The 57,671-nt window shown below is 56.0% G+C and carries 52 protein-coding genes and 1 riboswitch (2 of these 53 only partly in view); of the genes, 47 read left to right on the top strand and 5 right to left on the bottom strand.

What is annotated here, in order from left to right; genetic code table 11:
* From VIN76_RS12085 to hflK, 3 genes are all read right to left on the bottom strand, one after another.
* Window positions 1-1,400, bottom strand: partial view of a Do family serine endopeptidase gene (locus tag VIN76_RS12085; protein ID WP_332042104.1) — the 5' portion only. The gene continues 124 nt to the left of window position 1, outside the view; the window shows 1,400 of its 1,524 coding nt (coding positions 1-1,400); the start codon lies at window positions 1,398-1,400; its stop codon lies beyond the left edge, outside the window.
* A gap of 298 nt (window positions 1,401-1,698) precedes the next feature.
* The gene (locus VIN76_RS12080; RefSeq protein ID WP_332042103.1) at window positions 1,699-2,550 is read right to left on the bottom strand and encodes a protease modulator HflC; all 852 of its coding nucleotides are present in this window, start codon (window positions 2,548-2,550) and stop codon (window positions 1,699-1,701) included.
* Window positions 2,550-3,584, bottom strand: coding sequence for an FtsH protease activity modulator HflK (hflK, locus tag VIN76_RS12075; RefSeq protein ID WP_332042319.1), 1,035 nt, complete (start codon window positions 3,582-3,584; stop codon window positions 2,550-2,552). The genes VIN76_RS12080 and hflK overlap by 1 nt, the downstream gene beginning before the upstream one ends.
* 131 nt (window positions 3,585-3,715) lie before the next feature.
* Here hflK and VIN76_RS12070 point away from each other — a divergent pair, with 131 nt between their 5' ends.
* The 11 genes from VIN76_RS12070 to VIN76_RS12020 are packed head-to-tail and all read left to right on the top strand — an operon-like array spanning window position 3,716 to window position 13,531.
* Entirely contained in the window at window positions 3,716-4,678 is a 963-nt protein-coding gene (locus VIN76_RS12070) for an Mrp/NBP35 family ATP-binding protein (RefSeq protein WP_332042102.1), read from the top strand.
* A 30-nt stretch (window positions 4,679-4,708) separates the two neighbouring features.
* Window positions 4,709-5,146 carry a CoA-binding protein gene (locus VIN76_RS12065; protein WP_332042101.1) on the top strand — a complete coding sequence of 146 codons (438 nt, stop codon included), beginning with the start codon at window positions 4,709-4,711 and terminating at the stop codon, window positions 5,144-5,146.
* Complete coding sequence (locus VIN76_RS12060) at window positions 5,136-7,433, top strand: xanthine dehydrogenase family protein molybdopterin-binding subunit (RefSeq protein WP_332042100.1); 2,298 nt, start codon at window positions 5,136-5,138, stop codon at window positions 7,431-7,433. Before VIN76_RS12065 ends, VIN76_RS12060 begins: the two co-directional genes overlap by 11 nt.
* Window positions 7,434-7,438: 5 nt before the next feature.
* Window positions 7,439-8,437 carry a ferrochelatase gene (hemH, locus tag VIN76_RS12055; RefSeq protein WP_332042099.1) on the top strand — a complete coding sequence of 333 codons (999 nt, stop codon included), beginning with the start codon at window positions 7,439-7,441 and terminating at the stop codon, window positions 8,435-8,437.
* The gene (locus tag VIN76_RS12050; RefSeq protein ID WP_332042098.1) at window positions 8,428-8,691 is read left to right on the top strand and encodes a ribbon-helix-helix domain-containing protein; all 264 of its coding nucleotides are present in this window, start codon (window positions 8,428-8,430) and stop codon (window positions 8,689-8,691) included. The genes hemH and VIN76_RS12050 overlap by 10 nt, the downstream gene beginning before the upstream one ends.
* Before the next feature lie 9 nt (window positions 8,692-8,700).
* On the top strand, window positions 8,701-9,078 hold the full coding sequence (crcB, locus tag VIN76_RS12045) for a fluoride efflux transporter CrcB (RefSeq protein ID WP_332042097.1): 378 nt from the start codon (window positions 8,701-8,703) through the stop codon (window positions 9,076-9,078).
* Window positions 9,075-10,352: an RluA family pseudouridine synthase gene (locus VIN76_RS12040; protein ID WP_332042096.1), complete on the top strand. Its 1,278-nt coding sequence runs from the start codon at window positions 9,075-9,077 to the stop codon at window positions 10,350-10,352. Before crcB ends, VIN76_RS12040 begins: the two co-directional genes overlap by 4 nt.
* Window positions 10,353-10,362: 10 nt before the next feature.
* Window positions 10,363-11,016: an HAD-IA family hydrolase gene (locus tag VIN76_RS12035; RefSeq protein WP_332042095.1), complete on the top strand. Its 654-nt coding sequence runs from the start codon at window positions 10,363-10,365 to the stop codon at window positions 11,014-11,016.
* A 10-nt stretch (window positions 11,017-11,026) separates the two neighbouring features.
* Entirely contained in the window at window positions 11,027-11,323 is a 297-nt protein-coding gene (locus VIN76_RS12030; protein WP_332042094.1) for a hypothetical protein, read from the top strand.
* Window positions 11,320-12,018 carry an ATP12 family chaperone protein gene (locus tag VIN76_RS12025; protein WP_332042093.1) on the top strand — a complete coding sequence of 233 codons (699 nt, stop codon included), beginning with the start codon at window positions 11,320-11,322 and terminating at the stop codon, window positions 12,016-12,018. The genes VIN76_RS12030 and VIN76_RS12025 overlap by 4 nt, the downstream gene beginning before the upstream one ends.
* Window positions 12,019-12,073: 55 nt before the next feature.
* A complete protein-coding gene (locus VIN76_RS12020) occupies window positions 12,074-13,531 on the top strand; it encodes an AMP nucleosidase (RefSeq protein WP_332042092.1) in 1,458 nt (485 codons plus the stop codon).
* 16 nt (window positions 13,532-13,547) lie between these two features.
* Here the strand turns inward: VIN76_RS12020 and VIN76_RS12015 are convergent, their stop codons facing one another.
* A complete protein-coding gene (locus VIN76_RS12015) occupies window positions 13,548-14,522 on the bottom strand; it encodes a tetratricopeptide repeat protein (protein ID WP_332042091.1) in 975 nt (324 codons plus the stop codon).
* Between the two features lie 371 nt (window positions 14,523-14,893).
* On the opposite strand from VIN76_RS12015, the gene VIN76_RS12010 reads away from it, so the two are divergent.
* The 36 genes from VIN76_RS12010 to VIN76_RS11835 all read left to right on the top strand — a co-directional run bounded on the left by VIN76_RS12010 (window position 14,894) and on the right by VIN76_RS11835 (window position 56,570).
* Window positions 14,894-17,296, top strand: a complete 2,403-nt coding sequence (locus tag VIN76_RS12010) for a cyclic nucleotide-binding domain-containing protein (protein WP_414696363.1) — start codon at window positions 14,894-14,896, stop codon at window positions 17,294-17,296.
* A 71-nt stretch (window positions 17,297-17,367) separates the two neighbouring features.
* Window positions 17,368-18,201: a hypothetical protein gene (locus tag VIN76_RS12005; RefSeq protein ID WP_332042318.1), complete on the top strand. Its 834-nt coding sequence runs from the start codon at window positions 17,368-17,370 to the stop codon at window positions 18,199-18,201.
* Between the two features lie 15 nt (window positions 18,202-18,216).
* Window positions 18,217-20,085, top strand: coding sequence for a cytochrome c3 family protein (locus tag VIN76_RS12000; protein ID WP_332042089.1), 1,869 nt, complete (start codon window positions 18,217-18,219; stop codon window positions 20,083-20,085).
* Window positions 20,086-20,112: 27 nt separating this feature from the next.
* Window positions 20,113-20,961: a phosphodiesterase gene (locus VIN76_RS11995; RefSeq protein WP_332042088.1), complete on the top strand. Its 849-nt coding sequence runs from the start codon at window positions 20,113-20,115 to the stop codon at window positions 20,959-20,961.
* Between the two features lie 124 nt (window positions 20,962-21,085).
* On the top strand, window positions 21,086-22,093 hold the full coding sequence (locus tag VIN76_RS11990) for a cysteine synthase A (protein WP_414696354.1): 1,008 nt from the start codon (window positions 21,086-21,088) through the stop codon (window positions 22,091-22,093).
* On the top strand, window positions 22,086-22,454 hold the full coding sequence (locus tag VIN76_RS11985; RefSeq protein WP_332042087.1) for a hypothetical protein: 369 nt from the start codon (window positions 22,086-22,088) through the stop codon (window positions 22,452-22,454). The genes VIN76_RS11990 and VIN76_RS11985 overlap by 8 nt, the downstream gene beginning before the upstream one ends.
* Before the next feature lie 3 nt (window positions 22,455-22,457).
* Window positions 22,458-23,240 carry a Gldg family protein gene (locus VIN76_RS11980; RefSeq protein ID WP_332042086.1) on the top strand — a complete coding sequence of 261 codons (783 nt, stop codon included), beginning with the start codon at window positions 22,458-22,460 and terminating at the stop codon, window positions 23,238-23,240.
* Window positions 23,241-23,531: 291 nt separating this feature from the next.
* The gene (locus VIN76_RS11975; protein WP_332042085.1) at window positions 23,532-24,080 is read left to right on the top strand and encodes a division/cell wall cluster transcriptional repressor MraZ; all 549 of its coding nucleotides are present in this window, start codon (window positions 23,532-23,534) and stop codon (window positions 24,078-24,080) included.
* A complete protein-coding gene (gene rsmH / locus VIN76_RS11970) occupies window positions 24,077-25,045 on the top strand; it encodes a 16S rRNA (cytosine(1402)-N(4))-methyltransferase RsmH (RefSeq protein WP_332042084.1) in 969 nt (322 codons plus the stop codon). Before VIN76_RS11975 ends, rsmH begins: the two co-directional genes overlap by 4 nt.
* Window positions 25,042-25,647 carry a hypothetical protein gene (locus VIN76_RS11965; RefSeq protein WP_332042083.1) on the top strand — a complete coding sequence of 202 codons (606 nt, stop codon included), beginning with the start codon at window positions 25,042-25,044 and terminating at the stop codon, window positions 25,645-25,647. Before rsmH ends, VIN76_RS11965 begins: the two co-directional genes overlap by 4 nt.
* On the top strand, window positions 25,644-27,332 hold the full coding sequence (locus VIN76_RS11960) for a penicillin-binding protein 2 (RefSeq protein ID WP_332042082.1): 1,689 nt from the start codon (window positions 25,644-25,646) through the stop codon (window positions 27,330-27,332). Before VIN76_RS11965 ends, VIN76_RS11960 begins: the two co-directional genes overlap by 4 nt.
* A 3-nt stretch (window positions 27,333-27,335) precedes the next feature.
* Window positions 27,336-28,823: a UDP-N-acetylmuramoyl-L-alanyl-D-glutamate--2,6-diaminopimelate ligase gene (locus VIN76_RS11955; protein ID WP_332042081.1), complete on the top strand. Its 1,488-nt coding sequence runs from the start codon at window positions 27,336-27,338 to the stop codon at window positions 28,821-28,823.
* Entirely contained in the window at window positions 28,820-30,253 is a 1,434-nt protein-coding gene (locus VIN76_RS11950; RefSeq protein WP_332042080.1) for a UDP-N-acetylmuramoyl-tripeptide--D-alanyl-D-alanine ligase, read from the top strand. The genes VIN76_RS11955 and VIN76_RS11950 overlap by 4 nt, the downstream gene beginning before the upstream one ends.
* Entirely contained in the window at window positions 30,253-31,323 is a 1,071-nt protein-coding gene (gene mraY / locus VIN76_RS11945; protein ID WP_332042079.1) for a phospho-N-acetylmuramoyl-pentapeptide-transferase, read from the top strand. Before VIN76_RS11950 ends, mraY begins: the two co-directional genes overlap by 1 nt.
* The gene (murD, locus tag VIN76_RS11940; protein WP_332042078.1) at window positions 31,320-32,705 is read left to right on the top strand and encodes a UDP-N-acetylmuramoyl-L-alanine--D-glutamate ligase; all 1,386 of its coding nucleotides are present in this window, start codon (window positions 31,320-31,322) and stop codon (window positions 32,703-32,705) included. The genes mraY and murD overlap by 4 nt, the downstream gene beginning before the upstream one ends.
* On the top strand, window positions 32,702-33,940 hold the full coding sequence (locus VIN76_RS11935) for a putative peptidoglycan glycosyltransferase FtsW (RefSeq protein ID WP_332042077.1): 1,239 nt from the start codon (window positions 32,702-32,704) through the stop codon (window positions 33,938-33,940). The genes murD and VIN76_RS11935 overlap by 4 nt, the downstream gene beginning before the upstream one ends.
* A complete protein-coding gene (gene murG / locus VIN76_RS11930) occupies window positions 33,937-35,121 on the top strand; it encodes an undecaprenyldiphospho-muramoylpentapeptide beta-N-acetylglucosaminyltransferase (protein ID WP_332042076.1) in 1,185 nt (394 codons plus the stop codon). Before VIN76_RS11935 ends, murG begins: the two co-directional genes overlap by 4 nt.
* The gene (murC, locus tag VIN76_RS11925) at window positions 35,118-36,524 is read left to right on the top strand and encodes a UDP-N-acetylmuramate--L-alanine ligase (RefSeq protein ID WP_332042075.1); all 1,407 of its coding nucleotides are present in this window, start codon (window positions 35,118-35,120) and stop codon (window positions 36,522-36,524) included. The genes murG and murC overlap by 4 nt, the downstream gene beginning before the upstream one ends.
* Window positions 36,521-37,420 (top strand): UDP-N-acetylmuramate dehydrogenase, encoded by a 900-nt coding sequence (gene murB / locus VIN76_RS11920; RefSeq protein WP_332042074.1) that lies wholly within the window; start codon window positions 36,521-36,523, stop codon window positions 37,418-37,420. The genes murC and murB overlap by 4 nt, the downstream gene beginning before the upstream one ends.
* A 135-nt stretch (window positions 37,421-37,555) precedes the next feature.
* Window positions 37,556-38,488: a D-alanine--D-alanine ligase gene (locus VIN76_RS11915; RefSeq protein WP_332042073.1), complete on the top strand. Its 933-nt coding sequence runs from the start codon at window positions 37,556-37,558 to the stop codon at window positions 38,486-38,488.
* Between the two features lie 13 nt (window positions 38,489-38,501).
* Window positions 38,502-39,416 (top strand): cell division protein FtsQ/DivIB, encoded by a 915-nt coding sequence (locus VIN76_RS11910; protein ID WP_332042072.1) that lies wholly within the window; start codon window positions 38,502-38,504, stop codon window positions 39,414-39,416.
* A 21-nt stretch (window positions 39,417-39,437) separates the two neighbouring features.
* The gene (gene ftsA / locus VIN76_RS11905; protein ID WP_332042071.1) at window positions 39,438-40,697 is read left to right on the top strand and encodes a cell division protein FtsA; all 1,260 of its coding nucleotides are present in this window, start codon (window positions 39,438-39,440) and stop codon (window positions 40,695-40,697) included.
* A gap of 104 nt (window positions 40,698-40,801) precedes the next feature.
* Window positions 40,802-42,355, top strand: a complete 1,554-nt coding sequence (gene ftsZ, locus VIN76_RS11900; protein WP_332042070.1) for a cell division protein FtsZ — start codon at window positions 40,802-40,804, stop codon at window positions 42,353-42,355.
* A 200-nt stretch (window positions 42,356-42,555) separates the two neighbouring features.
* The gene (locus VIN76_RS11895; RefSeq protein ID WP_332042069.1) at window positions 42,556-44,205 is read left to right on the top strand and encodes an SPOR domain-containing protein; all 1,650 of its coding nucleotides are present in this window, start codon (window positions 42,556-42,558) and stop codon (window positions 44,203-44,205) included.
* Window positions 44,205-45,422 carry a deoxyguanosinetriphosphate triphosphohydrolase gene (locus tag VIN76_RS11890; protein ID WP_332042068.1) on the top strand — a complete coding sequence of 406 codons (1,218 nt, stop codon included), beginning with the start codon at window positions 44,205-44,207 and terminating at the stop codon, window positions 45,420-45,422. The genes VIN76_RS11895 and VIN76_RS11890 overlap by 1 nt, the downstream gene beginning before the upstream one ends.
* Window positions 45,419-46,084: an NAD(P)H-binding protein gene (locus VIN76_RS11885; RefSeq protein WP_332042067.1), complete on the top strand. Its 666-nt coding sequence runs from the start codon at window positions 45,419-45,421 to the stop codon at window positions 46,082-46,084. The genes VIN76_RS11890 and VIN76_RS11885 overlap by 4 nt, the downstream gene beginning before the upstream one ends.
* Before the next feature lie 140 nt (window positions 46,085-46,224).
* Window positions 46,225-46,324, top strand: a riboswitch (glycine riboswitch).
* Between the two features lie 212 nt (window positions 46,325-46,536).
* Entirely contained in the window at window positions 46,537-47,667 is a 1,131-nt protein-coding gene (gene gcvT / locus VIN76_RS11880; protein WP_332042066.1) for a glycine cleavage system aminomethyltransferase GcvT, read from the top strand.
* A 27-nt stretch (window positions 47,668-47,694) separates the two neighbouring features.
* Entirely contained in the window at window positions 47,695-48,066 is a 372-nt protein-coding gene (gene gcvH / locus VIN76_RS11875; protein ID WP_332042065.1) for a glycine cleavage system protein GcvH, read from the top strand.
* A 69-nt stretch (window positions 48,067-48,135) separates the two neighbouring features.
* On the top strand, window positions 48,136-49,494 hold the full coding sequence (gene gcvPA, locus VIN76_RS11870; protein WP_332042064.1) for an aminomethyl-transferring glycine dehydrogenase subunit GcvPA: 1,359 nt from the start codon (window positions 48,136-48,138) through the stop codon (window positions 49,492-49,494).
* Entirely contained in the window at window positions 49,491-51,071 is a 1,581-nt protein-coding gene (gene gcvPB, locus VIN76_RS11865; protein WP_414696352.1) for an aminomethyl-transferring glycine dehydrogenase subunit GcvPB, read from the top strand. Before gcvPA ends, gcvPB begins: the two co-directional genes overlap by 4 nt.
* A gap of 7 nt (window positions 51,072-51,078) precedes the next feature.
* The gene (locus tag VIN76_RS11860; RefSeq protein WP_332042063.1) at window positions 51,079-51,756 is read left to right on the top strand and encodes a DUF938 domain-containing protein; all 678 of its coding nucleotides are present in this window, start codon (window positions 51,079-51,081) and stop codon (window positions 51,754-51,756) included.
* 84 nt (window positions 51,757-51,840) lie between these two features.
* A complete protein-coding gene (locus tag VIN76_RS11855) occupies window positions 51,841-53,439 on the top strand; it encodes a long-chain-fatty-acid--CoA ligase (RefSeq protein ID WP_332042062.1) in 1,599 nt (532 codons plus the stop codon).
* A gap of 107 nt (window positions 53,440-53,546) precedes the next feature.
* Window positions 53,547-54,287 (top strand): phage Gp37/Gp68 family protein, encoded by a 741-nt coding sequence (locus VIN76_RS11850; protein WP_332042061.1) that lies wholly within the window; start codon window positions 53,547-53,549, stop codon window positions 54,285-54,287.
* Window positions 54,287-55,438 (top strand): three-Cys-motif partner protein TcmP, encoded by a 1,152-nt coding sequence (tcmP, locus tag VIN76_RS11845; RefSeq protein WP_332042060.1) that lies wholly within the window; start codon window positions 54,287-54,289, stop codon window positions 55,436-55,438. Before VIN76_RS11850 ends, tcmP begins: the two co-directional genes overlap by 1 nt.
* A 216-nt stretch (window positions 55,439-55,654) precedes the next feature.
* Window positions 55,655-56,011: an antitoxin Xre/MbcA/ParS toxin-binding domain-containing protein gene (locus VIN76_RS11840; RefSeq protein WP_332042059.1), complete on the top strand. Its 357-nt coding sequence runs from the start codon at window positions 55,655-55,657 to the stop codon at window positions 56,009-56,011.
* A 1-nt stretch (window position 56,012) separates the two neighbouring features.
* A complete protein-coding gene (locus VIN76_RS11835; protein WP_332042058.1) occupies window positions 56,013-56,570 on the top strand; it encodes an RES family NAD+ phosphorylase in 558 nt (185 codons plus the stop codon).
* 238 nt (window positions 56,571-56,808) lie between these two features.
* Here the strand turns inward: VIN76_RS11835 and VIN76_RS11830 are convergent, their stop codons facing one another.
* Window positions 56,809-57,671, bottom strand: partial view of a DMT family transporter gene (locus VIN76_RS11830; RefSeq protein WP_332042057.1) — the 3' portion only. The gene runs 106 nt beyond the window's last position; the window shows 863 of its 969 coding nt (coding positions 107-969); its start codon lies beyond the right edge, outside the window; its stop codon occupies window positions 56,809-56,811.

Raw genomic sequence — 57,671 nt, 5'->3', positions numbered from 1 at the left:
TTATTGACTGGAACGCGGTTGACGCTGATAATCAGGAAGCCGCGTCTGATGCCTTTTCGTGCAGCATCGCTATTTGGATCAACGGTCGATACGACCACGCCTTTCTGGCTTGATGGCACACCGAGTTGACGGGCGATGGCCGGCGTCAGTTCAACAACCGACACGCCCAGTGCTTTTGCTGTCGCTTCTGTGCTGCTGCCATCTTTTTCAGTGCCCAACGGATCTTCGGAATCCGGATCAAAACTGTCTGTAGCCAGTTCTTCTTCGGATGGCCGCTCGCCCAGTGTGGCAGTGACTTTGATGGTTTTGCCGCCGCGGATCAACTCAATCGGAATTTTTGTGCCGACAGGCTGATTAGCAACCAGATAGGACAGGGTTTGATCGGGAGTCACTTCCCGGTCATTTACCTTCACAATAACGTCACCGGCCTGAATTCCGGCTTTGGCTGCGCCTTCACCCGGTACCACGGACTGAATGAATTCACCGCGATTTTTGGGCAGGCCGAGCGAAGCTGCAAGGTCCTCTGTCAGCGGGCTGATCTGAACACCCAGATAGCCGCGTTCGATTTTTTCGCCTTTACGCAGCGTATTGACGATCGGAACCGCGACTTCTGCCGGAATGGCAAAGCCGATGCCGACATTGCCGCCAGTTGGTGAAATGATCGCATTGTTGATACCAATGACGTTGCCGTTCAAATCGAACATAGGTCCGCCGCTATTGCCGCTGTTGATCGACGCATCGGTTTGCAGGAAACGGTCATAGGCGCCGCCCTGTCCGGTGTTGCGGTGGATGGCTGATATAATACCGGTAGTCACCGTTCCGCCAAGGCCGAACGGGTTGCCGATGGCAATCACCCAGTCGCCCACACGTGCGCTTGTGCTGTCACCAAACTTCACATGAGGAAGGGGCTTCTTGGATTTGATTTTCAGAACAGCAATATCGGATGCGGCATCACGGCCTACCAAAGTCGCGTCAAATTCGGTGCGGTCTGGCATGATTACGGTGATGGATTCAACCGTCGCATTGCGATTGCCGGGCGCGACAACATGGTTGTTGGTCACGATATATCCATCGGGAGAAATGATGAAGCCGGAGCCGAGTGATTGTGCTTGCCGCACCTGACTGCCGCCGCCGGGGTTGCCGAAGAAGCCGTCAAAGGGTGTCCCGGCAAACGGGTTGTTGCTGACAACCACTTTCTGTTTCGTGGAAATATTGACAACGGCTGGCTGCAACTGTTCGGTCAAGTCAGCAAAACTCATCGGTATACCGCGCGGCGCAGCTGCTTTTATGACTTGGCTGTCATTGGCAGCTACCTGAGCACCAGCGGTACCAATGCCGGATAGCGCCGCAGCGCCCCCCGCCAAGAGCAAAGCTGCTGAAATCCCGTAAGCGTAACGCACAATAATGTTCCTCTCAATTAATAGTCATCGGTCAACGAATATACGACATCAAATCCATTCATATTTCCGAAAATCTGGCGTAGTAAGTGACGCAGACTTTATGAACCGTATTTGAATATTAACACAGTCAATCCCTAACATCAGCTACAAGATCAACCTTTTCGATCCGTTTGACTAATACTGGGTTCTATAAACCCCTTTCGCAAGCCAAGAATCGTTTGTTCGTCGAAAAAATATCCCATTTTGCAGAAACGATAACAAATGTAGTCGATAAGTGCAAAACTGGCATCAAACCCGATTACTTTCCTTGAAATTGGCGAAGGTAGAGATTGTCAGGCGATAATATGAACGACGATGTCGGATCGCCTTCCTGACCGCTGCGGAATGTTGTTTCATAGCTTTTCATGGCGCGATAGAAATCATAGAATTCCGGGTCCTTGCCAAAGCTTTCAGCATAGGTGCGTGCGGCGCTTGCATCTGCTTCTGCGCGGATGATCTGGGCCTGTTTAGCACCCTGGGCCTTAATCGTGCGGGCTTCCTGTTCACGCGCTGTACGCATCCGTTGATAGGCGCTTTCCAGCGGCGTGCCATCAGGCAGATCGGCGCGCTTGATACGCACATCCACAATTTCGGCACCATATTGGCGCGCCACGCGGTTAAGTCCGGTGCGGATATTATCCATCACCTGACCGCGTTCCGGGCTGAGCAGCGCGGCAAAGGGGCGTTTACCAAGCTCGTTCCGAAGTGCGGAGCCAAGTATCGGGCGAAGTTCGTCAGCAACCCGCTCTTCATCACCGGCCGCAATGAACATACGTAGCGGATCGGCAACGCGGAAGCGTGCAAAGGCATCGACCTGAAGTCGCAACTGGTCGGTGGAGAGCACTTGCTGTTGCTCCATTTCGACATCCAATATGCGCTTATCTATCCATTCGACCTGTTCAATAAACGGCCATTTTGCGAGCAAGCCGGCACCGGTGCGACCAAAGGGCGCGCCTTCCTGATAGCGGTTGATGATCCGCACTGGCTCACCAAAGCGCACCACAATACCTTGCCGTGTTTCCGGCACGATAATCAGCGTATTGACCAGTAACAAGAGCAAGCCAAAGGCGATAATGCCAAGAGCGACGGGGTTTTTCATAACATTACCCATTATTTTGCCTCCGCAGCTTGAGCAGCAGGGGGCTGGGCACGTTTCCCGAGTTCCGGCAACGGAAGATAAGGGGTTACGCCTTCTGCTTCGATGATCGTTTTATCCACTTGCGACAAAACACGCTCCATCGTTTCATAGTACATGCGCCGCTGTGTCACGCGCGGGGCAAGCCGATATTCTTCATAAACCTTGTCGAACGCAGCTGATTCACCTTGTGCCTGAGCCGTAAGCTGCTGGGCATAGGCGCGCGCTTCGTTAAGATAGGTCTGGGCAGTTTGCTGCGCTGCTGACACTTCCTTAAAGGCATCGTTAACAGCGGCTGGCGGGTCGGCCTTCTTGATTGCGATACCGCGGATCACGACACCGGCGCCATAACCATCAAGCACTTCTTGCATATTCTGTTCAACCTGCTGCTCGATCTCGGTCCGTTCTGCACCGATTGTGTCATCAAGGGTAAAGTTTGCCACGGCTGCGCGCATGGCCGATTCGGCGACTTCGCTGATCGTTTCTTCCTGATCGGCGATCCGGAATAAAAACAGTTCAGGAGCCTTGATATTCCAACGCACCGAATAGGCGAGATCAACAATATTCTGGTCACCGGTCAGGATAAGTTTTTCCGATTCTCCGGTAGGAATGTCAATCGTACGAATTTCTTCGACGTCCAGTTTCGTGACTTGCTCAAGCGGGGTGGGGAGCGAGAGATGCAAACCGGGTTTCATTGTTCTGGAATAGGAACCGAAAAAGGTCACTACGCCGCGTTCTTGCGGGCTTATCCGGTGGATAGAGGATAATAAAACCCATAGAATGACAAATCCGATAAGCAGGATAGGCCACCACGGACGTCCGCCGGGACGCTTGGGAAAGCCGCCCTTAAATCCACCGCCGCCGGCTCCTTTTTTAAACAGTTCTTCCAGTGAAGACGCACCGCCTTTGCCGGAACCGCCGCCGGACGATCCACCAGATGGGGTGCCCCACGGATTGCGTGGTCCGCCCCCCTTGTCATCACCGCCGCCATTGCCCCAGGGGCTAGCCATGTTAAAAATTGAACCCAAAGCTGATTGTTTGGACCCTTGCCCGTCAATTTTTTTATCCATATTGTCTTTATAGGTAGCCCGATGTCAGAAAAACAGTGTCAATCCGATAAAAGTGTAACTATGTGAAGCGAATGACCGATATTTCTATGATTGAGGCCGCTCTCGAAGATGTTGCGGGTGGGAAATTTAGTGCTGTCCGCTTTGATGACGGGCGCGTTTCCTTGGTATTAAACGTCAGCGGACTGGATGTTCGTGAACGGGGGCAGATCGAGATCGCCGTCAAGGCCAAGCTACTGGCACTGGATGGTGTTGAAAAAGTAGATATTGCGATGACGGCGGAGAAAATCGAGCGCCGCCTGATCGCAGTGGGCAGTGGTAAGGGCGGGGTGGGCAAATCAACCCTCTCGACCAATCTGGCAATTGCGCTGAAAGCGCTTGGCTACAAGGTCGGCATGGTTGATGCTGATATATACGGCCCTTCACAGCCGCGCCTGTTAAACTGCGAAGACCGCCGACCGGAAGCCGAAGGCAAGCAGCTTATTCCGGTGCCGAATGAATATGATATTCCCGTGCTGTCCATGGGTCATCTGGCCAAACCCGGTCAGGCGATTGCATGGCGCGGGCCGATGGCAGGCAAGGCGCTGGAGCAGTTGATCGACGCGCATTGGGGGGATACCGAATTACTGATTGTGGATATGCCGCCGGGCACGGGCGACGTGCAATTATCCATGATGCAAAACCACAAGCCGGTGGGGGCTCTCATTGTCTCAACGCCGCAAGACCTTGCCTTGATGGATGCGGTGCGGGCGGTTGACCTGTTTGAACAGGCGAAAATCCCGATCATTGGCATGGTCGAAAATATGGCAGGCTATATCTGTCCGCATTGCGGCGAAGTCAGCGATCCTTTTGGCACAGGCGGCGCGGAAGCGGCGGCCAAGACAATGGGCATGGCCTTTATGGGCCGTGTGCCCCTCGACATCGAAATCCGCAAGTCCAGCGATGGCGGGACGCCTCCGGCAAGTAGCGACAGTCTTCAGGGTAAGGCTTTCCACGATATTGCCAAAAAGCTCGCGACATGGTTGGATAACCAGTAAGCTGTTTTAGGAAACAAGGGGAGTCGAGCCATGCCGTTGGAAACTGATCAGGACATCACCCGTCTTTTAACCGAAACCAGGCGGATTGCCCTTGTAGGCGCATCCGCCAAGCCGGAGCGGGCAAGCAACCGTATCCTTAAGTTTTTACTGGATCAGGGTTATGATGTTACTCCGGTCAATCCGGGGATTGCCGGACAGACACTGCATGGCAAGGAAGTAGTCCCATCCCTTGATGCTGTCACTGGTCCGATAGATATGGTCGATATTTTCCGTAATTCGGCGGATGCCGGCCGCGTCATAGACGAGGCCATAGCGGTTGGTGCGAAGGCCGTCTGGACGCAGCTCGGCGTTATCAACCGTCCTGCCATAGAGCGCGCCGAGGCAGCGGGACTTGATGTCGTGATGGACCGCTGCCCGAAAATCGAGATTCCGCGTCTCGGTTTGCTGAAGAGCGATAATGCCGACTGAACCGGAAAAGGGCACCGGGACAAAAGGAAATGAAAGAAGTGCAAACGCCTTCACGCGCCGCAATTTCCTGATTGGCGGTAGTGCGGCGGCCGGGCTGGTCGTGGCTTGGGCGATATGGCCCCGCACCTATGAACCCAATCTCAGCGCCGCCGATGATGAACTGATATTCAACGCCTATCTTAAGATCTCCGTAGAGGGACGGGTTACGGTCGCGGTGCCGCAAAGTGAAATGGGGCAGGGTGTTTACACTGTTTTGCCCCAGATACTGGCTGATGAACTGGGTGCGGATTGGCGGACTATTGCTGTCGAGCCTGCGCCGATCAACCCTCTTTATACGAATGAACTCCTGGCTCAGGAATGGGCAGAAACTCTGTTGCCACCGGGTGCGGAGAAATGGACAAAAGCCGATCAAGTAAGCTGGGCGATCAAGACAATCGCACAGCGCAAAGACTTTATCGTTACAGCGGACTCAACCTCTATTCCTGCTTATTCAAGCAACTTTCGCGAGGCTGGAGCCGCCGCACGGGTATTGCTCAGCATGGCTGCCGCGCAAAAATGGGGTGTAGCGTGGGAATCCTGCATTGCTGAAAATGGCTTCATTACCAGTGACGGGAAGCAGCTTCGCTTTGGCGAACTGGTGATGGATGCGATGGAGCAGGAATTGCCCGATCCGGTGCCGCTGCGTTCCAGCCCTGTAAATAATCTGGTTGGTCAGGATATACCCCGGCTTGACCTGCCTTCAAAGCTTGATGGCTCTGCCAATTTCGCAGGTGATGTTCGTCTGGCCGATATGGTTTACGCCTCCATTCGTCAGGGGCCGCTTGGCGATACGCGTCTGAAATCGTTCAATCGCGAGGGGGCAAGCAAGATTATCGGCCTGGTTGACGTGATCGAACATGACCGCTGGATTGCAGCAGTGGCAACCAACTGGTGGGCCGCAAATGCCGCTCTTGATAAAATGAGCCCTATGTTTGAAACCACGGGCTTGCTTCCGGACAGCGACAAAATGAGCGCCGCGCTTGAAAAAGCATTGGAAGAAGGCCCCGGCATCCGCTTCGCCAGTCGCGGGGAAACGAAGCCTGCGTTTGCCGAGTATCAGAATGTCCGCGCCCGCTATCAGGCGGAGGCCGCGTTGCATGCACCCATCGAAACCCGCACGGCGACAGCCGATTATAAAGACGGCCACCTGGAGCTTTGGCTTGCAACGCAGGCTCCCGCAGCAGCGGTGCAGGTGGCGGCGGATGCAATCGGGATCAGCCCGGACAACGTAACACTTTATCCCATGCTTGCAGGCGGGTCATTCGGACGGAACCTTGATAATAAAATAGCGGGGCAGGTCGCTATAATAGCCAAGAATATTGGCCGGCCCGTCCAATTAATGTGGTCACGGGCAGAAGAGATGATGCACGACCATTACCGTGCGCCTGCTTATGCCCGGCTGGATGCGGCAACGGATAAAGCTGGCCGGATAAAGGCGCTCCAGATCAAGGTCGCGGCCCCTGCTTCTGGCCGGGAACAATCCAAACGCGTGGTGCGCGGGATGGATGAGATTACCGCCATGCGGTCATCCATTGACGAAGCGGATTCCAAAGCGGTCGAAGGCGCGGATGTCCATTATGATATCGCAAATTTCTCGCTCGACCATCATCCGGCCTATGTCGGCGTGCCTACCGGAAACTGGCGCAGTAACGCGCATAGCTATAATGCTTTCTTTGTAGAATCTTTCATTGACGAGCTTGCGGTCAAAGCCAAAATCGAACCTTTGTCATATCGCATGCAAATGATGTCCGGGAGGCCGCGTCTGGCTGCCTGTTTAAGCGGCGTGGCTGCTATGGCAGGTTGGGATGGCGGGCTGGACGGCAGCGGTCAGGGGCTGGCCTGCCATTCCATGCGTGGCGGGCATATTGCGGTTATCGTCAGCGCGGCTCGCGGGGATGGCGGGTTGAAAGTGAACCGGATTTCCGCCACCGTGGATGTCGGTCGGATCATCCATCCCGAAATTGCCCGACAACAGGTTGAAGGCGGTATTATCTATGGTCTTGCCATGGCATTGGGGTCGTCAACGCGCTTTAACCATGGTATTGCCACCGCCCGCCGGTTAAGTGATCTAGCTTTGCCTAGACTGGCTGAGGTTCCGGCCATACAAGTAGAATTTATCCGCAGTGAAGAAGAGCCTGTCGGAGTTGAGGAAATAGGTGTTCCCGCGGTGGCCCCGGCAATTGCCAATGCCCTGTTTTCCGCGACGGGAACTCGCTTTCGTCAACTGCCGCTGTTTGCAGAGGCATGATGAATATGCACAAACCTGATCAACATCCAGACGTGAAAACCGGAAAAATTGGCTTGTTGCTTGTCAATCTGGGCACACCGGATGCGCCCGATAAAAAGGCAGTTAAGCGGTATTTGAAGGAATTTCTATCCGACAAGCGTGTCGTGGAAATACCCGATATAATCTGGCAACCTATATTGCGCGGGATTATTTTGAACACACGCCCCAAAAAATCAGCTCATGCCTATGGTCAGGTCTGGATGGATGAAGGGTCGCCGCTTGCCGTATATACACGGCGTCAGGCAGAGGCGTTGGCGGTGAAATATGGCGATAAAGTCCAGGTTGACTGGGCGATGCGATATGGCAATCCCAGCATCGCCAGCCGATTGCAGGCAATGAAAGATGCCGGCTGTGACCGGATATTGGTTGCGCCGCTCTATCCACAATATAGCGGAGCAACAACGGCCAGCGTGAATGATGCTGTTTTTGATGCGGTGAAGGCAATGCGCTGGCAGCCCGCGATCCGCATGTTGCCCCCATATCATGATGATGCTGCCTATATCGGCGCGCTGAAATCCAGTGTGGAATCCGCGCTGGCCGCTCTTGATTTTGAACCGGATGCCATCATTGCGAGCTTCCACGGCATGCCCAAGCGGACACTGGAGCTCGGCGATCCCTATCATTGCCACTGCCAAAAGACCACACGGCTATTGTCGGAGGCGATGGGGCGGGAACTGGTAATATCTTTTCAGTCACGCTTTGGTCCGGCAAAATGGCTCGAACCCTCGACGGACATGATGCTTGAAAAACTGGCGCAGGAAGGCAAGAAAAAGGTCGCGATTTTTGCACCAGGATTTTCCAGCGATTGCCTGGAAACTACCGAAGAGCTGGGGATACGCGGCAAAGAGGATTTTGAAGCTGCAGGCGGTGAACGCTTTGCACTGATCCCTTGCCTGAATGATAGCGAAGACGGAATAAACCTGCTTGATAATCTGGTGCGCCGGGAACTGTCCGGATGGATTTAGGCCGGGATGACATGTTCCATCCGCCGGTGAAGCGGAGTATAACGATAGCGGGGCATCAGACATCCATCACGCTGGAGCCGTTATTCTGGGAAATGCTTAAAACATCTGCGGAAAAGCGCGGGCTGCCGATCAACGCGTTGGTGGCGCAGATTGACGTTCTGCGGGTGGATGCTGCCGAGCCGCCGGGGCTGGCAACGGCGATCCGGCTTTGGCTGGTGCATGATATGCTTGGAAAATCACCGCAAGCCGACTAAGGCAATTTTATGAACGCAACCCTTCTTGTCATGGCTGGCGGCGCGGTTGGCGCAGCGGCGCGTTATAATTTGGGTCGGCTGGTTTTTCATTGGGTTGGGCCGGGCTTTCCATTTGGCACCTTGATCGCCAATTTACTGGGCGGGTTGTTAATGGGCGTGTTGGCGGGAGTGCTGGCACGCAGTGATTTTCCCGATGAGCCTTGGCGATTGTTGCTTGGCGTCGGTTTGCTGGGCGGGTTTACGACCTTTTCGGCATTTAGTTTGGAAGTTTTGAATATGATCGAACGCGGAAATTGGGGCATTGCTCTGGGTTATGCATTGCTGTCCGTTGCCGGTTCGGTGATTGCGCTATTTGCAGGCTTGATAGCGGTAAGGGTATTAGCATGACGACATTTGATCCCACTGCCGAAAGCGGCTCCGAAGACGAAAAGCCGCAAGGGCAAGGTAAACTGAAAGAGCAGAAGCAGGCGCTGAAAGTGCTGGATGTCCGGCAGTTTACGGTGTCTCCCGATGATGATGATATCCGCATTGATCGCTGGTTCAAACGTCATATGGAAGATGTGCCATTTAACGTCGTGTCGCGCTGGTCACGGACCGGGCAATTGCGACTTGACGGAAAGCGGGTCAGCCCCGGCGACCGGGTCAATGCCGGTCAAATCATCCGCGTCCCGCCCGCCGAGATTGAGCGTCCTGGCCGCGTAGTCAAAGCGCGCACCGATCTGTCACAGGACCAGATTGATTTCGCGCAAGAACTGGTCATTCACAAAGATAAAGCGGCGATCGTGGTCAACAAACCGCCGGGATTGGCGACGCAGGGCGGCAGCAAGACAAACACGCATCTTGATGGTTTGCTTGACGCGCTGACCTATGATGCGAAATCGCGGCCCAAGCTGGTGCACCGGCTTGATAAGGATACAAGCGGCGTGATCCTTCTGGCGCGCTCGCCCGGAGCGGCTTCCTTTTTCTCCAAACGTTTTTCCGGACGCACAGCGCGCAAAATTTATTGGGCGATTGTCATGGGCGTGCCGGACATCGCCGACGGCATAATAGACTTGCCGCTGTCAAAACAGCCGGGTTCGGGCGGTGAGAAAATGCATGTGGATGAGGAAAACGGACAAGCCGCCAAAACCCGTTACCGGATTATCGAACGTGCCGGAAACCGCGCTTGCTGGGTCGAGTTACAGCCATTTACAGGCCGCACACACCAGCTTCGCGTTCATATGGCGGCAATCGGGCACCCGATATTGGGTGACGGGAAATATGGCGGGAAAGAAGCTTTTCTGACCGGCGCGATCAGCCGGAAAATGCACCTCCATGCCCGGCGATTGCGGATCGAGCATCCCGATGGTCACAAGCTTGATGTTACGGCGGATTTACCGGACCACTTTGCCGATACCATAGAGAATCTGGGCCTTGACCTTGCACTGGGCGATTTGCCGCTGGACGAGGAAAAGCCCGGTGGCAAGGCTGTTCGTAAACAGCATGCACGCGCCCATGCCAAACAGATTCGCAAGGATAAACGCGGCGAGCGGCGCGCGCGCGGTGAAAATGAAGGCCAGCCGGTCAAGGCCGGGAAGCCGTCCAAGCGGCCCCGCGCCGATGCTGGAAAGGCGTCCCATAAAAAGGCATTGCCGCATAAAGTGAAACAGAAGCGTAAGTGAACTCGGCTATATGAATAAACTTGCCCTGTTTGATTGCGATGGCACTATGGTCGATAGTCAGGCCAATATCTGTGCTTCTATGGAGCAGGCCTTTGTCGCCCATGGTCTGATACCGCCGGACCATCACCGGACGCGGCGAATTGTTGGCCTTAGCCTTCAGGAAGCGGTGCGGCAATTATTGCCGGAGCAGGATGACGCACTGGCCGCAGCGGTGACGCAATCCTATAAGGACGGATTTTTTGAACTTCGCCAGCAGGGCGGTGTGCATGAGCCGCTTTATGACGGTTTGCTTGACCTGATCGACCGGCTTGCGCGTGATGGCTGGATGCTGGGCGTGGCGACCGGAAAGTCGGATCGCGGACTGAACCACTGCCTTGGAGTGCACGGGCTTTCAAAGTATTTTGTGACGCTGCAAACCGCCGACCGCCACCCGTCAAAACCGCATCCGGCGATGGTTGAACTTGCGATAAGCGAGGCCGGAGCCACCACCGAAACCACGGCGATGATCGGCGATACCAGCTTTGACATGGAAATGGGCGTAAATGCCGGCGTGCGGCCCATCGGCGTTGACTGGGGCTATCATGACCGGGACGAACTGCTCTTGGCCGGGGCGCATTCCGTCGCGCTGACCATGGATGAATTATACGAGACTCTGAACCAATGAAACCGCACCAATGAAGCAGCAGCCCGAAAAATATGACGACCCGATTTATATCGCGGATCCGGAAAAGGAAAAGCAGGCGAAAAGGTTGCATTTCATGGTCAGTATCATTCGCTTGCTCGGCATAGCGATATTGATGCTGGGCATTGCTATTGCGCTTGGGCGGATCGCCAATATTCCAGCCGAAGTCGGTTATGTTCTGGTGGTCATCGGACTGGCGCAGACATGGATCCTGCCGCTGAAAATGGTGCGCTCCTTCGTGAAGCAGCAGGTTGCAGACGCGGCGAGGAAAGATCTGGATTCACAATGAAACGCTTTTATAAAGCCGTGACCAGTGCGGCTATTAATGGCCGCTTTGCAATCCAGCTTGACGGCCGGCCTGTTAAAACCCCCGCTCGCAATCCGCTTCATTTGCCGACACCCACGCTTGCCGATGCTATCGTCGCCGAGTGGGAAGCGCAGGGCGAGGAGATTGACCCTGTGACCATGCCGCTAACCGCTTTGGCCCAAGGTGCGCTGGATCAGGTGGCCGATGAACGGGAGCGGATTTTGGGACGGATCACCGCCTTTGCGGATAGCGACATGCTCTATTATCGTGCCGACGAGAATCAACAGGCCTTGGCAGAGCATCAGGTCGCGCAATGGGACCCACTGCTAAATTGGGCGCGGCAGCGCTATGATGTCAGCTTCACGCTCACCCACGGTATCCGGCACCAGTCGCAGCCTGATGAAACGGTAAAGCGACTGTCCGACGCCGTTAAATCACAGGATGATTTTGCGCTGGCCGCAATGCTTTCCATGGTCGGTTTGTCCGGATCGCTGATCGCGGTGCTGGCGTTGATTGAGGGGGCTTATGATGCGGATACGCTCTGGCCGCTCGTCAATCTCGAAGAATTGTGGCAGGAACAGCAATGGGGCCGCGATGATCTGGCCGTGGCAACGCGAGCGGTCAAGCAAGCGGAATTTAACGCTGCCATCCGGTTTCTGACCCTTTCACGGAGTTAGCTTTCCCTTTGGCTCCGTTTTCGGTTATGGTCCAACCACTGTGCACGGAGAGTAAATGACAGCTTCTTCCCCACGTCAATCTTTGACGCTTTGTGATAGCCCGGCGGCGGCGGTTGCGCTTCTTGAAAAGCTTTACCAGGAACAGATAGACTTGGTCTGCAGCCGCTTTGCGCGCTATGCCAAGGGTGATTTGGCTGTGGATGACACCGCTCAAGGCGTCTATCCGATGATCTCGGTTGAAATACCTGCCGATCAGGCGACCGAGACAAGCAATGTCGCATCGGGCCGGATATCCGATATCAGCCGTTACAGCACGACAATCACGCAGCCCAAACTTTACCGCCGCTACTTGCTCGACCAGTTGGAGCGGATTAACAGGGTTTTCACCGCCAAAATCCATGTCGGCCTTTCCGACACCCCGATACCGCTAGCCTTCGCGATTGAAAATGCTGCCAGCGATCTGGACCGGGTTCAGAAGGAGGCGCTGCCCCGCCATTTTCACACGCCCAATCTCATCAAGACCAATGACGAAATTGTCGATGGCGGGCAGATTTTTCTGACCGATGCCGACAATGCTTTGTCGCTGTTTACCGCCGAGCGGGTTGATTATTCACTGCACCGTATCCGCCATTATTGCGCGACAGAACCGGACCATTTTCAGCCCTTTATACTTTTCACCAATTACCAGCGCTATGTGGATGAATTTATTGAATTCGGCCTGGAGGAGTTGCAATCGGGCAAGGCGGAAATGCTGGTCGAGCCGGGCAACCGGATCACCCGCCGGGACGGGGAGCCGTCCCGCCCGCAAATTACCAAGCCGCCGCAAATGCCAGCCTATCACCTGGTCCGCGGGGAAGGGCGCCCCGGTGTTACCTTGGTCAATATCGGCGTGGGGCCTTCCAATGCAAAGACGATTACCGACCATCTTGCGGTGCTGCGTCCGCATGTCTGGTTGATGATCGGCCATTGCGGGGCTTTGCGGCGGACGCAGCGGCTGGGCGATTATGTCCTTGCCCATGCTTATTTGCGCGATGACAATGTTCTGGACGATGTGTTGCCGCCCGCCATTCCTCTGCCAACCATTGCGGAGGTGCAACTGGCACTTACCCGCGCGGTTCAGGAAGAAACCGGCATCGACCATTCGCAGCTCAAACAGCATCTGCGCACCGGTACAGTGGTGACAACCGGCGACCGCAACTGGGAATTGCGCTTTGGCCAGATCGCCAAACGGCTCAACCAGTCCCGCGCCATCGCCATTGATATGGAATCGGCCACTGTCGCGGCCAATGGCTATCGCTACCGGGTGCCTTACGGGACTTTACTCTGCGCGTCAGACAAGCCGCTGCACGGGGAGATTAAATTGCCGGGCATGGCAGATGCATTTTATCAGGAACGTGTCGGACAGCATCTGGCCATCGGCTTACGGACTATCGACCTGCTGGCGAAAGAAGCCGAGGCGGGGACGCTCCACTCACGCAAATTACGCAGTTTTGGCGAGCCTTTGTTCCGGTAAATGGCGAAGCTAAGCGCTAGATCCCCAACGCCGCTGCCGCTTCCCTGATCCGTTTCGTCTCTGCGCCATTGTTGCGGAACGCGGCCAGTCCGTCTGTCATCGCCTGTTTCGCTTTGGCTGTCTGGCCCAGTTGCATGCGGCTTCGCATCAGCATGATCCAGCCGTTGGCGTCATTGGGGTTGCTTTTTAGACGCTGTTCAAGGCCATTGACCATATTGTCGATCATCGCTTCCTGTTGACCGGCAGGCAGGGCGGCGGCCGCTTGCATTTCTTCGCGGCTGGGGCCGGGAATCGCGGCGGTAGCGACTCGCGGGCCATCGGTGGAGATGCCGCCGGTCGGCGCTGCGGGCGCAGCTTTGGCGAGGCGCGCGGCAACGTCGATATTTTCCTTTTCCGCGACTTGTTCGATCACCCGTTTAATATCCTGGGCATAGGGCGCATCGGCGGGTGTGTCCTCTAACAGGGCCAGCCAGTCGTTAATCGCGCCTTGATGGTCACCGGAAATATCCTTTTGCACCGCCAGAAAATAGCGCGCACGCGGATCGGTCTTGTCCAGTGCCAGTGCTTTCCGGAACGCATCGGCTGCATCATCGGGAACCTGCTGTCCGTCGCTGGCCATGACCAATGCTTCACCCAGCATTGACCAATATTCGGGATTTTCCGGATCAAGCGTCGTGGCGCGTTTCATCGCGGTGGCGGATTCGGCGAACTTTCCTGTCTCGAAATAGCTCCAGCCTAGCATCCGCCAGCTATCGGCATCATCGGGATTATCCTGTAGCTTTTTCTCAAGGCCCGCGATCACTTCGCCGACGCTGGGGGCTTGTTCGGATTCATTCGTGGCAAGCTGCGTTCCTGCGCTATCATCCTCTCCGGACGTGCTGCGATAGACTTGCACACCAATGGCGCCAACGGCCAGAATAGCGGCAATTATCAGCGATATACGGCTGATATTGGGTGATTTCTTGCTATCGGCTGCTTCTAAGTCGCTCATGGATTTTCCGTTTCCCCTGAAAATTTGTGCCCGCTATGCCAACCCGCTATGAAAGATGTCTAGCAAAAGCCGGATGTCCTGCTACCACCGCCGCTTCCACTGCATCAAGTGCGAACGCGTGCGTAACTGCAAATAGCAATTTTTCTGTATTTGCTGTGACATTTTGCACTGGCAAATCAAAGACTTTTTGATAAGATAATAGTAACTTAGGTCTTTTAGGGTCGCGCTTAGGCCTAAACACTGACTAAATCGGTCCGGCAAATCGTATAAGGGTTGACGGACCTGGCCGGGGATCAAAACGGGCCAAAGGGGGAAAATAGCGCGTGGCGGATAAGTTTCGAGTAGTGATTGTGGGTTCCGGTCCGGCGGGGATGAGCGCTGCTGGACGGGCGGCGCAGTTGAAACTTTCTCACGTGCTGCTCGAAAAGACCGATCACCTTTCCGATACGATTTTCAAATATCAAAAGGGCAAGCATGTCATGGCGACGCCAAGCCAGTTGGTGCTGCGCTCTGACATGGATTTTGATGCGGGCAAGCGTGAGGAGATCCTGGAAACATGGGACGCGCAGACGCAGGCTTGTGGCGTCAATGTCCGATATAATGCCGAACCGGTAAAGATCGAAGGGGAGGAAGGGAATTTTACTATCACCTTGAAAAACGGTGATAAACTTCTTGCCGAAACGATTGTCATGGCCATCGGAACACAGGGCAATCCGAACCTGATGCGCTGTCCCGGCGGGGATAACAAGATGGTCCAGTATCAGTTGGATGACCCCGGCGAATATTATGACGAGCATATCACGGTCATCGGTTCCGGTGACGCAGGCATAGAAAACGCGCTGGGTCTGGCAGCGGATGCGGCCCAGAATAATATCGTCACCATCCTTAACCGTTCGGCGGAATTTGCCCGTGCGAAAAAGGCCAATGTGAAGCTGTTGATGGAGGCGGGTGAGCAAGGCAAGGTGATCATCCGTAACGAAACAACTCCCGCAGAGGTGAGGGACGGGGAGCTAGTCCTTGAAACCCGCGACGGGCAGGAAACGATTAAATGCGACCGGATCATTGCGCGCATGGGTTCCGCCCCGCCGCGCAAATTTGTCGAAGAATGCGGGATCGAGTTTACCAGCGAGGAGCGGGAAGCCTATCCCAAGCTGACCCCGGCGTTTGAAAGCACCAAGAAGGGCATTTACGTCATCGGCGCGCTGGCCGGTTATCCGCTGATCAAGCACTGCATGAATCAAGGCTATGATGTCATTGAATTTATTAACGGCAATAAGGAGCTGAAACCGGCTGACGAGCCGATTTTGGAAAAGAAATTTGCTGAGCTTCCCGGTAATAGATCAGTTGAGGAATGGCTGGAGTTTTTCCGCCAGAAAGTGACAATCCTGAACGATTTGTCGCCGCTACAGATGCGTGAATTCATGCTCGACAGCGAACCGCGGGCTTACCGTAAAGGGGCGACCATTTTTGAACGCAATGATCCGGGTTCATCGCTGTTCACCATCGCGCAAGGATCGGTGCTGGTTGAGGTGGACCCCAATGACAAATCGAAAGTCATTCCGATCGAGGAAGGGTCTATCTTTGGGGAAGTCGGCCTGATCTCCGGTCGCCGCCGCGGTGCGACGATCCGGGCGGCAGAAGACATGATTGCGATTGAAGTTTCGCGCACGGCTGCGCTGAAATTGCAGGCCTCTGTGCCCGCCGCCAAGCGCGCGATTACCCGCATCTCTACAGAGCGGCAGTTGCTGCAAATGTTCGGTTCCGGCCTGACCAAGGAAAGCATTGCTGAGGTCGTTGAAACCAGCGAGATCATGAATGTCCGCGCGGGTGAGCCGATTATCAACGAAGGCGATGACGGCAATGACATTTACGTCATCCGTGTCGGCTCGATGGTGGTGGAAAAGGAAATTGGCGGCAAGCCGGTCTTCCTGTCTTACCTGCCCGCCGGTTCCTATGTCGGCGAAATGACCCTGATCGCAGGAGGCTTGCGGACAGCTACGGTCAAGGCTGCGATCAAGTCCGAAGTTATCAAGATACAGGGCGATGCGTTCAAGAAAGTGCTCGATGCGCATCCGGATCTGCTGCGCCGGGCAAAGACAGATATGGCCGCGCGGCAAGGGATCAACGCCTTTGTCGAGGCAAAGAAAGACAGCTTTTCCGGCGTGGTCGACATGTATTCCGGCGTCGCCAACTTTTTGGTCGAAAACGGCATTGGCGAGGCGACGGACGTTTTACTGATCGACGAAAACCTGTGTGTCGGCTGCGACAATTGCGAAAAAGCCTGCGCCGACAGTCACGAAGGCTTGTCCCGCCTCGACCGCGAAGCAGGCCGGACCTATGCACATTTGCACGTCCCGACCAGTTGCCGCCACTGCGAGCATCCGCACTGCATGTCCGACTGTCCGCCCGATGCCATTCACCGTGGACCGGACGGAGAGGTATTTATTGACGATACCTGCATCGGATGCGGCAACTGCCAGCGTTATTGCCCTTATGGCGTGATCCGCATGGACAAGGTGCCGCCTGAAAAACCGAGCATCTTTAGCTGGTTGTTCTTTGGCTTCGGGCCCGGCCCCGGCGAACCGGACAAGAAGTGGGTGGACGAAAATAGCGACCCTGCAGCGGAGAAAGCGAAAAAGGCGATTAAATGCGATATGTGTGCTGGTATTAACGGTGGTCCGGCCTGTGTGCGGGCTTGCCCGACGGGTGCGGCGATCCGCGTGGCTCCCGAAGAGTTTCTTACCGTTGCCAAGCTTGAACGGGAGGATGTGTAATGGCCTCTGTTCCCGTGAGCGATGACGGCGCAAGAAAGAAGCGCACCCATATTTCAAGGCAAAAATCCGTAATGCATGACGGGTTTTTGAAACATGCGGGTTTCCGCTGGCTGAAAATCGCTTCGTTCATCATGCTGGTCTGTATTGTCAGCTATCTGTTTATCGACGTTTCGCCGCGCCATAACGGGGGTAGCTGGTATGGCTATACACTGGGCACGATCGGCGCGGGGCTGATCCTCTGGCTCACCATGCTGGGGGTACGAAAGCGGGCGATGACGCCGGGGAAATGGTCGCTCAAGGCATGGACGTCGGCGCATGTTTATCTGGGGCTCAGCCTGATCGCCATTGCAACGCTGCACACCGGATTCCAGTTTGGCTGGAACATTCACACCGCGGCTTATGCGTTCATGATGTTGGTTATTATTTCGGGCATATTCGGGATTTATTTTTATGTCACGATCCCGCAGGCGCTTTCCAATAACAGGGACGAAATGACAGAGACGCAGATGCTGGAAAGCCTGCGCTCGCTGGACCGGCAATTGCATGAGGCAGCGCAGCCTTTATCGGCGGACCATGCCGCGCTGGTCCTGCAATCATTGGAGCAGGACCCGTTTGGCGGAGGCTTTTTGAAACGGATTTCGGGCAAATATCCGGATTGCGCGACACGCATTGCGCAGGCCGATCTGCGGCGCGAGCGCGCTTATCAGCCGCGCATGGGGGGCGATGATCCATTGGACAAGGTTGATGCGCTGCTTGAAAAGAAAGAGGCGACACTGGCCCGCGTGCGCCGCCATTTGAAGTTGAAGGCGTTGTTACAGGTCTGGCTTTTCATCCATGTGCCGATGACTTTTGCCCTGATCGCGTCATTGACGGCGCATATTATCAGCGTTTTCTTTTACTGGTAGGCGGGGGATAAGTTGATGAGTTTTATAGTCCGCCAGATCGCTGTCACTGCCGACGGGCGAGAGATTATTCGCGCCAATCCGTTTGACGAGGCGCAAATCGGGATTGGTCGGAACGCGCATAACGCGGTCCACCTGCCCGATCTGGCTGTCAGCCCCGACCATGCGATCATTCGGAAACTGGATGATGGCCGGATAGAGGTTGAAAGCATATCGGGCCAGAAATTCACGGTGGATGGCCGCGACCGGATGTCCGCGAAGATCGATCTGGTCGAGGGCGCAGAGCTGGGCTTTGGCGGCCATGTCATAGCGGTTAGCCAAGATGGCGATGACGCTATCCTGACCGTCAAGCGGGTTGAGGCTTTGTCCGATTCCGCCGAAGAACGGGAAGAGCGCGCACTCTATACATTGAAAGGATTGCTGCCCGGAAAGCGGATCAGCGCATGGGGCTTTGTCCTTTTGGTGCTGGCGGCTTTTTTGGTGTGGCCGATCTATACCTGGGCGACATATCGCGGGGTCGAGGAAAGGCCAGAGGGATTCCATGCCGATACCATGTGGACATCCGGCGCGCTGAGCGAAGCGCATCATAGCCTTGAGGGGGATTGCCAGGCCTGTCACGTCGATGCGTTTGTGACAGTGCAGGACAAGACCTGTCTGAACTGCCACGAAGATGACGCGCATGACCATGCCGACAAAAAACGGCTGGCAACGGCCAGAGGCGGGCCGGAAGGGCTGGAAGTGATCGGGGCCGCTTTTGCGTCTGCTTTTAACAAACCCCCCGGCAGGTGTGTCGAATGTCACACCGAGCATGAGGGTGCAGGTGCTATGCAACCGACTGCGCAAAAATTTTGTGCGGATTGTCATGATGGAATGGACGGACGTTTGACGGATACCAAGTTGGAAAATGCATCTGATTTCGGGACTGCGCACCCGCAATTCCGTCCTGCATTGCTGGTCGAGCCGGGTGGTAAAAACCCGCTTCGCAAGCGGGTTTCGCTGGACGAGAAGCCGACCGAATATAACGGGCTGAAATTCCCGCACGACATCCATCTGTCAAAAACCGGCGGGGTCGCACAAATGGGACGGCGCTTGTCGGCCAAGTTTGATTTTGGCGATTCGCTGGATTGTAAAGATTGCCATATACCCGATTCGAACGGCGTGCGGTTCAAACCGGTGAATATGGAAGATAATTGCAGCATGTGTCACAGCCTAGCCTTTGACGAGATTGGCAATACGGTGCGGACCTTGCGCCACGGTGAGCCGGATATGGTTCGCGCTGACCTGCGCGCCTATTACCGGTCTACTGGCCCGACACGGCCCATCAATCTGGGCGGTATGGCGCGGCGGCGACCGGGTGAGGGGAATGACAGCCGCGTGGCCAGCGATTATGCACGCGCTGTACAGTTCCGGCCCAGCCGAGCCGATCAGGCTATCCAGCAGGTCTTTTCACGCGGGGGTGCCTGTTTCGATTGCCACGGGGTGACGCCGCCAACTGCTGCCGGACGGGTCGATTATGGTATCAAGCCGGTGACGCAGACAGACCGCTATATGCACAAGGGCTGGTTCAGCCACGACGCTCACAAGCAGGAAGATTGCACAAGCTGTCACACGGCAACAACATCCGGTGATGCACGCGATTTGTTGCTCCCGGGGATTAAAACCTGCCGCGAATGTCATGGCGGCGAGTTTCAGAAAGCCGCCGATGTGCCGTCGAGCTGCGCGATGTGCCATGACTATCACGCGGATGACGGTGCGCCCTGGCTGATAAGGGAACAGCGGAAGGACAAACGCAAAAAATCAGATGAGGTCGCAAATAACAGTCACGCTTTGAAACCGGCAAATAAATTAAGGATAAGGATCCGAGATCAGGAAATTGCCAGTCGCTAGTGGTGACATAAACAGGGGAAGGTGCCTATGCTGTTGGCGCAAGTTACAGATATCCATCTGGGTTTCGACCCCGATAATCCGGTGGAATTCAACCGCAAGCGCCTTGACCATGCGCTGAAACTCTTATGCGAGATGACCCCGCGTCCCGATGTCTTGCTGGCCACCGGCGACCTGACCGATCGCGGGGATCTGGCAAGCTATCGACAGCTTGAAAAGGCGTTATCGAACCTGCCGTTTCCGGTCTATATGTGCCTTGGCAATCACGACATGCGCGCGCCGTTCCGGCAACAGTTTCCGGAAGTGCCGACGGTGGACGGTTTCGTGCAATATGAAATTGATGACGGCCCCGTGCGTCTGTTGATCCTCGACACGTTGGAAGAAGGGCGTCACGGCGGCGCGTTTTGCGCGGTCCGCGCAAAGTGGCTGGCCGATAGACTGGCGGAGAAACAGGACAAGCCGGTGATATTGGCGCTCCATCACCCGCCCGTGGAAAGCGGCATTGCATGGATGAACACCAACCCGCATGAACCGTGGGTCGGCAGACTGGCCGACACAATCGCGGGCCATGACCAGATCAAGGGCATGATCACCGGCCATTTGCACCGTAATGTTTCCACCAGCTTTGAAGGAACCAGCCTCTCTATCTGCGCCTCCACCGCGCCGCAGGTTGCGTTTGATCTGGACCCGATCGACCCCGACAATCCTGATGGCCGCAATATGATCGTCGCCGATCCGCCGGCTGTCGCTCTGCATTGGTGGAACGGCAAACAGCTTGTGACGCATTTCGAAACCGCCGAAGAACATGTGATGCTCGCCCGCTATGATGAAAATCTGCAACCGCTGGTGCGGGCTTTGATGGCGGAACAGGGCAAATAGGCGCGCGGTTATTGGCGGCTTTTGGGCGGGTTTTAGCCCGTCACGGTTGATGCCCTGATACTACTAAAGCTGCTCTTTTACCCCTGCAACTTGTCCGCGCTTGTCGGGATTGGCAACGCGGACTATGTATGATGACATGACTATAGTGAAGAATACGCTCGACCTGATCGGCAATACCCCGCTTGTTCGTCTTGCCGGCCCCAGTGCAGAGGCTGGATGTGATATTTATGGCAAGTGCGAATTTGCCAATCCCGGTGCGTCTGTTAAAGACCGCGCGGCGCTGTTCATCGTACAGGATGCCGAGGAACGCGGCCAGTTACAGCCCGGCGGTATGATTGTTGAGGGGACGGCCGGGAACACCGGAATCGGGATAGCGCTGGTCGCTAATGCAAAGGGATACAAGACGACCATCGTCATGCCGGAAACCCAAAGCCGGGAGAAAATGGACACGCTGCGCGCGCTGGGTGCGAAGCTGGTTCTGGTTCCTGCTGCACCTTATGCGAATCCTGGGCATTTTGTGCATACCAGCCGCCGCCTTGCCGAAGAGACAGAAGGTGCGGTCTGGGCGAACCAGTTTGATAATGTCGCCAACCGCCGCGCGCATATCGAAACCACCGCAGAAGAAATCTGGGAGCAGATGGACGGCAAAGTGGATGGCTTTATCTGCGCTGCGGGTACGGGCGGCACGATTGCCGGTGTCGGTATGGGGTTAAAGGCCAAGGATGAAAACGTGACCATCGGTCTGGCTGACCCGCATGGCGCGGCTTTGTATAATTATTATGCCCATGGCGAGTTGAAATCCGAAGGCAGCAGCGTGGCCGAAGGGATCGGGCAGGGGCGTATCACTGGCAATCTGGAAGATGCGCCGATTGACCGGCCATACCGGATCAGTGACGAAGAAGGCCTTAAATGGGTTGAGCACCTGCTTCAGGACGAGGGGCTTTGCCTTGGCCTTTCATCCGGTATTAATGTGGCCGGGGCCATTGCTTTGGGCAAGGAACTGGGCCCGGGCAGCAAGGTTGTAACAATCCTGTGCGATACGGGTTTCCGCTATTTATCCTCGCTTTACAATGCGGCCTGGTTGAAAGAAAAAGGATTGCCGGTCTTCCCGTGGCTGAATGATGATGACTGAGAAACCGAAGAATAGCGGCGACCGTCAGGACACGATGTACCGCGTGCAAGTGGGCGTCATAGGGCTGGTCGCTGTGTTGCTTCTGGTCAGCCTCGCCAATTTCGTTTTGCAACGCGCCAGTGATGAGCAAAGCGCAACAGAAGTGGTTCAGGCCGAAACCGCAAGTGACGAGCAAAAAACACCTGGTAAGGAAGCGTCTTCCGCCCCGTCAGAACCTTTGGCAGAGCTTGGCGTTACTCCGACCCGCGTACCGGAAGGGGACAAATCAAATCCGGCAGAATCCGGTAAACCAGTGCAGATTATTGTCCCCGATCTTGAACCCGATCCGAAGCTGGAAGCGCCAATGGACCGGGAAGGGTAGCGATTGTCAGGGATCACGGGACCACGGATAGCCGTCTTGCTTGTGGTTCTTGCCGCGATCATGGGGCTGCTTTTACAATGTAGCCCGACATCGACCAGCACGTCGGAACAGGAAACTCCCCGCGTCAAAATCCAGTTGATGACTAGCCTGCCAATCGTGTGGGGTGACGGCGCCTCGATGGAAAATATTATTGCGGGGAAAGCATCACCCGCGCCGATCTATGTCCATTGGAAAAAGCATTATGATATCGCCGCGGTGGACAGTTTTGCCGGGCTGGAAACTTCCGATACCGACATTGTTATGCTGGTCCAGCCGCCGGCCATGGACCCTGCCGATCTGGCTGCGGTTGATGCATGGGTGCGGGCAGGGGGCAACGCGATCATCCTGACCGATCCGATGCTTTTATGGCCAACAGATTATCCGCTGGGCGACAAGCGCAGGCCGCTGGCTTCGGGTTTGCTATCGCCTCTGCTTAGACATTGGGGGCTGGAATTACAGATTACCGATGACACGGCTTCCAGCGCCGAATTGCAATTTCCCGGCGCAAGAATAACAGCGGTGGGCATCGGGACTTTCAAACCCGTGGCAATGCACGATGAAGATAAGGCCGATTGCGCGTTGAGTACGGGCAATGTCATGGCGCGGTGCGCTTTGGGAGATGGCCATGCGATCATATTGGCCGATGCGGATTTTCTGAACGATGCGTTGTGGAGTGAGCCAGCCGGAAACGCCGCGCCGGATGCCCCGCGACTGGTCGATATATTCATTGCCGATTTGCAAAAATGAACATCTCGTAGAGTGGAAAAAATAATGACTCCGGCTTCGCTTCTGATTCAAAAACCCCGCTTTTTACCATGTTCCCAAGGACTGCCCGCTTTGTTTCCCATGTTTTCCCCAAATCCCCAGAAAGACGATAAAAATAAAATGATTATAAATCAGCTGCTTGGGTGTATGACTCCGTAAATTCCCGCAAAATCCCGTAAAATCCCCTTCCATCCCCGGCTCGCCCCTGATAACTCTATTTCTTATCGGGGTGAAATTTCCTGTTTGGGATTCTGATGTTTTCGGAGCGGCTCTTTGCGCGCTTCTCCTTGCGGGGAAGATTTGCCTTTCGATACTGTTGAGGGATTGGTGGCTGTGTCGGGCAATTATGCTTATTCAGGATCGGGAATATCCGCGATAGACGATAAAGGTCGTCTGTCCGTGCCCGCATTCCTGCGTAAAGACCTGATCGCCAGTAGCGACGGCCGCATCCTTTGCCTCGGCAAGCATGAGAAATGGGATTGCCTCGTCGGTTTTGGCCTCAGCCGCAAAATCGACATGCTAGCGGAAATCGACAAGGAAGAAGAAATCGCCATCGCCCGGTCACTGCCCTATGACCGCGATGCTGCCGGAGCTCGCAAATTTTCATCCCTGCAAGAATTGAGCTTCGATGCCAGCGGCCGTTTCGTCCTGCCCCCGATGCTGCAAGCAATTGGCGGTCTGGAAGACAGCGTTATCTTCCACGGAATCGGCAAGACATTTTGCCTGTGGAACCCACAAACCTTGCTCGACACAACCGACGATGTTCCGGTCGATAAACGGCTGGTTGAGTTCCACTTAAGCGAATTGGGGAAAAAGAAATGACCCCCAAAAAAACCACCTCGGCCACATCCGCACCCCATATTCCGGTTCTGTTGAATGAAGTCATCGACGCGCTCGCCATCACCCCCGGCGAAACGCATGTTGACGGCACATTCGGCGCGGGCGGATATAGCACGGCGATGATCGCGGCGGGCGCGAAAGTCCACGGCTTTGACCAGGACCCCGATGCTATTGCCAATGGCCAGCATTTGGTCGAAGCCTCTGGCGGCAAGCTGGTTTTACACCACGCCTATTATTCGCAAATGGCGGATGTGCTGGCCGGAGAAGATATTGACGGTGTTACTCTTGATATCGGTGTGTCTTCCATGCAGCTCGATCAGGCGGAACGGGGATTCTCGTTCCAGAAAGACGGCCCTCTCGACATGCGGATGTCACAGGACGGGCAGAGCGCGGCGGATTTCCTGAACGAAGCGGAAGAGGACGAGATTGCCGATGTCATCTATCGCTATGGCGAAGAGCGGCGTTCCCGTAAAATTGCCAAGGCGATTGTCAATGCGCGCCCCCTGACCCGTACGTCAGAGCTTGCCCAGATCGTTCGCAAGGCGGTGGGGCAAAAGCCCGGTGACAAGAAAGACCCCGCAACGCGGACATTTCAGGCGATCCGGATCCACATCAACCGCGAGCTAGGCGAGCTGGAAGACGGGCTGGAAGCAGCAGAACGCCTCTTGAAACCCGGTGGCCGTCTGGCCGTCGTCACTTTTCACAGTCTGGAAGATCGTATCGTCAAAAATTTTCTGCGTGAACGCAGCGGCCAGAAATCCGCCGGTTCGCGCCATTTACCCCAAGTTTCCGAAAAACGGCCGGCACCCACCTTTCACAAACCAGCCAAACTGGTGCGTCCGGCCGGGGCGGAGCAGGACTCTAATCCCCGAGCCCGCTCCGCCACCCTGAGATCAGCGGTGCGTACCGACGCACCAGTCAATGCAATGACGGGAGGTGTGAAATGAAATTAGCAGTTAAACGTCTTGAAGGCATTGGATGGATCGCGCTTGTTTTTCTGGTCGCGATCTTGCTCTATCCGCTGTCGCTTAGCGTGGCGACCTTGCGAAGCGATCTTGCCCGCACGAACAATCAGATCGTGGCGATCAAGAAGGATATCCGCTATCTGGAAACCGAGTTCAGCGCGCGCGCCAATTTGCGGCAGCTCGAATATTGGAACAAGCTGGAATATGGTTATGTCGCGCCGGGTGCCGACCAATATCTTGACGGGGAGCGGGCGCTTGCCAACCTTGGCGGCCCGGACTTGCGAAAGCCGGTCAAGGTGGCGGTAATCAGCACCATGGACAAGGTAAAGCCCGCCGGAATCATCGGTTCGGTCTTTCCTTCGGCATCGGCGAAAGTGCATGAAAGCGAGTTTGCTCCTGTTCGCGCTGTTCAGGTTGCGACAAACGATACGAAGCTTCGTGATATTCAGCCCACTATCGCGGAATTGCGCGAAACCAGAACCGCGCGTGTTGCCAATATGGAGGAAAAGTTGCTCGATGACGGCTTGGTCAGGCAGCTGGCGCTTAAAGCGAATATCGAGCAGATTGGGACTCGCGCCCAATGACCACCCTTCTGGCAAACAGCAGAAAGGTGCAGTTTTCCGGAAAGCAAAAGGAAGTGGCAGCCAACGCCCACTTCCGCCTGATGGTTTTACTGTTGGTATTTCTAGCCGTCTTCACGATAATAGTGGGGCGGCTTGTCAGCTTTGGCATATTGGAAGAGGCGCAGCCCGAACGCAGGTCCAGTGCGGCCTTCGTGCCGCCGCGCGGTGATATTGTCGATCGCAACGGGGTTCCTCTGGCGCGTACCATACAGGGCTATGCCGTTCGCGTGGTCCCTGAACGGATTCTGGGTGACAAGGAAATATTGTCACGCCAGCTTGCGGAAATATTCCCCGATACGAGTGCCGCCGAATTTCTGTCCAAATTGAAAGGACCGCGGCCCACCTATCTGAGACAACGTGCGCTGCCCAATGAAGTCAAGCAGGTCCATGCGCTGGGCGAAATCGGTATCGAGTTTCCACGGGAAGACGAACGGCTGTATCCGCAGCGGGATATGGCGGCGCATGTTCTGGGTTATGTCAATGCCGACGGGGACGGTGTAATGGGCATGGAACGTGCCCTGAATGACCGGCTGAAGGATGAAAGCCTGCGCGGCATGCCGGCAGTATTGTCGATAGACAGCCGGGTACAGGCTGCGCTGGAAAGCGAATTGATGTCGGCCATGACTGCTCTTGAGGCCCGCGGCGCGGCGGGTGTCATACTGGATGTCCACACCGGAGAAGTGATGGCGCTGGCCTCGCTGCCGGTTTTTGATCCCAATAAAATCCTTAAATCGACCATGAAATACCAGACCAATGAAGTCACCCAAAGTGTCTTTGAGCTGGGATCAACCTTTAAGCCCCTGACTGTTGCGGCGGCGCTGGATGCCGGAACGGTTACGGACCTTGCCGTGCGCTATGATGCAACCCAACCGATCAGGATTGGCGGTTTCACGCTTTCGGACGACCATAGCCAGAACCGTTTTCTCAATGTTCCCGAAGCGCTGGTTCACAGTTCCAATATTGTCACCGCCCGGATTGCCGACAATCTGGGTCAGAAGGGCATGGAGGACATGATCCGGCGGCTTGGCTTTGACGAGCGGCCCCATATTGAACTCGCGGAGCGGGGTGCGCCTTTATGGCCGAAAAGCTGGGGCCGCCTGACGAACATGACGATTGCTTATGGTCACGGCATTGCGGTGACGCCGCTACATCTGGCAAGCGCATATGCCGCTTTGGTCAATGGCGGCATCTGGCGCCCGGCCACGTTGTTAAAGGTCAAGCCGGACGAGGAAGCGAAGGGACGCCGCGTATTCAAGGCCGCGACCAGCGCACGGATGCGCCAGTTGCTGCGTATGATCGTGTCCGATGGCACGGGCCGGAAAGCCGATGCGCCGGGATACCGGATTGGCGGCAAGACAGGCTCTGCGGAAAAACCGACCAATGGCGGATATAGCAAAAGCTCCCTCGTTTCCACATTCGCCGCCGCTTTCCCGATGGATAATCCGCGCTATGCAATCATTGTCATGCTGGACGAGCCAAAGGGCAACGCGGAAAGCGCGTATCAGCGGACCGCAGGTTGGACCGCCGCGCCGGTCGTGCGCAAAGTCGTGCCAAGGGTCGGTCCGATGCTGGGCGTAGTTCCGGACGAACATCGCGATGTCGATGTTTCGGAATTGACCCCGCTACTCTGGAAGCCGAAGGGGTAGGGGATGAAACTAAACTCTCTTGTCGCCGGGCTTTGTGATCCGGAATTGGAAAACGAACAGGGCGAAAGCCCTGTCACCGGTTTTGCCATCGACCATCGCAAGATTGCTCCGGGTAATATTTTCGGCGCTTTTCGCGGGGCCAAAGTCAATGGCGAGGATTATATCGAAGCTGCTGTAGCGGCGGGGGCGATTGCGGTTGTTGCCTGTCCGGAAGCGCAGGTTTCGGGCGCCGTCCATATTGCGGATGCAGAGCCGCGCCGGTTATTTGCTTTGCTGGCAGCGCGTTATTTTACGCCTGTGCCGCAGGTGGTCGCGGCAGTCACCGGCACCAATGGCAAGACATCGACCGCGGAACTGACCCGGCAGCTTTGGCGCATGGACGGTCTGAACAGCGCATCAATCGGGACATTGGGCGTCACCACGGCGGATGAGCAGGTCACGACCGGCCTGACCACGCCGGATATTGTGACGTTTCTGTCCAACATGTCCGGCCTTGCCCGCGAGGGGGTAAGCCACGCGATATTCGAGGCATCAAGCCACGGCCTTTCCCAATATCGCACAGAGGGATTGCCGGTGCAGGTCGGAGTGTTCACCAACCTTAGCCGCGACCATCTCGATTATCACGGTGATATGGACAGCTATTTCGAGGCCAAGATGCGGCTGTTTGACGAAGTGGTCGAAGAAGGCGGAACGGCAGTTGTGTGGGCCGACGATAAATGGTCCGGTGCGGTGACAAAGCGGGTCATGGAGCGGGGGCTTCACATTTTTACGGTTGGCGAGCAGGGGACGGCGCTGCGCTTGCTATCGCGGACGCCCACGCAATTGGGTCAGGTGTTGATGGTGGAGGCACAGGGCAATACCCACCGCATATCACTGCCGCTGATCGGGGCCTATCAGGCCGCTAATGTGCTGTGCGCGGCGGGCGTTGTCCTGTCCACGGGCGGAAAGCTGGAGGATGTTTTTGACCATCTGCAACGGGTGCAGCCGGTGCGGGGGCGGTTGGAACGGGCGGTTATCACCAAGGTTGGTGCGCCTATCTATGTCGATTACGCGCATACGCCTGATGGCCTGCGCGCCGCGATTGATGCGCTGCGGCCCCATGTTGGTGGCCAGAATACAGGCGGCAGGCTGATTACGGTTTTTGGTGCAGGCGGTGACCGGGATAAAGGCAAGCGCCCTGACATGGGCAAGGTTGCGGCTGAACTTTCAGATATCACCATCGTCACCGATGACAATCCACGCAGCGAAGATCCAGCCGTCATCCGTGCGGAGATATTGGCCGGTGCACCCGGCGCACAGGAAGTCGGCGACCGCCGCGCCGCCATTGCCCATGCCATTAGCCTAGCCGGGGCCGATGACATCATTTTGCTTGCCGGCAAAGGCCACGAGCAGGGGCAGATTATCGGGGATCGGGTCATTCCCTTTGATGATGTCGAGGTCGCCCGTGAATGTGCCAGCGAAAATACAGACTTAACAGGGGATGCGGCATGAGCGCCTTGTGGACATCATCCGCCATCGCCCACGCCGTGCACGGCAAGGCCAGCGGTGACTTTACAGTCAGCGGCGTTGCTTTTGACAGCCGCGAAATCGGCCCCGGTGACCTGTTTTTTGCGCTAAAAGGCGAGCAGAGCGACGGGCATATCTATGTAAAGGATATTTACAAGGCAGGCGGCGTAGCTGCTGTGGTCAGCCAGCCTGTCGACGGGCCGCATATATTGGTGGCTGATACGACCAAGGCGTTGAATGACCTTGCCGTCGCATCGCGCGCGCGGACCAAGGCAAAGATTATCGGTGTCACCGGATCGGTCGGGAAGACCGGCACCAAGGAAGCGCTTTTCGCAGCATTGAACCGGGCGTCCCTGGGCAAGGCGCATCGCTCGGTCAAAAGCTATAACAACCATGTTGGCGTTCCGCTCAGCTTGTCGCGCATGCCAGCCGATAGCCACTATGGCATTTTTGAAATGGGCATGAACCATGAAGGGGAATTGGCCGAACTGACCCGCCTTGTCCGTCCGGATGTGGCGATTGTCACCGCGATTGCTCCTGCTCATATCGGCTATTTTTCCGGTGTCGAAGCGATTGCCAAGGCCAAGGCAGAGATTTTTCAGGGACTGACCAAGGACGGGGTCGCGATCATTCCTTTTGACAGCCCGCAATATAGCCTGCTTCGTGAAGCAGCATTGCACTGCGGCAGTCAGGTCGTCAGCTTTGGCTTTGGTGAACAGGCGGATGTCCGTGCGGTCGATGTGGTTCCGGCACCGGGCGGCGGCTCGCTGGTCACGGCCAAAATCGGCGGTATTCTGGGAGAAAGCAGCCTGTGCTTCACTGTCGCGGAACCCGGCAAGCATTGGGTATCCAACGCGCTGGCGATTCTGGCGGCGGTGCGCGCGGTGGGCGGCGATCTGGCGGCTGCCGGTCTGGCGCTGGCGGAACTCAAGGGCCTTGAGGGACGCGGCAAACGGCACCGGATAGAGCTGAAAAACGGCGGTAAAGCGCTGTTAATTGATGAGAGTTACAACGCCAATCCCGTGTCTATGCGCGCCACTTTGGCGCAGCTTGCTAACGAGCGCTGTGAAGGACAGAAAATCGTCGTGCTTGGCGCAATGGGCGAATTGGGCGACAAGGCGGAACATTATCACCGGGCGCTGGCGGATGACATAATCGCGTCAGGCGCACAGACCATCATATTGGTTGGCGATGAAATGGCCTATACATCGGCTAGACTGGCCGAACTGGCTTCGGAAAAACTTGATCGCATTCCCGAAATAACTCATGTCGCTGGCTCCTCTGACTCGGACATTTCGACAATATTGGCGGGCGTCGCAGAGGTATTTGGCGGCGATGACATCCTTCTTGTAAAGGGGTCTAATTATCTGGGTCTTGCCAGGGTCGTATCGGCTTTGGTGAGCGGGGAGTATTAATGTTTTACCTATTGGCACAATGGCTTGAATTTGAAGGCGTTTTTAACGTCTTTCGCTATTTGAGCTTCCGTTCGGGCGCCACGATTGCAACGGCTTTGTTTATCGGACTGCTGATTGGGCCGCGGTTCATCAATATGCTGAGAATGCGTCAGGGCAAGGGACAGCCGATCCGCGAAGACGGACCGATCACCCATCTTAAAAAAGCCGGAACGCCGACTATGGGCGGGTTGATGATCTTGATCTCTTTGGTAATTTCCGTCTTGTTGTGGATGGACCTGTCCAATATTTTTGTCTGGGCCTGTATCTTTGTCACGCTGGGTTTCGGGGCCATCGGCTTTATGGATGACTATGACAAGGTCAGTAAATCCAGCCATAAAGGTGTTCCCGGCCGGATCCGCTTGCTGATGGAATTTGTAGTTGCGGGCTTTGCGACATGGATCATTGTCCAGCAGGTTGGCACGAACCTTTACCTTCCGTTCTTTAACGAGATCCAGCTCAACCTGGGCATTTTCTATTTTCCCTTTGCCATGTTTGTCATTGTCGGGTCCGGCAATGCGGTCAACCTGACCGATGGACTGGATGGCCTGGCCACTATGCCAGTGGTTATCGCCAGTGCAACTTTTCTGATCCTTGTCTATCTGTCCGGTAACGCTGTGTTTTCGGGTTATCTGGGTATCCCGTTTGTGCAGGGCGCGGGGGAACTCGCCATTTTCTGTGCCGCCATTATCGGTGCCTGTCTGGCCTTTTTGTGGTTCAACGCACCGCCTGCCGCTGTGTTCATGGGCGATACGGGCAGCCTTGCCCTTGGAGGCGCTCTGGGCGCGATAGCGGTGTCGATCCACCATGAAATCGTGCTGGCCGTTGTCGGCGGACTGTTTGTGCTGGAAGCTGTGTCCGTCATCGTGCAGGTTTTCTTTTTCAAGCGCACCGGCAAGCGGATTTTCCGCATGGCCCCTATCCACCACCATTTTGAACAGCTCGGCTGGTCGGAATCGACTGTCGTGATCCGTTTCTGGATCATCAGTCTGGTTCTGGCACTGGCTGGTCTAGCGACGTTAAAACTCAGATGATCCGTTCGTCCGCCTTTGCCAATAAAAGCTATGCCATTTTGGGCCTGGCACGATCCGGCATGGCGACACTGGACGCATTGCACGCCAGCGGGGCGAGGGTTCTGGCGTGGGATAAGCGTCAGGATTTGCGCGATGCTGCAAAAGACAAGGCGATTATCGCCGACCCGTTGGAAACGGACCTAAGCGATTATGACGCGGTCATCGTCTCGCCCGGAGTGCCGCTGAACAGCCATCCGATCCGCGAGAAAGCCGCCGATGACGGCGTGCCGATTATCGGGGATATTGAACTGTTCGCACAGGCAAGACGGTCCTTGCCGCCGCATCGTGTCGTGGGGATTACCGGCACAAACGGCAAATCCACTACTACCGCATTGCTGCACCACATCATCCGCAGCGCGGCGCTACCGACCCAGATGGGCGGCAATATCGGCTTGCCTATCCTGTCGCAGCACCCCCTTGCCGCGGGCGGGATTTATGTACTGGAACTGTCCAGCTACCAGATCGACCTGACTTACAGTCTCGATTGCGATGTGGCGATGTTGCTGAATATCAGCCCGGACCATCTCGATCGCTATGACAGCTTTGATGCCTATGCCGCGTCCAAAGTGCGCCTGCTCGACATGATGGGTGCGGACCATGCCGCGATTTTTGGCAGTGATGATGAAAAAACCCGCCTCGCCTTGCAGCTCATCCGCGCAGAGGGCCGGGTACAAAATATAGTGGATACTAGCGCAATGGTGCTGGAAGGGCAGACGGACTGGCCATCGCTGCAAGGGCCGCATAATATGCAGAACGCGGTTGCGGCTGTGGCTGCGGCAGAGGCGCTAGGTCTGCGCGAACATCAATGGCGGCCAGCGCTGCAAAGTTTCAAGGGGCTGCCCCACCGGATGGAGCGCGTGGCTGAATCTGGCGGCGTGTTATTTGTGAATGACAGCAAGGCGACCAACCCCGCCTCGACCGGTCCGGCGCTGGGTGCGTGGCCCAAAGTTCACGAGCCTAGAATCCACTGGATTGTCGGCGGACTGCCCAAAAGCGATAATCTGAAAGAATGTGAGCCTTATTTCGGTAATATAGCGCAAGCCTATACGATTGGCGAAGCGGGGCAGTTGTTTAACGAATTGTTGTCCCCCCATATGCCGGTTGATCCGTGCGAAATGATGTTGACCGCTGTGCAGCATGCCGCCGCCAATGCAAGACCGGGTGATGTGGTGTTGCTATCCCCCGCTTGCGCGTCTTTTGACCAGTTCAAGGATTTTGAAGCGCGCGGTGAATGTTTCCGCTGCGCTGTGAACAGCGTCATCGAAAATGACCATATCGGCGACAATGTTCAGACCGGAGCAGACGTAGCGGCCGGAAAAGGTGTAGGGGGCTGCGCGCAATGACCGACGGATCAACAAAAGCAGACGCTTTCCCCGAGCTTGCGGCTGGCCTGAAGAAACAACGCTTTCAGTTGGAAACGCGTCTGGGGCGCAGTGACCGGTCCCCGCTTGCGATCTGGTTCTGGGAACTGGACCGGGTGCTGCTGGCGCTGGTGCTTACCTTGATCGCGGTTGGCCTGATCGCCGTGGCGGCTGCGTCCCCGGTATCGGCTTTGAAACATAGCACAGCGACCGTGACGCTTGATCCGCTTTATTATTTTTACCGCCAGCTGGGCTGGATAATTGTTGGCGTTCCGGTAATGCTGGTGGTGTCGATGCTGCCCAAGGAACAGGCACGCCGTTTCGCGATTATCGGAGCGGTTGTGGCTTTTGTGCTGCTGTTTCTGGTTCCGATTTTCGGCAAGACAGTCAACGGATCACAGCGCTGGATCGGCTATGGATTTGCGACGATCCAGCCGGGCGAGTTTCTGAAACCCTTTTTTGCAGTCACGCTGGCCTGGCTATTGTCGCTGAGGGTGAAAGACCCGTCCTTGCCGATTATATCCGTGTCCATGGCGCTGACAGCGGTGGTGGCGTTATTGCTGATGCTACAGCCCAATCTGGGTGAAACGATCATGTTCTGCGGCATCTGGCTGGTTCTTATGATCATATCCGGACTTTCGGCAAGATGGCTTGCGGGAATGGCAATTTTGGGGGTTGGCGGATTGACGGCCGCCTATTTCTATTATCCGGTGGCGACGCAGCGGATTAATTCCTGGCTGTTCGGCGGAGAAGAATTCGATCAGGTAATGCTGGCGCATAATGCGCTGACTGGCGGCGGCCTGTTGGGCACAGGGCCGGGACTGGGCACAGCCAAGTTCAAGGTGCCAGAGGCGCATACCGATTATATTTTCTCGGTCATCGGGGAAGAGTTTGGCCTGTTGGCCTGCGTGGCCGTTGCGCTTCTTTACTTTGCTGTCATCGTGCGGGTATTCCTGCGGTTGCTGGACGAGGAAGATAATTTTATCATTCTCGCCGTTAGCGGGCTGACCGCTTTGTTCGGCGGACAGGCGCTGATCAACATGGCCGTGAACCTTCAGCTTTTCCCGTCCAAGGGTATGACTTTGCCATTTGTCAGCTATGGCGGTTCATCAATGCTGGCGCTGTCCATCGGTTTTGGTCTGTTGCTGGCGTTTACGCGCAGAAACCCCTATTTGGATAACTCGCTTTATGTCACAAACGGGATGGTGACCAAATGAGTTTTACGAAACATTATGTCTTGGCGGCTGGCGGCACTGGCGGTCATATGATTCCGGCCTATGCACTGGCCAAGGAACTGGTCCAGCGCGGCCACCGTGTCGCCCTGATTACCGATGAGCGCGGGGAGAGGATTCCCGGTATGGTCGATGAGGGGCAGGTCCATGTCCTTCCCGCCGGGCGGATTACCAAAGACCCGCGCGGATGGTTGGCGGGTGCCCGCGCGATCATGAAGGGCCGTAAAATGGCCATGCAGCTTTATGATACGTTTCAGCCATCTGCGGTTGTCGGCTTTGGCGGCTATCCCGCTTTTCCCGCGTTACTGGCGGCTAACGCGAAAGATATTCCGACGGTCATCCACGAACAGAATGCAGTGCTGGGCCGCGTCAACCGGCTGACTGCGCGTTCGGTCAATGCGATTGCGACATCCTATCCCGACATCCTGAAGTTAAAACCGAAATATCTGGAAAAAGTGCATCTGGTCGGCAATCCGGTGCGGGAAGACGTGATTGCCCTGCGTGATGAACCCTATCCGCCGCTAACCGAGGATGGAATATTCCGCGTGCTCGTCACCGGCGGTAGCCAGGGCGCAACGATATTGTCGCAGGTCGTGCCGGACGGGCTGGCGCTATTACCAATGAATCTGCGCCGCCGGCTTCAGGTAACACAACAATGCCGCGAACAGGATATCGAGCATGTCCGCGCAAAATATGCCGAGTATGATATTCCTGCCGAACTCGCCACCTATTTGCCCGATCTGCCAGAGCGGCTGGGCTGGGCGCATCTGGTGATCGGCCGGGCAGGGGCTTCGACGATTGCAGAGCTTACCACGGCGGGCCGCCCTGCGATCCTGATCCCGCTGCCGATTGCGACCGACGATCACCAGACGCAAAATGTGCGCGAGATGGTTGCCGCTGGCGGGGCGCGGGCGATTGCACAGCCGCAATTCACAGCAAAGGAACTTGCCAAACAAATGCAGAAAATGGCCCTTGGTCCAGACGCCCTTGCAAATGCCGCCCGCTGCGCCCGCAAATGTGGTCGCCCCGATGCAGCCAGCGATCTTGCCGATCTGGTGGAAAGTATCGGCACCTCCCCATTGGCCAAGACGCTGAGAGTGCAACAGGAAGTCCCGCAAACAGCATCCGGCCAGCGTCCGGCTCTAGCGAAAGAAAGCACGCAATGAAGGGCGTTGGAACAGATATTGGAATAATCCATTTTGTCGGCATCGGCGGCATCGGCATGTCCGGTATCGCAGAGGTGATGCACAATCTTGGCTATCAGGTGCAAGGCTCCGATATTGCCGACAGCTATATTGTCCAGGGTCTGCGCGACAAGGGCATCAAGGTGATGATCGGCCAGAACGGCGAAAATGTTGTCGGCACCGCCGTTGTCGTAACCTCCACTGCGGTAAAGCGCGGCAATCCCGAAGTTGAAAAGGCTTTGGAATTGCGCATCCCGCTGGTCCGGCGCGCGGAAATGCTGGCCGAGCTGATGCGGCTGAAACGCACGATTGCGATTGCCGGAACGCATGGCAAAACGACCACGACTTCAATGGTCGCGGCGATGCTTGATGTCGGGGGAATTGATCCCACCGTCATCAATGGCGGCATTATCAACAACTATGGCTCCAACGCCCGGCTGGGCGATAGCGAATGGATGGTGGTTGAGGCGGACGAAAGCGATGGCAGTTTCCTGCGTCTTGATGGCACAATCGTGGTTGTCACCAACATCGATCCCGAACATCTCGACCATTATGGCAGCTTTGACCGGATCAAGGACTGCTTTGTCGAGTTTATCGAAAACGTACCCTTTTATGGCGCGGCGATCCTGTGTCTTGACCATCCCGAAGTGCAGGCGATCCTGCCGCGTATCCGGGACCGGCGGCTGATTACCTATGGCTTTTCCGCGCAGGCCGATGTGAAGGGCGTGAATGTAACCCCGTTCCCCGGCGGCAACCGTTTTGACGTGGTGATCCGTGACCGCGACGGGGAAACGCGGACGATCGAAGGCATCGACCTTCCCATGCCCGGCCGGCATAACGTGCAAAACGCCATTGCGGCGGTTGCGGTCGGTCTGGAAATGGGGATGAGCGACGATCAGATCGTGCGCGGCTTTGACCAGTTTGGCGGCGTCAAGCGGCGCTTTACCAAGGTGGGTGAAGTCGATGGCGCGACGGTCATTGATGATTATGGCCATCACCCGGTGGAAATCCGCGCCGTTCTGTCCGCCGCGCGTGAAGGGGCGCAGGGGCGCGTTATCGCCGTGGTCCAGCCGCACCGCTTCACCCGTTTGCGCGACCATATGGAGGATTTTCAGCAAGCCTTTAACGATGCTGATATGGTTTATGTCACGCCGGTCTATGTTGCGGGCGAAGATCCGATTGAAGGCGTGGACAGCGAAACCCTTGCAGAGGGGCTGAGAAACCGTGGTCACCGGGTGGCTGAAACTGTGGCCGATGAAGCGGATTTGACTGCGCGCTTGGCCGAAGTGGTACAAGACAAGGATCTGATTGTCTGTTTGGGGGCAGGCGATATAACTAAATGGGCCGCCGGTTTGGCGGACGGAATAAAGGCGGCACGAGCATGAGCACTCCCCTTCCCAAAACACGCGGTAAATTGACGGCCGATGCGCCGCTGGCCCCGCTGGTCTGGTTCAAAAGCGGCGGACCGGCGCAATGGCTGTTTGAACCCAAGGACATTAGCGACCTGCAAAATTTTCTGGCGAACCTGCCAGCGGTTATTGATGTCTGGCCACTTGGCCTTGGTTCCAACCTCATCATCCGGGATAGCGGAAAGCGCGGCGTTGCCGTGCGGCTGGGCAAAGCTTTTTCCGCGATCGTGATGCACAGCGAAGACCCGGAAATGATCGTCTGCGGCGCGGGTGCGCCTGGTATATCGGCGGCCAGTTTCGCACGCGACAATGCGCTGGCCGGGACAGAGTTTCTGCGCGGCATCCCCGGCACGGTCGGCGGTGCGGTCCGCATGAATGCCGGGGCCTATGGCCGCGAAATGTGTGACATATTGGTGAGCGCGGATGTCGTGATGCGTGATGGCAGCCTGCAAACCTATTCACGCGATGACATGCAATATAGCTATCGCCATTCCGGACTGCCCGAAGACGCGATTGTCGTGAGCGCAACGCTGCGCGGAACGCCCGGTGACAAGGAAGTTATTACCGCCGAAATGAAACGCATCGCCGACGAACGCGAAGCATCCCAGCCGCTGCGTACCAAGACCGGCGGATCGACGTTCAAAAATCCGGATGGTCACAAGGCATGGCAACTGGTCGATGAAGCGGGTTGCCGCGGCCTGAAAATGGGGCAGGCACAGGTTTCGGAAAAGCATTGCAATTTTCTGATTAACCTTGGCGGGGCATCCTCTGGGGAAATCGAAGCGCTGGGCAACGAAGTGCGACGCCGCGTCAAAGAACATAGCGGTGTTGATCTGGAATGGGAGATTCAAAGGGTGGGGGAAAAGCCGTGAATATTTGCACTCCCATTTCCGTCACCATTAGCATTGAGCCTGTCGAAATGCGTCTCACAGACCGGAAACGTCCTTCGGCAAGCACAGGACTAACGGGATTGTCCTCATCTGCGAATTTACCAACGGAATTTTCCTATGACTGACAAGCTCCCCAAAGACCTGCACATAGCCGTGTTGATGGGCGGGTGGTCGGCCGAACGCGAAGTGTCGTTGATGAGCGGTAACGGCGTTGCCGACGCGCTTGAAAAAAAGGGTTACCGGGTGAGCCGCGTCGATATGGACCGCAATCTGGCAGCGGTGCTTGATGGGCTGAAACCCGATCTTGTGTTCAACGCGCTCCATGGCTGCCCCGGCGAAGACGGCACGGTGCAGGGAATGCTCGACCTGATGCAAATCCCTTATACGCATAGCGGGATGGTGACTTCGGTTATTGCCATCGACAAGGAACTGACCAAGCAGCAACTGGTCCCGGCGGGGATCAGGATGCCTGCGGGCAAGATGGTCAAAAGCGCGGATATTTTTGAAGCGGATCCGCTGCCCCGGCCTTATGTCCTGAAGCCCGTGAACGAGGGATCGTCGGTCGGTGTCGCTATCGTTACCGATCAGGGCAATTACGGCAATCCGATTGGCCGCGATGTAACCGGCCCGTGGCAGGAGTTTGACGAATTGCTGGCCGAGCCGTTTATCAAGGGGCGGGAGCTGACCACGGCGGTCCTCGGCGGCAAAGCGCTATGCGTGACAGAGCTGAAAACCAAGGCCGGTTTCTATGACTATGAAGCGAAATATACCGAAGGCTTGACCGAACATATCTGCCCGGCGGATATTCCGGTCGAGATAGAGGAACTTTGCCTCGATTACGCACTGCGCGCGCATCAGATTCTGGGCTGCAAGGGCACATCGCGCACCGATTTCCGCTGGGATGACGAGCAGGGCGTGGACGGATTATATGTGCTGGAAACCAATACCCAGCCGGGCATGACGCCGCTTAGCCTGGTTCCGGAGCAGGCCAGACAGATGGGCATCAGTTACGAAGATCTGGTCGAAATAATCGTGCGGGAAGCCTTATGAAGAGGAGCAGGGGATGACCACAGCGTCAATCAGGCGGGCTGACAAGAAATTCCGGGGCAAACCGCGCAAAAGTGCAGGCCGCACCAAGGTGCGTGAGGTTTCGATATTCGACAAGATGCTGCGCGCCATGCCGGTTACCGAAGAGCAGGTGCAAAAGGGGCTGACCTGGGGCTTGATCGGGGTCTTCATCCTCGGCACCTATAGCGTTGCCCATTATACCGGCATCATCGAACGGGTCAGCGAACAGATTTCGACCTCCGTCGGCAAGGCGGGTTTTGAGGTGAAGCGGGTAGAAGTGATCGGCGTCAACCGGATTGATGAACGCAAGGTCTATGAAATCACGCTGGCGCAAAAAAATCGCTCTATGATGCAGGTTGATATAGATCAGGTGCGGGCAGACCTGATGGGCAATGGCTGGATCAAGGACGCGCGGATTTCACGGCGGCTGCCCGACACTTTGGTCGTCGATATTGTCGAGCGTGAACCTGCGGCAGTGTGGCAACGCGACGGGCAGTTATCGCTGATCGATAAAACTGGCCATCCGTTGGAACAGATATCGCGGGACGAGCTTCCCGACCTGCCTGTCATTGTGGGCAAAAACGCCAATGAAAAAGTGCCGGAACTGCGGAAATTGCTAAACCATGTTCCCGCGCTCAGCCCGTTGGTGACGGGGGCGACATGGATAGGCAATAGGCGATGGAATCTGGAGTTTGACAGCGGCGAAACGCTGGCCCTGCCGGAAGGCGAGGAAACTGCGGCTGCGGCATTGCTCAACTTTGCGCGGATGGACGGGGTGAACCGCTTGCTTGGCCGCGGTGTCCTCCACTTCGATTTGCGCGATCCGGAACGCGCCTACCTCAGAATGCCTCCGAAAGAGGGCGGGCAGAAAGAAAGTGCATCGAACGGGGAATCAGGGTCGGAAGGTTAGTTAGGGTTAGGGAACAGGGAAATGGTAGCACGGGTAGAGAAGATTTTTACTGCTCTGGATATCGGGTCATCCAAGATCACAGCGATGATCGCTGGTCGGATGGACAATGGTGATATCGCTGTGCTGGGAACAGGACAACGCGCCAGCAAGGGCGTGAAGCGCGGCTATATCGCCGATACCAAGCGAACCGAACTGGACGTGCGCGACGCCGTGGAACAGGCAGAGCGGATTGCGGGCACGAATATCGACGATGTGTGGGTCAGCTTTTCGGCAGGCGGCCTGACCAGCATGTTGACATCGGTCGAGACGGAACTTGGCGGCCACCGGATCGAGCAGGACGATATTGACCATTTGCTGCAAACCGGGCGCAACAGCATTGATCCGCAGGGCAAGATGGTCCTGCATGCACAGCCTGCGCTCTATACGATTGACGGGCTGGCCGGGGTCAAGAACCCCAGGGGTCTGCACGCCGACCGGCTGGGCGTGGATATTCATGTCATCCTTGCCGATGCTTCGCCGGTGCGGAACATAGAAATGAGCGTGCGGGGCGCGCATCTGAACGTCAAATCCATCGTAGCCTCCCCGATCGCCGCAGGAACGGCTTGCCTGTCCCGCGAAGAGCGTGAACTGGGCGTGGCGATGGTCGAACTGGGTGCGGAAGTCACGAATATTTCGCTGTTCGCTGGCGGGATGCTGGTCGGGCTGGCGACGCTGCCTTATGGCGCGGCGGATATTACCGATGATATTGCCTCATCCTTTGGTCTGCGCCGTGCGCAGGCAGAGCGGATCAAATGTTTCTACGGGTCGGCCACCACCAGCCCGCGTGACAATCATGATGTTATCGACCTTCAACTGGAAAATGTAAGTCCGGAAGCCACCGAGCAGGGCCGCATAACGAGGGCGCAGCTTATCAGCGTGATCCGTCAGCGGCTGGACCATATGGTCGGAGAGATTGGCCAGACACTGAAGGGACTGGGCTTTACCGGGCCGGTGGGCAGGCAGGTTGTGCTGACCGGCGGCGGCGCGGAGTTAAAGGGAATTGCAGACTATGCACAATCGGCGCTGGGGCAGAATGTGCGGGTTGGGCGACCCATAGGTCTGACCGCCTTGCCGGATGCCCATAGCGGACCTGCTTTTGCCGGACTGGCGGGCCTTGCGCTTTATGCTGTGCAGGGACCGGTCGATCTCAGAATACTTCCAACAAACCATCAAAACGTCCAGAAATATGGTAGTTCTGCTGTATTACGGCGACTTATGTTAGCTATTCGTGGGAATTTTTAAAAATTTACGAAATAAATTAACTTTTCGGGTGATTCCCGTTGCGAATTTGTGCAAAGCGGTAACGAAATGTTACACATTCAGATTATGTCTGGGAGACAGTCAAAATGAGCATCAATATCGGCCCACCTGAAGTGGAAGAATTGAAACCACGTATCGCCGTTATCGGCGTAGGGGGAGCTGGCGGTAACGCGATTGCCAATATGATCGCGTCACAGGTGGAAGGTGTCGATTTTATCGTCGCCAATACCGATGCACAGTCCCTCAACAGCTCGCCAGCGGAACAGCGAATCCAGCTTGGCCCCGAAATCACCCAGGGCCTTGGCGCCGGTTCACGTCCCGAAGTCGGGCGTGCTGCGGCCGAGGAAACACTGGAGCAGGTCGAAGCGGCTCTTGATGGTGCGCACATGTGCTTTATCGCTGCCGGTATGGGCGGCGGCACCGGCACGGGTGCGGCTCCGATCATTGCCAAGGCAGCGCGTGACAAGGGTATTTTGACCGTTGGCGTGGTGACAAAACCGTTCAGCTTTGAAGGCACAAGGCGGATGAAAGCGGCCAATGCCGGTATCGAGGAATTGCAGAAAAACGTCGATACGCTGATTATTATCCCGAACCAGAATCTGTTCCTTATCGCCAACCCGAACACCACGTTCAAGGAAGCGTTCCTGCTTGCCGACGAAGTTCTGCAACATGGTGTGCGCGGGATTACCGACCTGATGGTGATGCCGGGCCTTATCAACCTCGACTTTGCCGATGTGCGTTCCGTGATGCACGAAATGGGCAAGGCGATGATGGGCACCGGTGAAGCCGAAGGCGATGGCCGGGCGCTTGAAGCGGCAGAAAAAGCCATTGCCAACCCATTGCTCGACGGTGTGTCGATGCAGGGTGCAAAAGGCGTGATCGTTTCTATTACCGGCGGTGAAGACATGCGCCTGATGGAAGTCGATGAAGCGGCGAACCACATTCGTGAACTGGTCGATCCCGATGCCAATATCATCTGGGGCAGTGCGTTTAACGATAGTCTTGATGGCCGTATCCGTGTGTCGGTCGTTGCGACCGGCATTGACAGCGAAGGTTCTATTCCTGCGCCGGAAGTTACCCCGTCCTTTTCAATGAGCAAGCCGACACCGGCTCCCGCATCTTTCGCACCCGATATCAAGCCGGAACCTGCGGCCGAACCGGAAGCCGAAAAGCAAGAGGAACAATCTGTTCTGGATATTGCGGACAATCTTGAAACGTCCGAGGCGCAAATTGTTGCAGAGCCGGAAGCTGAAGCAGAACCGGCAGCCCCGTCATGGGCGAAGCCTGCACCGGCACCAGCCCCGACTCCGGCAGCGACTTATTCGGACGATGACGATCTGGAAGATGAAACGGCAAACGCTCCATCTTTCGCATCTCTGGCCCCCGGCATGATGCGCAATGACGAACCGGAAGAAGATGAACTGGTCCTTGGCAGCGACTCCATGCAGCCGGAAAAAGAGCAGCGGCCAACAAGATCAGAACCTGCTCCGCGCGTAGCCAGCGGTGGCGGCACGTTGTTTGAACGGATGTCCAACCTTACACGCGGTTCAAAAAACGAAGATGAAAGCAAAGATGCCGATCAGGGATCACGCGATCCGCTCGACATTCCAAGGTTTCTCAACCGTCAGAACAACCAGTAAAGCATAACGGCCAGCCCTATAAACTGGCCGTTAATGTAAAAGCTTCTAAGGTCAGCCGAGCCTTGTCTATTGGCAAGGGCGGCTGATCTTGCAAAGGCTGATCGGCGCTTGATTTCATATGGATATCCCCCTTTAGTACGCGCGTGAAAATACTCTCTAAATATCTAATTTTGGCAACTATCCCGCTGATGGGGATAAGCTTGCCAGCGGTTCCTGCACAGGCACAATATGCCAATCAGGAGGCGCGCAACGCGTTGCAGGATGCGTTGCGCCGGATCGCTTCGAATCCCAATAATTCCTCTGCACTGGCGGATGCCGGTCTGGCGGCGCTGGAACTTGGCGATACGCGGGCGGCTATCGGCTTTCTGGCCAAGGCGGATGAAATTTATCCGAACAGTGGCCGGGTGAAGGCCGGCCTGGCACGCGCCTTGTTGCTGGAGCGTAACCCCTTTGGCGCGCTGCGTTATTTTGACGAAGCGATAAAGCATGGCACTGCAGTCAAGGATATTGCGGTTGATCGCGGGATGGCGTTTGATCTGATCGGGCGCAATGCCGATGCCCAAAAGGATTATGCGCTGGCATTTGGCCATGAGCGAAGCGACACGCTGTTAAAGCGCTATGCAATCTCGCTGGGAATTTCCGGCGATGTTGAAGGTGCAGAAGCCAAGCTGGAACCCTTGTTGCTTAAAAGCGACCGGGATGCCTGGCGAACCCGTGCGTTCATTCTGGCGATGAATGGCAAGGAAAAAGAGGCGAATAAAATCGCATCCCAGACCATGCAAAAGGAAATGGCCAAGGCCATAAAGCCGTTTTTTGATAATATGCCGAAATTGACCCCCGCGCAAAAGGCGGCTGCCGTCCATTTCGGGCACTTTCCGGCCAGCGCCAATATCGGCGTCGATGTCGCAACTGTCCGCTATGCCTCCCAAAGCGCGCGGCGCGGCAGTGAAGGCGCGGACGCCGGTTTGATCCCGATGGGTGAGCCGTTGGGAGAGGAAAGCGAAAAAACCAAGGTGCTGGCAATGCCAGACACTAAGCCGCGCCGCCGTCCGGGTACCAAATCCACCAGGAAAGAAAAGAAAGCAGCCGCCGTTTCCGCGCGCGTGCCCAATGGCAAAATGGGAGTGGCAACCGCTTCCTTGCCCGCTCCGGAAAATGCCCGGCCATTGGTAACACCGGTGGATGCTGGAGCCAGCAATAGAGCCGCTACTGGAACGGCCCAGCCTTCTGCGGGCTTTGAAACTGCGCTTGGCGGCGGCGATAGCGCGGATGAGAAGGCCCGGACCGGCATGGCAGGGCAAGCATCAGGAGCCGCAAAGCCGTCTCTGGTATCACAAAGCGTGACAAGAAAAGTCGATATTGGCGATGTTCGTGCGCCCGCTGAGCCAGCACGCGAACCGCTGGAGCGCCGCTCCTTGTCGGAAATTATTGAATCGATTTCGATTCCCGAAACCACTGATAATAACGGAGTTGTGCCGGTCGATCTGGCATCCATAACGCCCGCTCGCCCAAAACCCAAAGTCCAGCCAGTGGCGGAAAAGCCGGCGGTAAAAGAGAAAGCCAAGCCGGAGCCGCCCAAATATCCCAAACGCTATTGGGTCCAGATTGCAACCGGCTCTGATATCAAGGCGCTCAAATTCGACTTTAACCGGATAATAAAGAAAAATCCCGATCTGTTCACTGGCCTTGAGGGCTGGACCTCGCCATGGGGTCAGACAAGACGGATGGTGGTTGGACCCTTTGCCGATATGCAGGCTGCTAAAAAATTCGAGGCCGGATTTCGCAAGGCTGGCGGCGACGGCTTCGCCTGGGTTAGCAATGATGGCACGGTAGTGAACAAGCTGGACTGATGACCCGCTTTGCCAGCTATGCCAGCGATCCGCAACAAAGCCGCGGACGCCGCTATGATGAAGGCCGTGCAGATAAAAGTGACGCAGGTGTTGGCGCTTCAGATAATATAGGGGCGATCCGCGGACCGCGTGACGATTTCCAGCGCGACCGCGACCGGATCATCCACTCGATCGCTTTTCGCCGCCTTCGCCACAAGACTCAGGTTTTTGTCGCCCCCGATGGAGACCATTACCGGGTGCGCCTTACCCACAGTCTGGAGGTTGCCCAGATTGGCCGGACCATCGCCCGCGCGCTTGGCTTAAACGAAGACCTGACCGAGGCTTTGTGCCTGGCCCATGATATTGGCCACCCGCCCTTTGGCCATGCCGGAGAATATGCGCTGCAAGATGCGCTCGCCGACTATGGCGGGTTTGACCATAATGCCCATACCATCCGCACGCTGACCCGGCTGGAGCGGCCCTATCCGCGCTGGGACGGCCTTAACCTGACGTGGGAAATGCTGGAGGGACTGGCCAAGCATAACGGGCCGGTGCTGAAGCCGACCTGGGCCTTGGCAGAGGCCGATGCCGACATGCCGCTGGATCTGGAAAGCTGGCCCTCGCTGGAGGCGCAGATCGCGGCAGTGGCGGATGACATTGCCTATGATAATCACGACATTGACGACGGGATCAGGGCAGGGCTGCTGAGTATAGACCAGCTTTTGATATTGCCGTTTATCGCCGAGCGATGGACCGCCATATGCACCCGTTATCCGGAAGTCGATCGGGATCGCCTGATCCCGGAACTTGTCCGCGACCAGATCGGCCTGATGGTCAATAATGTAATTGAAACAACGCGGCAACGGATTAGCGAAGCGGGCATAGTTACAGTGGACGATGTGCGCGGTGCCGGGCGGATGATCGGCGGATTTTCCGATGATATGGCGGCAAACGAACGCACGCTTAAAAAATTCATGTATGACAATCTGTATAACCACCCCGAACAGATGGCCGCCGCCCAGAATGCGCAGATCATAGTCGCTGATCTGGTTGCCGCTTATCGGGACAAGCCGGAATTAATGCCTGAAAGCTGGGCCGCGACACTGCCCGGCGGGGAACCGGAACGCATGCGCCATATTGCCGATTTCATGGCGGGGATGACGGACCGCTATGCCAGCAACTGCCACGCCGAAATCTTTGGCCGAAAAGCGGCTGGATCAGGCGTTGTCACGCGGTGACGGACAGGATTCTTGTCGTCGGCGCGACCGGACTGGTCGGAGGCCTTCTGGTTCGCAAATTGATCGCTGACGGGCGGGATAAAGAATTACATCTGCTGGTGCGGAAGCCGCTGAAAGACAGCTTTGGGGCGGCAACGCTTCACGCCGCGCCCACCGCGCAGTGGCCGGAAATTATCGCTACCGTCAAACCGGGGCGAGCAGTCTCCTGCCTTGGATCGACGATGAACAAGGCCGGATCGAAAGAGGCGTTTGCCGCAATCGACCGCGATCTGGTCGCGGCTGTCGGCAAAGCGGCCAAGGCGGCGGGCGCGCGCCAGTTCATCACCGTGTCCTCGACCATGGCCAATGCGAATGCTTCGGGATTTTATCTGAAAACCAAGGGGCAGGCGGAACAGCTCTTGCGGGCCGAGGGGTTCGAGCGTCTCGATATAATCCGGCCCGGATTGCTTCGCGGGAAGCGAGCGGGCGAGGCGCGCCTTGGTGAAAGTCTGGCCATTGCTGCAAGCCCGGTAACGGACAGGCTGCTACACGGTTCGCTGCGCCGCTTTCGCTCTATCGACGCCGCAGCAGTAGCGGGGGCCATCGCGGCTTTGCTGACGGAAGACACGCCGGGCACGACTGTTCACGAAAATGATGCGATATGGGAACTGGCTAAGCGTTAGGCATTAATCGACCACCCGATGTAAGGTGCGTCTAGCCATACCCCAAAACTTACAGCCCCGATCATCGAATCATTGACTCCGGTAGAGCACTCGGTAACGCTTCCATCTGCTTTTGATTGCCGCCTTGCAGGTATAGATCATGGAGCTGTGCGGGAGAGTGTTTGCAATCCCGACTTATGTCAAACCGCCGAAGGAGCAACCGCCCCGGAAACTCTCAGGCTGATGGACCGCACAGATTTTTAAGCACTCTGGAAAGAGTCCTCCTTTGCTGATTGGGCCGGTTTGCCCATTATGCTGCGGAGGACCACCGAAGGGGTAAGTCCACCGATGCGGCGCAAAGCGGGTATATTCACCCGCCCGCCAAGGGGATGAAACTCTCAGGTTCCGTGACAGAGGGGGCAGTTTTACAGGTTTTCTGTGGACTGTACCTTAATTGAGAAACGGAATTTTTGATGAGTGATGAAACAACCGGAAATCTGAAAAAACTGCCGCTTGATAGCTGGCACCGCGACCTTGGTGCGCGGATGGTGCCGTTTGCGGGCTATGAAATGCCGGTGCAATATGAAGGCGTCATGGCGGAGCATTTGTGGACCCGCGAGAATGCCGGGCTGTTCGATGTCAGCCATATGGGCCAGTTGCAGCTATCCGGTGAAGGCGCGGCCAAGGCGCTTGAAATGCTTGTGCCGGGCAATATCAGCGGGCTGGGCCTCAATAAAATCCGCTATACTTTATTACTGGCCCAGGATGGCGGCATATTGGACGACCTGATGGTGACCAATAGCGGCGATCACCTCTACCTGATCGTCAACGGCGCAACCAAATATGATGATATTGCTTATTTAAATGCGCATTTGCCTGACACTGTCACGCTAAACCATATGGAAGATCAGGCGCTTCTGGCCTTGCAGGGGCCAAAGGCCGCGCAGGCTTTGGCACGTCTGGGCATTGATGCCCCCGCGCCGACGGACCTATACTTCATGGAAGCCGGGTCATTCGACTGGAATGGCATAGAGCTGGGTATCAGCCGTTCGGGCTATACCGGCGAAGACGGGTTCGAGATCAGCATACCGGCGCAGCATGTCGAAGCATTGGCGGCGGCTTTGTGCGCGCAGGAAGAAGTCAAGCCGATTGGCCTTGGCGCACGCGACAGCTTGCGACTGGAAGCCGGGCTGCCGCTCTATGGGCATGACATGGATGCAGAGACTTTGCCGGTCGAGGCGGGGCTGAACTTTGCTCTCGCCAAGGCACGGCGCGAAGAAGCTAATTTCGCAGGTGCTGACAAGGTTCTGGCTCAATATCCTGATAAAGCAGAGAAAATACGCGTGGGGCTGTTCGTCAATGGCCGCCAGCCGGTGCGCGAAGGCGCCAGCATAGTGGATGCAGATGGCCAGAATATTGGCACAGTCACCAGCGGCGGTTTTGCACCCAGTCTGCAAAAGCCGATCGCCATGGCCTATGTCCCCGCAGCGCTGTCCGCACCCGGAACACAGATCACAGTAGAGCAACGCGGCAAGGCCATCGACTGCACTGTCGCCGATACGCCCTTTGTGCCGCACCGCTACCACCGCAAACCGAAAGCATAGTTTTGAACAAGGGAGTATGATCATATTATGAGCAGATTTTATACAGACGAGCATGAGTGGGTTGAGGTCGAGGGGGAGACTGCAACCGTCGGCATCACCGATTATGCCCAGGAACAACTGGGCGACATTGTATTTGTTGATACCCCCGAAATCGGTGCGGAGCTGGAACAGGGCGATGATGCCGCTGTGGTCGAATCCGTGAAAGCCGCGTCCGATGTTTATGCCGTGGTTTCCGGCACGGTCGTCGAAATCAACGAAGCGCTGGAAGATGAACCGTCACTGGTCAACAGCTCGGCCGAGGAAGATGGCTGGTTTTACCGCCAGACCATATCCGACAAGTCGGAGCTGGACGATCTGATGGACGAGAAAGCCTATAAGGCGTTTGTTGACGGGCTTTAGAAGCACCGGACAGAGCCGGTTATACAAGCCGCCGGAATGATTGGGGCTTTGGAAATAAAGGAATATAAAATGCGTTATCTACCGCTAACTCCCGTTGACCGGCAGGACATGCTGGCCGCGATTGGCGCGAATAGCATCGACGATCTGTTCGTTGATGTGCCGGAGGAAGTGCAGCTTGACGGTCCGATCCGCGACCTGCCGATGCACGCCGGGGAAATGGCGGTAGAAGCGCATATGAAAAAGCTGGCCAAAAACAATCTGGCGGCCGGTGACATGCCTTTCTTTCTGGGGGCCGGGGCTTATCGCCACCATGTCCCCGCCAGCGTCGATCACATCATACAGCGCGGCGAGTTCCTGACTGCCTATACGCCTTATCAGCCGGAAATCGCGCAAGGGACATTGCAAACCCTGTTCGAGTTCCAGACACAGGTTGCACGGATGTTCGGTGTCGATGTTGCCAATGCGTCGATGTATGACGGTTCGACCGCGTGCTGGGAAGCGATTGTCATGGCGCGGCGGATTACCAAGCGCGGCAAGGCGGTCCTCTCGTCCGGTCTGCACCCGCATTATGTGTCGGTGGCCAAAACCATGGCCCGCTTTACCAAGGACGATATCGACTATAGCGCACCTACGCTGGTGGCTGATACGGACGGGGCGGATCTGCTGGACCGGATTGACGATGACACAAGCTGCGTTGTCGTCCAGTATCCCGACATATTAGGCCGCATAGCCGATATGAGGATTTTGGCCGAAAAAGCGCATAAACACAAAGCGTTGCTGGTCGCTGTTGTTACCGAACCTGTGGCTCTTGGCGCGATTAAATCACCGGGTCAGATGGGCGCGGATATTGTTGTGGGCGAGGGGCAATCGCTGGGTGTCGGGCTGCAATTTGGCGGGCCTTATGTCGGCCTGTTCGGCTGCAAGGAAAAATATGTCCGCCAGATGCCGGGAAGGCTGTGCGGGGAAACGGTCGATGCAGAGGGCAAGCGCGGTTTCGTGCTGACCCTCTCCACGCGCGAACAGCATATCCGGCGCGAGAAAGCGACCTCGAACATCTGCACCAACAGCGGATTATGTGCGCTGGCTTTTTCTGCACACATGACTTTGCTGGGCGAAAAGGGCTTGCGGGAGCTTGCCATGCTCAACCACAAAAAGGCGGTTATCGCAGCGGATCGTCTGGCAAATATCAACGGCGTGACGTTACTGAATGACAGCTTTTTCAATGAGTTCACTCTGGTTCTTGACAGGGATGCTCGCCAGATCGTCCGTAATCTTGCGGACAAGAATATCTTGGCCGGCGTGTCGCTGGGCCGGCTCTATCCAGAGGAAGGCAGCCTGTCCCACGGCCTGATTGTTGCGGTGACGGAAACGACCAGTCACGAGGATATCGAAGCGCTGGCGACGGCGCTGGAAGGGGAATTGGCATGAGCATGAAGAGCGAAGGCCGTCCGACCAAGATGGACAGCAATATCGATATGTCCGGGCAGCAGACCATCCAGACCCACACGGGCAACCGGGCGCTGATGGTGGATGAGCCGCTGATTTTTGAAATCGGTTCATCCGACCGCAGCGGCGTTGACTTTCCCGAAGCACCGGAGGCGCAAAGCCGTCTGGGCGGGCTTGATCGCACCGAAGCCATGGACATTCCCGGCCTCTCCGAAGCAGAAGCCGTGCGCCATTATACCCGCCTCAGCCGCCAGAATTACGCGATTGATGTCGGCCTGTTCCCGCTGGGCAGTTGCACGATGAAGCATAATCCGCGGCTCAATGAAAAAATAGCGCGGCTGAAGGGATTTGCAGATATTCACCCGCTGCAGCCCGTGGACAGTGTCCAGGGCGCGCTGGAGGTGATTTACCAGCTTGCCGAATGGTTGAAAGCGCTGACCGGCATGCCAGCCGTGGCGATGAGCCCGAAGGCCGGTGCCCACGGAGAGCTATGCGGCATTTTGGCGATCCGTTCCGCGCTGGAGGCACGGGGCGATGCACGCGAAGTCATATTGGTGCCGGAAAGCGCCCATGGCACAAACCCGGCAACTGCGGCTTTTGCAGGCTATAAGGTGGAGAATATTCCGGCCAACGCAGCGGGGCGGGTTGATCTCGCTGCGCTAAAGGCCCGGCTTGGTCCCGATGTTGCGGGCGTGATGATTACCAACCCCAATACCTGCGGATTGTTTGAACCGGATATGAAGGCCATTTCCGATGCGGTGCACGAAGCGGGCGGTCTGGTGTACTGTGACGGCGCGAACTTCAACGCGATTGTCGGCCGCGTCCGCCCCGGCGACCTTGGCATTGATGCGATGCATATCAACCTTCACAAGACCTTTTCCACGCCCCATGGCGGCGGCGGGCCGGGTTCGGGTCCGGTGGTGTTCTCCGAAGCGTTGGCGCCCTATGCGCCATTGCCGTTTGTCGAAAAAGACGGATCGCACTTCTACTTGGTGGAAGAGGAAACGGCGGAAGAACATCATGCCGGAAGCTTTGGCCGCATGACCGCCTTTCACGGGCAGATGGGCATGTTCACCCGCGCGCTCACCTATATTCTCAGCCACGGGGCCGATGGCCTGAAACAGGTGGCGGAGGATGCGGTGCTCAACGCCAATTATATCCTTCGCAGTCTTGAAGACGTGCTCGACGCGCCCTTTGCCGCGTCCGGCCCATGCATGCACGAAGCGCTGTTTTCGGACAAAGGCTTTTCGGACGGCGTCACCACGCTGGATCTTGCCAAGGGGATGATCGACGAAGGCTATCACCCGATGACCATGTATTTCCCGCTGGTCGTTCACGGCGCCATGCTGATCGAGCCTACCGAAACGGAAAGCAAGGCGGCGATAGACCAGTTTATCGGTGCGCTGCGTTCGGTGGCGGAGCGGGCAAAGGCCGGTGATGAGGCGCTGAAATCCGCACCCCATTTCGCCCCGCGCAGACGGCTGGACGAGACTCAGGCCGCGCGCAAGCCGATACTGGTATGGAAAGAACCAGCGCCCCAGGCAGAAGCAGCGGAGTGACAGGCATATGAGCGGACCGGACAACCCCAAGGCAGATCGTTCAACAGGTGAAACCGGTCCGGCGGAGGGCAGGCACGCGCCCGCTACCCTGCGTAACCGCGATGCGATTGCCGCCGTGTTGCAGGAAATTCTGCCCGATAGCGGAATGGTGCTGGAAATCGCCAGCGGCACGGGGGAGCATGCGGTCTATTTCGGGCAGAAATTCCCCGGCCTGACATGGCAGCCCAGCGACCCTGATCCCGAATGTTGCCGGTCTATCGAGGCATGGAAAAACCGGGCGGGGGTGACAAATGTCCTGTCGCCGCTGCAACTGGATGCGCTAGATGATAATTATGGGGTCGATGGCGACGCGGCGGGTTGGGGCATCAGAAAGCCGGTTGCGATTGTCTGCATCAACATGGTCCATATCGCGCCGTGGGAGGCCACGATCGGCCTGTTTGAAAAAGCCGCGCGCTTGCTGGACCCGGGCATGCCCTTCATGCTTTACGGCCCCTATTTCCGCGGCGATGCACCCACGGCGCAAAGCAATCTCGACTTTGACCGCAGCCTGAAAAGCCGCGATCTGCGCTGGGGCATCCGCGAGGTTGAAGACATGGACGCGCTGGCCGAGAAAAACGGCTTCACCCGTGTGCGCCTGATCGAAATGCCTGCAAACAACCTGTCGCTGGTGTACCGGCGCAATTGATCGCTTACCAATCCGCTTGCCTTAAATTAACCGAATGATTAACACGGCTGATAACTAAACCGGACATTCATATAAGGAGCGGGCATGGCAACAGGAGATCAGGAAAAACGCAGGTGCATGGGTTCATCCATTGCCTATTGGGCAGAGCATCGGCCGGACAATATTGCGATTGATGACCCGGCCGATCCCGCAACCGGTCTGGTCACCTATGCCGAACTGGACCGCACCGTCACCGATTATGCTCGCGCGATGACGGGTGCGGGCCTGAAAAAAGGCGACCGGATTTGCTGGCTGGGCAAGAATAGCGGCCTTTATTTCACCCTGTTTTCCGCGTGCAGCCGCGCTGGCACGGTGATGGTTCCGGTCAACTGGCGCCTGGCCGCTCCCGAAGTTTCCTATGTGCTGAAAGATACAAAGGCACCGCTGCTATTCTGTGAACCCGGATTTGCCGACACCGCCAAGCGGGCAGTGGCAGAGGCCGGAACACAGACACAGATTCTTGTCACGCAGCCCACGGGCGACCTGCAATCCTTTGATGATTGGCTGGACAAGACGCCGCGCGGTGACCTGCCCGCGACCGACCCTTCTGAAGGCGTGCTGCAACTTTATACATCCGGCACCACCGGCAATCCCAAGGGCGCGGTGCTAAGCAATGACAATCTGTTCAAAATGCGCCCGCTGGTGGAAAATAATCCCGATCATGCGTGGATCGACATTGGCCCCGATGACAGCACGCTGGCGGTGATGCCGTGCGCCCATATTGCGGGGTCCGGCATTGGCCCGATTGCCTTTTATAATGGCTCGACGATGATGGTTGTCCCCGAATTTCATCCCGACAGCGTTCTGGATTGCATAGACAAGGGGCTTATCCAGTTTTTCCTTGTGCCCACCGCGCTGCAAATGCTGGTCGGTCATCCGCGCGCCAGGGAAACGGATTTTTCCAGCGTGCGCTCTGTCACCTATGGCGCTGCGCCAATCCCGCTGGAGCTGTTGCGCCAATGTCTTCAGACCATGCCGCAAGCCCTGTTTTGCCAGCAATATGGCATGACCGAAACCACGGGAACCGTGTGCATCCTGCCGCCCGAAGACCATGATCCGGCGGGGAATGAGCGGATGCGCGGCATCGGCGTGCCCTTGCCCGGTGTCGAGATGAAGATTGTCGATGAAAATCGCCGCGAAGTCCCGCCCGGCACCATCGGGGAAATTGCCACACGATCCGGCCTCAACATGTTGCATTATTTTAATAATCCGGAAAAAACGGCAGAGACTGTGGACGCCGACGGCTGGCTCTATACCGGCGACGCGGCGGTCATGGATGAAGACGGCTATTTCTATATCAAGGACCGCGTGAAGGACATGATCATCACCGGCGCCGAAAATGTCTACCCGGCAGAAGTCGAAAACGCGATATTCGGCCACCCCCAAGTCAACGAAGTCGCGGTCATCGGTGTCCCGGACGAAAAATGGGGCGAAGCGGTAAAAGCCGTCGTCTCCCCGAAACCGGACGCCGGGGACGTCGATACGCAAAGCATAATCGACTGGGCCCGCGAGCGCATCGCCGGCTTCAAAGTGCCCAAATCCGTTGACGTAATCCCCGAACTCCCCCGCAACGCCAGCGGCAAGATTTTGCGGAGGGAATTACGTGATCCTTATTGGGAAGGGAAAGACCGGGGGGTGAATTAGCTTCATTTCTTGACAAATTTGATGAGAACAAATAAAGAACAAGGTGCAAAGTGGACTAGCCTAAACGGAAGGTTTATTACCGCCTCGATCTCTGTTAGGAATTAGTGATGGCAGATAAAAGCAGTATAGAGTGGACTGATGCTACATGGAACCCAGTTACGGGATGTACCAAGATCACTTCAGGTTGCGATAATTGCTATGCTTATCGGTTCGCTGAGCGATTTCGCGGAGTACCTAACCATCCTTTCGAGCAGGGGTTTGACTTAACGCTGAGGCCAGGGCGGATTGAGCAGCCGTTAGGCTGGCGTAAATCAAGAATGATTTTCGTCAATTCTATGAGTGATTTGTTTCATAAAGACGTACCGTTAAGATTCGTGGATAAGGTCTTTGACACTATGGAAGCCGCTGATTGGCATATCTTCCAATTATTGACAAAGCGTAGTTCACGAATGCGAAATTATTTGAATAATCGTTACCTCGAAAACCCACCGCCATCGCATATTTGGTTGGGCGTATCAGTGGAAGATAAAAAGGGTGCTGCGAGAATTGAACATTTGAGGCAATCAAAAGCTGCGGTCCGCTTTCTTTCAGTGGAGCCTCTCATCGGACCCGTTGGTGATATAAATTTGGACGGCATACATTGGGTGATTGCTGGTGGTGAAAGTGGCCCAGGTGCTCGTCCTATGCACATTGATTGGGCACGTGAAATAAGAGATATTTGCGAAGAACAAAACGTTGAGTTCTTCTTCAAGCAATGGGGAGGATTTCGACCTAAATCGGGCGGACGTGAGTTAGATGGCAGAGAATGGAATGGTTTTCCTGATGTAGGCAAGTCGGCTGCGGCCTGATGGTAGTTGATCCTCAGTGGTACCCTGGGAGGGAGCAAGCTTTAGTTAAGCACACTTTCCTAGACAGCTACCTGGGTGCACTATTTAATAAGATGGCTCAGGTTGGGCGAAACATCGTATATATTGATGGTTTCGCAGGGCCTTGGAAAAGCGTTAGCGAAAATTATGACGATACATCGTTTGGCATAGCTCTGAGACAATTGCAGGGAGCAAAGTCCCAAGCCGATGGTAAGGTCAGTTTCTCTGCGCATTTAGTTGAAAAATCTGAGGAATCTTATGAGCGATTGAAAACTATCGCTGCTCAATATCCTGATATCAACATTAATACCTATCAGGATGAGTTTTATAACGTACTACCCAAAATTATAGAGAGTATTCCGAAGGATGCTTTTTCTTTTTTCTTCATTGATCCCAAGGGTTGGGATATAGATTTTGAAAAATTAGGATCAGTTTTTCACCAGCCAAATTCCGAAATTGTTGTGAATTTGATGTACGATTTTTTAAATCGATTTATTGATCACCCAGACGAAAGAATAAGTGATCGCTTACGAAATCTTGTGCCGACCGAAAGGTGGAGAAGGGCTCTTAGTGAGGCTCAAGGAGCAAAACCGGCAGAGAGGGAGGCGAAAATAATATTTGCGTACTGTGAGGCTGTACGGTCGGCCGGTTCTTACAGTTTTGTCCCGTCACTAAGAGTAAGGAAGCCAGGGCACGAGCGAGTTCTCTATCATCTTGTTTACGCAACCAGAAACGCAGTTGGCCTGGAAGTTTTTCGTCGGTGTCAATATCAGTCGTTGCAAACGGAAGCTATCTCACAAACACAAGTAAAGCGAGCTGCTCGAGAAGAGCGAACACAACAATCTGATTTCAATTTTTTCGATGAAGATATTTCAAGCGACCCAGTTTCAACACTGTTGAGAAACGAACCTGCACGTGCATCTGAAGCCGTATTAGAATTGCTAAAGTCTAACTCAGAGGGAATTATTTACCACGACTTATGGCCAATTATTTTAGAGTCATTTCAAATAACAAAATCTCAGCTTGCTAGAGAAATTAACCACTTGAGGAAAGAAGGAAAACTCAGGATTCCTGAATGGCCATCAGAAAGACATAGTGTTCCTCAAAATGGTTTTCTTATTTTACCAGCTTGATTGCTTTAAGTTAGATCCTCTGACCTGCTCATCCATATCATCTTCGTCCTATACGGCTCTTTAATAATTAGCTAGATTCCCGCCTGCGCGGGAATGACGGTGGTGGGGCTTGACATTCCATAAAGATTTCACAAATTGACTTTTGTGAAATTAAATCGTAATAATGACCGGAAACTTGGCCGGGTTCAAAACCCGCCTTGACAAGGAATTTGGCTTATGATGGGTGCAGCAGTTAAAGAAACAGCGGTGTCTCGCCTGATTGCCGGATTGAAGCTTTATGGCGGATTGAAGGGGCGGGATATTGCCAATATTATCGGTGTCTCTCCGCCCACCGTCACGCGCTGGGGAAAGGGCGAGGGCAGCCCTACCATAGACAAGCAGACCGTGATCGCTGAACTACGCTGGGTCGCGGAACGGCTTTCGGATTTTTATGAACCCGATGATGCCCGGCTCTGGTTACAATCTCCGCACCCGCAATTGCAGGATCAGCGCCCTTACGAGCTGATTAACCAGGGGCGGACCAGCGAAGTGCTGGAAATATTGGAGCGTCTCGACAGCGGAGTCTATTTGTAGGATGACCGCCGGACACGGGGGGCATGATTTCAGATTGCTCGATGCTCTGGAAGAGATCAAGGGCATAAGCTTTGCGGGCAATATCTGGCGCGTCGTTCGCAGCCAAAGGTCGGTGTTTGACGGATCACGCGGGTCCGGTCGCTGGAATCCAAGCGATCTGGAAGTTTTATATGCCGCTCAGGAAGCGGATGGCGCCCTGGCGGAAATCCATTTCCATCTCAGTCTGGGGCAGCGGATATTTCCGACCAGAATCCAGCATATACTCTATCAGTTGAGTGTGAAAACGGGCCAGACCCTGCACCTCGTGGACATGGACGCGCTCATCGCACTGGGGGTCGAGCCTTCTAGATATGGCGAGATGCTGTATCACCGGACGCAGGAAATAGCAGATGCGGCGGCCTTTCTGGGCTTTGACGGGCTTATCGCGCCCAGTGCCCGTTGGACGTGCCAGAATCTTGTTCTGTTTCTCGATAGTTTCAATATCGAGGATCTGGATATTATCAGCGAAGAGGATGTCGATTGGGCGGAATGGATAGCCAGGAACAGAACCCCGTCATAGTGGCGGCGGCGGTGACAAAGCTCTGTCCTACACACGTCCAAATCATCTATGACCATTGCGGCTCTTTGATAATCTGCAAGTACCTCTCCCGAACCGCACCGCTGGAAACACACCTTCCGGTGGCTCCATGGGCTCCACCAAGTCCAACAGGTATTATAATACCTCTCTGCACGCGCTCCAGCGCTTCCTTGGTGTGAAGTTAGTGAAGTTAGGTGCTACCTGACCGGAATCGCCCCCTTCAAAACCCGCGGGTTGCCCCTTCGCGCTCTGCGATCTCGCTGCGGGCTTGCCGGGTTGCGCGCACATGCTCACGCCATGCGATGAAGAGGCCGGACCCGATGATGATCGGCGCTCCGATCAGGATGGAGAGGCCCGGCCATTGTCCAAATACAAGGATGCCGATGATCGTGGCCCATATCAGCGAGCTGTAATCCATCGGCATGACGGTAGCAACGGGGGCGAGGCGCAGGGAATGGGTGATGGCGAGCTGTGCCATCGACCCGAATATGCCGACGCCAAGCAAATAGCCCCACGTCCTTGCATCATGGCCGCCGCCGTAAATATAGACGCAAACCGCAAGGGCCGGCAAAGTATAGACCGAAAACCAGAAGATGGTGACAAGGCTGCCCTCCGTCCGGCCAAGCATGCGGATGACGAGCGTGACCGAAGCTGTCACCAGCGCCCCGATCAGCGCCACCGTCGCACCGTAAGCGGGGATCAGGTTGCCGCCGGGCTGAATAACCACCAGCACGCCGATAAAGCCGATCAATATGGCTACCCAGCGCCGGATACCGACTTGTTCGCGCAGGATCAGCGCCGCGAACAGGGTCGCGAAAATCGGCACGGTAAAGCTGATCGTCGTCGCATCGGCCAGCGGCAACAAGGTCATTGCCCAGAAATTGAACCCCATGGCCGTAATGCCCAGAATAGACCGCAGGATATGCAGCGCGTGACGGTTGGATTTTATCGCTGGCCACCCGGCTGGACTGCGCCAGATCAGGAAGCATATAAGCGGCATGGCAATCAGTTGCCGGTAAAACAGGCTTTCGGTAACATGCACGCCCTCTTGCCCCGCCAGCTTCACAAAGGCGAACATGCACG

It is taken from the genome of Parasphingorhabdus sp. (assembly GCF_036568145.1).
Lineage (GTDB): Bacteria > Pseudomonadota > Alphaproteobacteria > Sphingomonadales > Sphingomonadaceae > Parasphingorhabdus.
The sequence above is the reverse complement of the archived record's forward strand: the minus strand, read 5'-3'. Positions and strand labels throughout refer to the sequence as shown.

Bases quoted from the DNA above. Each gene is read 5' to 3' on its own strand.
- VIN76_RS12080 (WP_332042103.1), bottom strand. From the start codon at position 2,550: ATGGGTAATGTTATGAAAAACCCCGTCGCTCTTGGCATTATCGCCTTT.
- hflK (WP_332042319.1), bottom strand. From the start codon at position 3,584: ATGGCTAGCCCCTGGGGCAATGGCGGCGGTGATGACAAGGGGGGCGGA.
- VIN76_RS12070 (WP_332042102.1), top strand. From the start codon at position 3,716: ATGACCGATATTTCTATGATTGAGGCCGCTCTCGAAGATGTTGCGGGT.
- VIN76_RS12065 (WP_332042101.1), top strand. From the start codon at position 4,709: ATGCCGTTGGAAACTGATCAGGACATCACCCGTCTTTTAACCGAAACC.
- VIN76_RS12060 (WP_332042100.1), top strand. From the start codon at position 5,136: ATGCCGACTGAACCGGAAAAGGGCACCGGGACAAAAGGAAATGAAAGA.
- hemH (WP_332042099.1), top strand. From the start codon at position 7,439: ATGCACAAACCTGATCAACATCCAGACGTGAAAACCGGAAAAATTGGC.
- VIN76_RS12050 (WP_332042098.1), top strand. From the start codon at position 8,428: ATGGATTTAGGCCGGGATGACATGTTCCATCCGCCGGTGAAGCGGAGT.
- crcB (WP_332042097.1), top strand. From the start codon at position 8,701: ATGAACGCAACCCTTCTTGTCATGGCTGGCGGCGCGGTTGGCGCAGCG.
- VIN76_RS12040 (WP_332042096.1), top strand. From the start codon at position 9,075: ATGACGACATTTGATCCCACTGCCGAAAGCGGCTCCGAAGACGAAAAG.
- VIN76_RS12035 (WP_332042095.1), top strand. From the start codon at position 10,363: ATGAATAAACTTGCCCTGTTTGATTGCGATGGCACTATGGTCGATAGT.
- VIN76_RS12030 (WP_332042094.1), top strand. From the start codon at position 11,027: ATGAAGCAGCAGCCCGAAAAATATGACGACCCGATTTATATCGCGGAT.
- VIN76_RS12025 (WP_332042093.1), top strand. From the start codon at position 11,320: ATGAAACGCTTTTATAAAGCCGTGACCAGTGCGGCTATTAATGGCCGC.
- VIN76_RS12020 (WP_332042092.1), top strand. From the start codon at position 12,074: ATGACAGCTTCTTCCCCACGTCAATCTTTGACGCTTTGTGATAGCCCG.
- VIN76_RS12015 (WP_332042091.1), bottom strand. From the start codon at position 14,522: ATGAGCGACTTAGAAGCAGCCGATAGCAAGAAATCACCCAATATCAGC.
- VIN76_RS12010 (WP_414696363.1), top strand. From the start codon at position 14,894: ATGAGCGCTGCTGGACGGGCGGCGCAGTTGAAACTTTCTCACGTGCTG.
- VIN76_RS12005 (WP_332042318.1), top strand. From the start codon at position 17,368: ATGCATGACGGGTTTTTGAAACATGCGGGTTTCCGCTGGCTGAAAATC.
- VIN76_RS12000 (WP_332042089.1), top strand. From the start codon at position 18,217: ATGAGTTTTATAGTCCGCCAGATCGCTGTCACTGCCGACGGGCGAGAG.
- VIN76_RS11995 (WP_332042088.1), top strand. From the start codon at position 20,113: ATGCTGTTGGCGCAAGTTACAGATATCCATCTGGGTTTCGACCCCGAT.
- VIN76_RS11990 (WP_414696354.1), top strand. From the start codon at position 21,086: ATGTATGATGACATGACTATAGTGAAGAATACGCTCGACCTGATCGGC.
- VIN76_RS11985 (WP_332042087.1), top strand. From the start codon at position 22,086: ATGACTGAGAAACCGAAGAATAGCGGCGACCGTCAGGACACGATGTAC.
- rsmH (WP_332042084.1), top strand. From the start codon at position 24,077: ATGACCCCCAAAAAAACCACCTCGGCCACATCCGCACCCCATATTCCG.
- VIN76_RS11965 (WP_332042083.1), top strand. From the start codon at position 25,042: ATGAAATTAGCAGTTAAACGTCTTGAAGGCATTGGATGGATCGCGCTT.
- VIN76_RS11960 (WP_332042082.1), top strand. From the start codon at position 25,644: ATGACCACCCTTCTGGCAAACAGCAGAAAGGTGCAGTTTTCCGGAAAG.
- VIN76_RS11955 (WP_332042081.1), top strand. From the start codon at position 27,336: ATGAAACTAAACTCTCTTGTCGCCGGGCTTTGTGATCCGGAATTGGAA.
- VIN76_RS11950 (WP_332042080.1), top strand. From the start codon at position 28,820: ATGAGCGCCTTGTGGACATCATCCGCCATCGCCCACGCCGTGCACGGC.
- mraY (WP_332042079.1), top strand. From the start codon at position 30,253: ATGTTTTACCTATTGGCACAATGGCTTGAATTTGAAGGCGTTTTTAAC.
- murD (WP_332042078.1), top strand. From the start codon at position 31,320: ATGATCCGTTCGTCCGCCTTTGCCAATAAAAGCTATGCCATTTTGGGC.
- VIN76_RS11935 (WP_332042077.1), top strand. From the start codon at position 32,702: ATGACCGACGGATCAACAAAAGCAGACGCTTTCCCCGAGCTTGCGGCT.
- murG (WP_332042076.1), top strand. From the start codon at position 33,937: ATGAGTTTTACGAAACATTATGTCTTGGCGGCTGGCGGCACTGGCGGT.
- murC (WP_332042075.1), top strand. From the start codon at position 35,118: ATGAAGGGCGTTGGAACAGATATTGGAATAATCCATTTTGTCGGCATC.
- murB (WP_332042074.1), top strand. From the start codon at position 36,521: ATGAGCACTCCCCTTCCCAAAACACGCGGTAAATTGACGGCCGATGCG.
- VIN76_RS11915 (WP_332042073.1), top strand. From the start codon at position 37,556: ATGACTGACAAGCTCCCCAAAGACCTGCACATAGCCGTGTTGATGGGC.
- VIN76_RS11910 (WP_332042072.1), top strand. From the start codon at position 38,502: ATGACCACAGCGTCAATCAGGCGGGCTGACAAGAAATTCCGGGGCAAA.
- ftsA (WP_332042071.1), top strand. From the start codon at position 39,438: ATGGTAGCACGGGTAGAGAAGATTTTTACTGCTCTGGATATCGGGTCA.
- ftsZ (WP_332042070.1), top strand. From the start codon at position 40,802: ATGAGCATCAATATCGGCCCACCTGAAGTGGAAGAATTGAAACCACGT.
- VIN76_RS11890 (WP_332042068.1), top strand. From the start codon at position 44,205: ATGACCCGCTTTGCCAGCTATGCCAGCGATCCGCAACAAAGCCGCGGA.
- gcvT (WP_332042066.1), top strand. From the start codon at position 46,537: ATGAGTGATGAAACAACCGGAAATCTGAAAAAACTGCCGCTTGATAGC.
- gcvH (WP_332042065.1), top strand. From the start codon at position 47,695: ATGAGCAGATTTTATACAGACGAGCATGAGTGGGTTGAGGTCGAGGGG.
- gcvPA (WP_332042064.1), top strand. From the start codon at position 48,136: ATGCGTTATCTACCGCTAACTCCCGTTGACCGGCAGGACATGCTGGCC.
- gcvPB (WP_414696352.1), top strand. From the start codon at position 49,491: ATGAGCATGAAGAGCGAAGGCCGTCCGACCAAGATGGACAGCAATATC.
- VIN76_RS11860 (WP_332042063.1), top strand. From the start codon at position 51,079: ATGAGCGGACCGGACAACCCCAAGGCAGATCGTTCAACAGGTGAAACC.
- VIN76_RS11855 (WP_332042062.1), top strand. From the start codon at position 51,841: ATGGCAACAGGAGATCAGGAAAAACGCAGGTGCATGGGTTCATCCATT.
- VIN76_RS11850 (WP_332042061.1), top strand. From the start codon at position 53,547: ATGGCAGATAAAAGCAGTATAGAGTGGACTGATGCTACATGGAACCCA.
- tcmP (WP_332042060.1), top strand. From the start codon at position 54,287: ATGGTAGTTGATCCTCAGTGGTACCCTGGGAGGGAGCAAGCTTTAGTT.
- VIN76_RS11840 (WP_332042059.1), top strand. From the start codon at position 55,655: ATGATGGGTGCAGCAGTTAAAGAAACAGCGGTGTCTCGCCTGATTGCC.
- VIN76_RS11835 (WP_332042058.1), top strand. From the start codon at position 56,013: ATGACCGCCGGACACGGGGGGCATGATTTCAGATTGCTCGATGCTCTG.